This is a genomic window from Pseudoalteromonas sp. S2893 (genome assembly GCF_005887105.1).
Lineage (GTDB): Bacteria > Pseudomonadota > Gammaproteobacteria > Enterobacterales > Alteromonadaceae > Pseudoalteromonas > Pseudoalteromonas atlantica.
In genome coordinates this window covers 1-57,671 of sequence record NZ_PNCY01000014.1, presented here as the reverse complement: position 1 = coordinate 57,671, position 57,671 = coordinate 1, and the positions used below count along the sequence as shown (strand labels likewise).

48 protein-coding genes and 1 tRNA gene are annotated in these 57,671 nt (G+C 40.5%); 32 read left to right on the top strand and 17 right to left on the bottom strand.

Annotated elements, in window-relative coordinates:
* The first annotated feature begins 173 nt into the window (after positions 1 to 173).
* Both CWC04_RS08325 and CWC04_RS08320 read left to right on the top strand, forming a co-directional pair.
* Entirely contained in the window at positions 174 to 1,247 is a 1,074-nt protein-coding gene (locus tag CWC04_RS08325; RefSeq protein ID WP_024034075.1) for a sensor histidine kinase, read from the top strand.
* Positions 1,244 to 2,068: a LytR/AlgR family response regulator transcription factor gene (locus CWC04_RS08320; protein ID WP_138685126.1), complete on the top strand. Its 825-nt coding sequence runs from the start codon at positions 1,244 to 1,246 to the stop codon at positions 2,066 to 2,068. Before CWC04_RS08325 ends, CWC04_RS08320 begins: the two co-directional genes overlap by 4 nt.
* Before the next feature lie 62 nt (positions 2,069 to 2,130).
* On the opposite strand, the gene pyk is transcribed toward CWC04_RS08320, so the two are convergent.
* A complete protein-coding gene (gene pyk, locus CWC04_RS08315) occupies positions 2,131 to 3,567 on the bottom strand; it encodes a pyruvate kinase (protein ID WP_004587847.1) in 1,437 nt (478 codons plus the stop codon).
* A gap of 384 nt (positions 3,568 to 3,951) precedes the next feature.
* Here pyk and gnd point away from each other — a divergent pair, with 384 nt between their 5' ends.
* Positions 3,952 to 5,325 carry an NADP-dependent phosphogluconate dehydrogenase gene (gene gnd, locus CWC04_RS08310; protein ID WP_024034078.1) on the top strand — a complete coding sequence of 458 codons (1,374 nt, stop codon included), beginning with the start codon at positions 3,952 to 3,954 and terminating at the stop codon, positions 5,323 to 5,325.
* Positions 5,326 to 5,391: 66 nt separating this feature from the next.
* Here the strand turns inward: gnd and ansA are convergent, their stop codons facing one another.
* Together ansA and sppA are read right to left on the bottom strand one after the other, a co-directional pair.
* Complete coding sequence (ansA, locus tag CWC04_RS08305) at positions 5,392 to 6,402, bottom strand: asparaginase (RefSeq protein WP_024034079.1); 1,011 nt, start codon at positions 6,400 to 6,402, stop codon at positions 5,392 to 5,394.
* 82 nt (positions 6,403 to 6,484) lie between these two features.
* Positions 6,485 to 8,350: a signal peptide peptidase SppA gene (gene sppA, locus CWC04_RS08300; RefSeq protein ID WP_138685125.1), complete on the bottom strand. Its 1,866-nt coding sequence runs from the start codon at positions 8,348 to 8,350 to the stop codon at positions 6,485 to 6,487.
* A gap of 219 nt (positions 8,351 to 8,569) precedes the next feature.
* On the opposite strand from sppA, the gene CWC04_RS08295 reads away from it, so the two are divergent.
* From CWC04_RS08295 to bamJ, 7 genes are all read left to right on the top strand, one after another.
* Complete coding sequence (locus CWC04_RS08295) at positions 8,570 to 10,531, top strand: oxidoreductase (RefSeq protein WP_138685124.1); 1,962 nt, start codon at positions 8,570 to 8,572, stop codon at positions 10,529 to 10,531.
* 90 nt (positions 10,532 to 10,621) lie between these two features.
* Complete coding sequence (locus CWC04_RS08290; RefSeq protein WP_138685123.1) at positions 10,622 to 11,305, top strand: HvfX family Cu-binding RiPP maturation protein; 684 nt, start codon at positions 10,622 to 10,624, stop codon at positions 11,303 to 11,305.
* Between the two features lie 242 nt (positions 11,306 to 11,547).
* Positions 11,548 to 12,096 (top strand): NAD(P)H nitroreductase, encoded by a 549-nt coding sequence (locus tag CWC04_RS08285; RefSeq protein ID WP_004587853.1) that lies wholly within the window; start codon positions 11,548 to 11,550, stop codon positions 12,094 to 12,096.
* A 204-nt stretch (positions 12,097 to 12,300) separates the two neighbouring features.
* Positions 12,301 to 12,678 (top strand): hypothetical protein, encoded by a 378-nt coding sequence (locus CWC04_RS08280; RefSeq protein ID WP_024034084.1) that lies wholly within the window; start codon positions 12,301 to 12,303, stop codon positions 12,676 to 12,678.
* 127 nt (positions 12,679 to 12,805) lie between these two features.
* Positions 12,806 to 12,896: transfer RNA gene (locus CWC04_RS08275), tRNA-Ser, on the top strand.
* A 53-nt stretch (positions 12,897 to 12,949) separates the two neighbouring features.
* Positions 12,950 to 13,336 (top strand): hypothetical protein, encoded by a 387-nt coding sequence (locus CWC04_RS08270; protein WP_029772511.1) that lies wholly within the window; start codon positions 12,950 to 12,952, stop codon positions 13,334 to 13,336.
* 69 nt (positions 13,337 to 13,405) lie between these two features.
* Positions 13,406 to 14,026, top strand: coding sequence for a BamJ family beta-barrel-assembly machinery protein (gene bamJ, locus CWC04_RS08265; protein ID WP_004587856.1), 621 nt, complete (start codon positions 13,406 to 13,408; stop codon positions 14,024 to 14,026).
* 268 nt (positions 14,027 to 14,294) lie between these two features.
* On the opposite strand, the gene CWC04_RS08260 is transcribed toward bamJ, so the two are convergent.
* Positions 14,295 to 16,676, bottom strand: coding sequence for a TonB-dependent receptor (locus CWC04_RS08260; protein WP_138685122.1), 2,382 nt, complete (start codon positions 16,674 to 16,676; stop codon positions 14,295 to 14,297).
* Positions 16,677 to 16,800: 124 nt separating this feature from the next.
* Positions 16,801 to 17,190 (bottom strand): YkgJ family cysteine cluster protein, encoded by a 390-nt coding sequence (locus tag CWC04_RS08255; protein WP_004587858.1) that lies wholly within the window; start codon positions 17,188 to 17,190, stop codon positions 16,801 to 16,803.
* 212 nt (positions 17,191 to 17,402) lie between these two features.
* On the opposite strand from CWC04_RS08255, the gene CWC04_RS08250 reads away from it, so the two are divergent.
* The 3 genes from CWC04_RS08250 to CWC04_RS08240 are packed head-to-tail and all read left to right on the top strand — an operon-like array spanning position 17,403 to position 18,974.
* Positions 17,403 to 17,831 (top strand): hypothetical protein, encoded by a 429-nt coding sequence (locus tag CWC04_RS08250; RefSeq protein ID WP_024034088.1) that lies wholly within the window; start codon positions 17,403 to 17,405, stop codon positions 17,829 to 17,831.
* 39 nt (positions 17,832 to 17,870) lie between these two features.
* A complete protein-coding gene (locus CWC04_RS08245) occupies positions 17,871 to 18,350 on the top strand; it encodes a hypothetical protein (RefSeq protein WP_138685121.1) in 480 nt (159 codons plus the stop codon).
* Between the two features lie 21 nt (positions 18,351 to 18,371).
* Complete coding sequence (locus tag CWC04_RS08240; protein WP_138685120.1) at positions 18,372 to 18,974, top strand: DUF1287 domain-containing protein; 603 nt, start codon at positions 18,372 to 18,374, stop codon at positions 18,972 to 18,974.
* 2 nt (positions 18,975 to 18,976) lie between these two features.
* Here CWC04_RS08240 and yfaE read toward each other — a convergent pair whose 3' ends face one another.
* The 5 genes from yfaE to ubiG all read right to left on the bottom strand — a co-directional run bounded on the left by yfaE (position 18,977) and on the right by ubiG (position 24,538).
* Positions 18,977 to 19,249: a class I ribonucleotide reductase maintenance protein YfaE gene (gene yfaE / locus CWC04_RS08235; RefSeq protein ID WP_004587862.1), complete on the bottom strand. Its 273-nt coding sequence runs from the start codon at positions 19,247 to 19,249 to the stop codon at positions 18,977 to 18,979.
* Positions 19,249 to 20,379: a class Ia ribonucleoside-diphosphate reductase subunit beta gene (gene nrdB, locus CWC04_RS08230; protein ID WP_004587863.1), complete on the bottom strand. Its 1,131-nt coding sequence runs from the start codon at positions 20,377 to 20,379 to the stop codon at positions 19,249 to 19,251. Before nrdB ends, yfaE begins: the two co-directional genes overlap by 1 nt.
* A 73-nt stretch (positions 20,380 to 20,452) precedes the next feature.
* Complete coding sequence (gene nrdA, locus CWC04_RS08225; RefSeq protein ID WP_138685119.1) at positions 20,453 to 22,735, bottom strand: class 1a ribonucleoside-diphosphate reductase subunit alpha; 2,283 nt, start codon at positions 22,733 to 22,735, stop codon at positions 20,453 to 20,455.
* 412 nt (positions 22,736 to 23,147) lie between these two features.
* Positions 23,148 to 23,828 carry an HAD family hydrolase gene (locus CWC04_RS08220; RefSeq protein WP_138685118.1) on the bottom strand — a complete coding sequence of 227 codons (681 nt, stop codon included), beginning with the start codon at positions 23,826 to 23,828 and terminating at the stop codon, positions 23,148 to 23,150.
* Positions 23,828 to 24,538: a bifunctional 2-polyprenyl-6-hydroxyphenol methylase/3-demethylubiquinol 3-O-methyltransferase UbiG gene (ubiG, locus tag CWC04_RS08215; RefSeq protein WP_004587866.1), complete on the bottom strand. Its 711-nt coding sequence runs from the start codon at positions 24,536 to 24,538 to the stop codon at positions 23,828 to 23,830. Before ubiG ends, CWC04_RS08220 begins: the two co-directional genes overlap by 1 nt.
* Positions 24,539 to 24,716: 178 nt before the next feature.
* Between ubiG and gyrA the strand changes: the two genes are divergently transcribed.
* The 10 genes from gyrA to CWC04_RS08165 all read left to right on the top strand — a co-directional run bounded on the left by gyrA (position 24,717) and on the right by CWC04_RS08165 (position 35,479).
* A complete protein-coding gene (gyrA, locus tag CWC04_RS08210; RefSeq protein WP_024034094.1) occupies positions 24,717 to 27,416 on the top strand; it encodes a DNA topoisomerase (ATP-hydrolyzing) subunit A in 2,700 nt (899 codons plus the stop codon).
* A gap of 110 nt (positions 27,417 to 27,526) precedes the next feature.
* A complete protein-coding gene (serC, locus tag CWC04_RS08205; RefSeq protein ID WP_024034095.1) occupies positions 27,527 to 28,609 on the top strand; it encodes a 3-phosphoserine/phosphohydroxythreonine transaminase in 1,083 nt (360 codons plus the stop codon).
* Complete coding sequence (aroA, locus tag CWC04_RS08200; RefSeq protein WP_138685117.1) at positions 28,609 to 29,886, top strand: 3-phosphoshikimate 1-carboxyvinyltransferase; 1,278 nt, start codon at positions 28,609 to 28,611, stop codon at positions 29,884 to 29,886. Before serC ends, aroA begins: the two co-directional genes overlap by 1 nt.
* A 107-nt stretch (positions 29,887 to 29,993) precedes the next feature.
* The gene (gene cmk, locus CWC04_RS08195) at positions 29,994 to 30,704 is read left to right on the top strand and encodes a (d)CMP kinase (RefSeq protein ID WP_138685116.1); all 711 of its coding nucleotides are present in this window, start codon (positions 29,994 to 29,996) and stop codon (positions 30,702 to 30,704) included.
* Positions 30,705 to 30,799: 95 nt separating this feature from the next.
* Positions 30,800 to 32,467 (top strand): 30S ribosomal protein S1, encoded by a 1,668-nt coding sequence (rpsA, locus tag CWC04_RS08190; protein ID WP_004587871.1) that lies wholly within the window; start codon positions 30,800 to 30,802, stop codon positions 32,465 to 32,467.
* Positions 32,468 to 32,532: 65 nt separating this feature from the next.
* Entirely contained in the window at positions 32,533 to 32,820 is a 288-nt protein-coding gene (gene ihfB / locus CWC04_RS08185) for an integration host factor subunit beta (protein WP_004587872.1), read from the top strand.
* Between the two features lie 21 nt (positions 32,821 to 32,841).
* Positions 32,842 to 33,123: a lipopolysaccharide assembly protein LapA domain-containing protein gene (locus tag CWC04_RS08180; RefSeq protein WP_064385448.1), complete on the top strand. Its 282-nt coding sequence runs from the start codon at positions 32,842 to 32,844 to the stop codon at positions 33,121 to 33,123.
* Between the two features lie 2 nt (positions 33,124 to 33,125).
* Positions 33,126 to 34,262, top strand: a complete 1,137-nt coding sequence (gene lapB, locus CWC04_RS08175) for a lipopolysaccharide assembly protein LapB (protein ID WP_138685115.1) — start codon at positions 33,126 to 33,128, stop codon at positions 34,260 to 34,262.
* Positions 34,263 to 34,308: 46 nt separating this feature from the next.
* Positions 34,309 to 35,013 (top strand): orotidine-5'-phosphate decarboxylase, encoded by a 705-nt coding sequence (gene pyrF, locus CWC04_RS08170; protein WP_138685114.1) that lies wholly within the window; start codon positions 34,309 to 34,311, stop codon positions 35,011 to 35,013.
* 91 nt (positions 35,014 to 35,104) lie between these two features.
* Positions 35,105 to 35,479 carry a hypothetical protein gene (locus CWC04_RS08165; RefSeq protein WP_004587876.1) on the top strand — a complete coding sequence of 125 codons (375 nt, stop codon included), beginning with the start codon at positions 35,105 to 35,107 and terminating at the stop codon, positions 35,477 to 35,479.
* Positions 35,480 to 35,728: 249 nt separating this feature from the next.
* On the opposite strand, the gene CWC04_RS08160 is transcribed toward CWC04_RS08165, so the two are convergent.
* A complete protein-coding gene (locus CWC04_RS08160; protein ID WP_054982457.1) occupies positions 35,729 to 36,559 on the bottom strand; it encodes a CvfB family protein in 831 nt (276 codons plus the stop codon).
* A 2-nt stretch (positions 36,560 to 36,561) separates the two neighbouring features.
* A complete protein-coding gene (locus CWC04_RS08155) occupies positions 36,562 to 37,887 on the bottom strand; it encodes a DEAD/DEAH box helicase (protein WP_138685113.1) in 1,326 nt (441 codons plus the stop codon).
* 198 nt (positions 37,888 to 38,085) lie between these two features.
* On the opposite strand from CWC04_RS08155, the gene trhO reads away from it, so the two are divergent.
* The 5 genes from trhO (at position 38,086) to CWC04_RS08130 (ending at position 46,184) form a co-directional block, all read left to right on the top strand.
* Complete coding sequence (gene trhO, locus CWC04_RS08150; protein ID WP_138685112.1) at positions 38,086 to 39,093, top strand: oxygen-dependent tRNA uridine(34) hydroxylase TrhO; 1,008 nt, start codon at positions 38,086 to 38,088, stop codon at positions 39,091 to 39,093.
* 253 nt (positions 39,094 to 39,346) lie between these two features.
* Entirely contained in the window at positions 39,347 to 40,363 is a 1,017-nt protein-coding gene (locus CWC04_RS08145) for an efflux RND transporter periplasmic adaptor subunit (RefSeq protein ID WP_502705338.1), read from the top strand.
* Between the two features lie 2 nt (positions 40,364 to 40,365).
* Positions 40,366 to 43,443, top strand: coding sequence for an efflux RND transporter permease subunit (locus CWC04_RS08140; protein WP_138685111.1), 3,078 nt, complete (start codon positions 40,366 to 40,368; stop codon positions 43,441 to 43,443).
* A gap of 137 nt (positions 43,444 to 43,580) precedes the next feature.
* The gene (locus CWC04_RS08135) at positions 43,581 to 45,476 is read left to right on the top strand and encodes a DUF294 nucleotidyltransferase-like domain-containing protein (RefSeq protein ID WP_138685110.1); all 1,896 of its coding nucleotides are present in this window, start codon (positions 43,581 to 43,583) and stop codon (positions 45,474 to 45,476) included.
* Positions 45,477 to 45,479: 3 nt separating this feature from the next.
* Positions 45,480 to 46,184, top strand: a complete 705-nt coding sequence (locus CWC04_RS08130) for a 3'-5' exonuclease (RefSeq protein WP_096041799.1) — start codon at positions 45,480 to 45,482, stop codon at positions 46,182 to 46,184.
* Between the two features lie 120 nt (positions 46,185 to 46,304).
* Here CWC04_RS08130 and CWC04_RS08125 read toward each other — a convergent pair whose 3' ends face one another.
* Positions 46,305 to 47,885 carry a BCCT family transporter gene (locus CWC04_RS08125; protein WP_138685109.1) on the bottom strand — a complete coding sequence of 527 codons (1,581 nt, stop codon included), beginning with the start codon at positions 47,883 to 47,885 and terminating at the stop codon, positions 46,305 to 46,307.
* Between the two features lie 435 nt (positions 47,886 to 48,320).
* Between CWC04_RS08125 and egtB the strand changes: the two genes are divergently transcribed.
* Together egtB and egtD are read left to right on the top strand one after the other, a co-directional pair.
* Positions 48,321 to 49,595: an ergothioneine biosynthesis protein EgtB gene (gene egtB, locus CWC04_RS08120; RefSeq protein WP_138685108.1), complete on the top strand. Its 1,275-nt coding sequence runs from the start codon at positions 48,321 to 48,323 to the stop codon at positions 49,593 to 49,595.
* On the top strand, positions 49,592 to 50,566 hold the full coding sequence (gene egtD / locus CWC04_RS08115) for an L-histidine N(alpha)-methyltransferase (RefSeq protein ID WP_096041797.1): 975 nt from the start codon (positions 49,592 to 49,594) through the stop codon (positions 50,564 to 50,566). The genes egtB and egtD overlap by 4 nt, the downstream gene beginning before the upstream one ends.
* Before the next feature lie 4 nt (positions 50,567 to 50,570).
* Here egtD and CWC04_RS08110 read toward each other — a convergent pair whose 3' ends face one another.
* The 4 genes from CWC04_RS08110 to pxpB form a co-directional block, all read right to left on the bottom strand.
* The gene (locus CWC04_RS08110) at positions 50,571 to 51,410 is read right to left on the bottom strand and encodes a PhzF family phenazine biosynthesis protein (RefSeq protein ID WP_138685107.1); all 840 of its coding nucleotides are present in this window, start codon (positions 51,408 to 51,410) and stop codon (positions 50,571 to 50,573) included.
* Positions 51,394 to 53,067: an asparagine synthase B gene (asnB, locus tag CWC04_RS08105; protein WP_024034109.1), complete on the bottom strand. Its 1,674-nt coding sequence runs from the start codon at positions 53,065 to 53,067 to the stop codon at positions 51,394 to 51,396. The genes CWC04_RS08110 and asnB overlap by 17 nt, the downstream gene beginning before the upstream one ends.
* A gap of 463 nt (positions 53,068 to 53,530) precedes the next feature.
* Positions 53,531 to 54,463 carry a 5-oxoprolinase subunit C family protein gene (locus tag CWC04_RS08100; RefSeq protein ID WP_138685106.1) on the bottom strand — a complete coding sequence of 311 codons (933 nt, stop codon included), beginning with the start codon at positions 54,461 to 54,463 and terminating at the stop codon, positions 53,531 to 53,533.
* A gap of 1 nt (position 54,464) precedes the next feature.
* A complete protein-coding gene (pxpB, locus tag CWC04_RS08095; protein ID WP_138685105.1) occupies positions 54,465 to 55,124 on the bottom strand; it encodes a 5-oxoprolinase subunit PxpB in 660 nt (219 codons plus the stop codon).
* A gap of 196 nt (positions 55,125 to 55,320) precedes the next feature.
* Between pxpB and msrA the strand changes: the two genes are divergently transcribed.
* Positions 55,321 to 56,610, top strand: coding sequence for a peptide-methionine (S)-S-oxide reductase MsrA (gene msrA / locus CWC04_RS08090; RefSeq protein WP_138685104.1), 1,290 nt, complete (start codon positions 55,321 to 55,323; stop codon positions 56,608 to 56,610).
* 329 nt (positions 56,611 to 56,939) lie between these two features.
* On the top strand, positions 56,940 to 57,482 hold the full coding sequence (locus CWC04_RS08085) for a transporter substrate-binding domain-containing protein (RefSeq protein WP_502705337.1): 543 nt from the start codon (positions 56,940 to 56,942) through the stop codon (positions 57,480 to 57,482).
* The last annotated feature ends 189 nt before the right edge of the window (positions 57,483 to 57,671 follow it).

The following is a 57,671-nucleotide window of genomic DNA, read 5'->3' as shown; positions in this document are numbered from 1 at the left end:
GGTTAAAGCCTTTCGCTTTTTTATTGGCTTAACTTTGCGGTAAGGCTCTTAAAAATTAAGACAGTTGGTACTGCTAACACTTTGTAATAATCGATATAATAACCAAACCAGTGGTTAAATTAGCTAACGTAATTTTAACTTATTGGCTAACTTATACGGAGTTGTATTTTATTTTGAATTGGCAATCTTTAGTTGATAACAGGCAACGCTTTTTTTGGCTATTGCAAATTGCAGGCTGGATTGGTTATGCGCTTGTAAATTATATCGGCTCTAAAGTATTTGAAATGCGTGATATTTACGTGTTCGTTATATTATTAAATGCCTACGCAGGCTGTTTAATGACAGTCCCACTTCGTTATATTTACAGAAAAACCTGGAATGCATCGCCTTGGATATTAATGGTGGTTGTATTTGGTGCCTCTTACATTACAGGTACATTGTGGGCAATTGTACAAAAATTTAATTTATGGGAAATATACCGCCATGGTTATCGCCCAGAAGATTGGTTTTACTATTTACAGCATGGCTTAGACTCTGTTTACATAATTTTATGTTGGAGTGGCTTATACTTTGGCATAAAGTATTACCAGCTACTACAAAGTGAGCGACAAAAAGCGCTTAAAGCAACTACAATGGCCCATGAAGCGCAATTAAAAATGCTCAGATATCAACTTAACCCGCATTTTTTATTTAATACGCTTAATGCTATTTCTACATTAGTTTTGGTAAAAGAAAACAAAGATGCTAACTTAATGGTGGCAAGGTTAAGCGACTTTTTGCGTTATACACTAAATACCGATCCCATTAAAAAAGTGCCTTTAGAGCAAGAGCTACACGCATTAATGCTGTATTTAGAAATAGAGCGGGTTAGATTTGATGAGCGCTTAAAAGTAAATGTAGATGTAAGCGAGCAAGCAAAAGAGGCACTTGTGCCAAGCTTAATTTTGCAACCGATAATTGAGAACGCAATTAAATACGCCATTGCGCATATGTCACAAGGCGGTGTGATAGACATAAAAGCACAGGTTTTTGCCAACGAGCTACTACTTGAAGTAGGTGATAATGGCCCCGGTACCGAGCTAATAGACGGACAACTTGTAAATGCGCAAGGGGTAGGGGTGGCAAATACCAAAGACAGATTAAAAACGCTCTATGAAAATAATTATTCGTTTGTATTATCACATAATACGCCAAGTGGATTGAAAGTTAATCTGCGAGTACCGTTTGAGAAGGCTGTGAAGAAATGACTAAAATTAAAACCATCATTGTTGATGATGAACCATTAGCAAGAAAGGGCTTAGCAGTAAGACTTGAAGAATATACTGATATAGAAGTAGTTAAACTGTGTAGTTCAGGCTCTGATGCAATAGCAGCATGTAAAGAACACCCAATAGACTTAGTTTTTTTAGATATACAAATGCCAGGAATGAATGGCTTTGAAGTTGCCCGTGCCTTAAGCGAAAGCACTAAAGCGTTACCCGCGATTGTGTTTGTTACTGCATTTGATCAATTTGCAGTAAAGGCATTTGAAATACATGCTTTGGATTACATTTTAAAACCCGTTGACGATAACAGACTAAAACAGGCGGTAGAAAAAGTGCATAGTTACTTAAAAACACAGCAAGACAACGCCCATAAGAAAAAACTAGCGAGTTTTGTTGCCGGTATTACAGGTAATAACTGTGAAGAAATACTTAAAAAATTAGCCACAGGCGATACCTTAACCGACAAACGTTACCCAGAATCACTGGCGGTAAAAGAGCAGGGTGAAATTATTCGTGTCCCGGTTGCGACAATTCAGTGGGTTGATGCCGCCGGCGATTATATGTGTTTACATTGCCAAGATGGGCAAACACATATTTTGCGCAAAACAATGAAAGAGCTTGAGCAAGAGCTCGACCCACATTTGTTTGTGCGCGTTCACCGCAGTGCAATTGTAAATACAAAACAAATAAGCAAGCTGGTTACACAAGTAAGCGGTGAGTATTTATTAGTGCTTGAAAACGGACAAGAGCTTAAAGTAAGCCGAAGCTATCGCGATAAAGTAAAAGCAGCGCTAGCCAGCTAGTTTGGTATTTTACAGGCATAAAAAATGCGAGCTTAGCTCGCATTTTTTATATAAGGCAGAAATTACGCTACAGTTACAATTTTCATTGTGTTCGTTGCGCCCACAGTTTCCATAGAGTCACCGTGAGTAATAATTACTGTATCGCCAGAGTGTAATGAACCTTGTGCTACAAGGGTATCAAGTGCGGCTTTAACCATTCCGTCTTTTTCAGTTTTTGTAGAATCAAAAAACACAGGGTAAACACCACGATAAAGCGCTGTTTGGCCTAGCGTGCTTGCATGGCGTGAAAGCGAGTAAATAGGTAAACCAGAGCTGATACGCGACATAAGTTTAGCGGTGCTACCTGACTCAGTTAAGGTAACAATGGCTTTAACCGAATCTAAGTGATTAGCAGCGTACATAGCTGAAAGCGCGATAGATTCTGCATTGTTAGAAAAACGGCTGTCTAAACGGTGCTTAGATACGTGGGTTTCTTTTTGCGATTCTGCACCTAAACAAACACGTGCCATTGTAGCGACTGTTTCTTCAGGGTAATCACCGGCAGCGGTTTCTGCTGAAAGCATAACTGCATCAGTACCATCAAGTACTGCATTTGCCACATCCATAACTTCTGCGCGTGTTGGCATTGGGTTATCGATCATCGATTCCATCATTTGTGTTGCGGTTACAACAGTACGGTTTAATGAACGAGCGCGACGAATAATGAGTTTTTGTTTACCCATAAGCGCAGCATCACCAATTTCAACACCTAAATCGCCACGAGCAACCATTACAGCGTCTGATGCTAAAACAATGTCATCTACGGCTTCTTGTGTTTCTACGGCTTCTGCACGTTCAATTTTTGCAAGTAGTTGTGCTTTAGAACCTGCTGCTTCTGCTAAAGAGCGTACATAACGCATATCATCGCCACTGCGTGGGAATGATACTGCAATGTAATCAACATCTATTTCAGCGGCAGTGATTAAATCTTCTTTGTCTTTTTCTGTAAACGCAGGGGCTGTTAAACCACCGCCTAAACGGTTAATGCCTTTATTATTTGATAATACACCACCTACGGTAACCGAGCAGTGCACTAAGTGACCTTCTACTTGCTCAACGGTTAGTTGAATAAGGCCATCGTTTAATAGTAATAAATCGCCAGGGCTTACATCTTGTGGTAATTCTTTGTAATCAATACCTACCGCGTTTACGTCGCCTTCACCTTTTTCCATTTTTGCATCTAGGGTGAATTTAGCGCCTACTTCAAGGTTTACTTTACCTTCTTTAAACGTTGAAACACGAATTTTAGGACCTTGAAGGTCTGCAAGGATAGCAACATGTTTACCTAATTTTGTGGCTATCTCGCGTACAGCTTGTGCACGGTCTTTATGATCTTGTGCAACACCATGTGAGAAGTTTAAACGTACTACATTAGCGCCAGCGCGAATAATTTTTTCTAGATTGTTATCTCGATCTGTTGCAGGCCCAAGTGTAGCGACTATTTTTGTGCGTCTTAGCATCAAATTCTCCTGTGTGCTTAGATGTGTAAGCAGGTTGACGGTTATTTTGTGACTTCAAAATACTTATAACTTATGTATAAACATTTTTAGTTATAGGCAAACTAGTTAGTATTGCCACTATTTTATACAAAACGAATATGTCATCATTATGACACCGGTGTCAAAATCCGTCAATGATCTTAAATTCAAAATACGCAGAGTATTTGTAACCGCACAGCCCTTATATTTGATACAATTGCAGTGCTTTTTAATAGCGTAATAAAAAAGCATGCTGTGTTAGCTCAACGTTCGCATTTTATGACGGTATGAGTATAATGCACGCGGTATTATTTAATGAATTACTTAGTTTACTAACCAAATAGTTGTTACCGAGGAGGACACTAAATGCAAGTTGCATTAGTCGGGTTAGGCGTTATGGGCAAAAATATTGCCTTAAACATGATTGAAAAAGGCATAACGTTAGTCGCATATGATAAAAACCCACATGCGGGTGAAGAGTTATTAAGTTGTGCTAAATCGCAAGGCATGGCCGATAGACTTCATATTGTTTCTGATTTAGGAGACATGGTAAGGCGTTTAGAAGCACCTCGCTCTATTTTATTATTAGTGCCTGCAGGCGAACTGGTTGATGCTGTGTGTAATGAGCTTGTTGAAGCTGGCGTACAGTGTAACGATATGATTGTAGATTGTGGTAACAGTAACTACAAAGACGGCATTAATCGTAAACTTAAGTATCAAAACAAATTTGAATTTGCCACCATGGGTATTTCTGGCGGTGCCGAAGGCGCTCGTCATGGTCCTGCAATGATGGCAAGTGGCTCAGAAGGCGGTTGGGAGCGAATCGAACCGTGGTTTGAAAAAGTAGCCGCTAGCTACAATGGCGAGTCGTGTTTTGCACGCGTTGGTCAATCGGCCAGTGGCCATTTTGTAAAAATGGTTCACAACGGCATTGAATACGCAATTATGCAGCTTATTGCTGAAGTGTATCAACTACTTCGTATTGGCACAGGTCGCTCACCAAAAGAAGTGGCTGAAATTTTTGATGACTGGTCTACCGGTCACTTAAATAGCTACTTACTTGCTATTTCTAGCCATATTTTATCTCTTGAAAACACCAAGCAAGAGCCGCTTGTTGATTTAATTGATAATAAAGTAGGCGCAAAAGGCACAGGCCTGTGGACTGCGCAAAATGCACTTGAACTAGGTATTGCTGTTCCTTCACTGGTTGCTGCGGTGCAAGCTCGCCACTTAACCAATGTATGTGACACTACCGCTGCACAAGAAATGACATATGCCGCTAAAGCTACAAACAAGGTTGATATTGACCTTGAAGAGCTAAAAGATGCCTTTACATTGGCGAGCTTATTAGCGTATCGCCAAGGTTTAGCGTTAATTAAAGGGGCATCTCGTACCCATCAGTGGAAAGTAGACTTGTCTAAAACGCTGCAAACATGGCGTGCGGGTTGTATTATTCGCGCTGACTACCTAGATAGCGTAGCGCAAGGCGTTGAATACATTGATACGCTTGAAAATGAATCTAATGCGCTTCGCAAAGTAACTGGGCAAGCTGTAATGACTGGCTTAGCGTTCCCTGTACTTGCATCAACACAAACGTATTTAGCCACATTAACCACACCAAGTAATGGGCATTTAGTACAAGCCCAGCGTGATTACTTTGGTGAGCATGGTATTAAAACTCACTCAGGTGAAGTATGCCACTTAACTGATTTAGTGGGTATAGACGCGAAAGTAAGATAATTAACGCGTTTATAAAATAATAAAGGCACGCTATTTAGCGTGCCTTTTGCGTTTTGGTCACTAAAATTAGCGGCTTAATTCACCGCGTAAGTTGTCTTGCATTAAATGGCGAATCGTTTCAATTTCTAGGTTTTGGCTAAACAAATAATGCAGCTTTGTTAAACACGCCTCTAGTGTCATATCGTAGCCACTTATTACACCAATATTTAATAACGCGTTACCCGTAGCGTAACCGCCCATATTTACATGGCCTTTTAAACACTGCGTTAAATTAACAATAACCATGCCGCGTTTACTTGCCTCACTTAGCACGTCTAAAAAGTCGGGGTCTTGTGGGGCATTACCTACGCCAAAGCTAAGCAATACTAGTGCTTTTATATTGTCATTCACCAAACTTTTAACCACGTCTTTACTAATGCCTGGGTATAAATAAAGTACACCAATTGGCTGAGGTGTAATGGTGGTTACCTGTAGTTCGTTTTCTACATAAGGGCTTAGCTGACCTTTAATTAGCTGAATATTAATTCCAGATAACGCTAAAGGCTCTAGGTTAGGAGATGCAAAAGCATTAAAACCATCGGCATGTGCTTTCGTGGCTCGGTTACCTCTAAATAATTGGTTATTAAAAAATAAGCTCACTTCAGCAATAGGGTAATTAGCCGCTAAAAACATGGCGTTTAATAAGTTAACTTGGCCGTCAGAGCGTAATTGCGATAAAGGAATTTGTGAGCCAGTAACAATAACGGGTTTAGTTAAGTTTTCGAACATGAACGACAGGGCAGAGGCTGTGTAAGCCATTGTATCGGTGCCATGAAGTACCACAAAACCATCGTAATCGTGGTATTTGCTTTTAATGTCATCAGCTATTAGTTGCCAATGCGCTGGCGACATATCTGATGAATCGATTAAAGGGCAGTACTCGTGAATATCAAAAAGGGGCATTTCTTCACGGTTAAATTCTGCGTTATTGACCACTGTTTCTGTTAAAAAACCTTCAGCCGGAATGTAGCCACGGCTCGATTTTTTCATACCTATGGTACCGCCAGTGTATGCGATATAAATGCGTTTACGTTTCATAAAAAAAGCCCAGTAAAAAAACTGGGCTTAGTATAACGTTAAGTTGTTTTAAATACAGCTGCTTGAGTAAATACGTGCACTTTTATTGTGCAACGCTACACTCTAAACAACGTGCGTATACACCCTGCGGATCGTTATAATCTTTTAGTTCAGCTACTTCACTACTTAGGCGCTTTATCACCGTATTAATATTAGCTTGAGTGGCTAAAACAGAGGCTGTATTTGTATTTAAGCCAAGCATAGATTTAACGGATGCACTGCCAAAAATATCTTGCAGCATTTTTTCTTGCGGGCTTAGGTCTTGCTTAATTGTTTTCACTTCGTAGTGATTAAGTTTGGCAAGCGCCGCTGCAGCATCAATCGCATCTTGTTTATCACCAAGCTTATCAACTAGGCCAAGCTCTTGTGCTTGTGAAGCAATCCACACACGCCCTTGTGCAATTTTATCAACTTGCTCTGGTGTCATATTGCGCGCATCAGCAACAACATCTATAAAGCGGCTATAAGCTTCTTCAACACTCATTTGAATAACTTGCGCCATTTTTTCATTAAGCGGGCGAGTAATAGAAAATCCAGCCATTTCTGACGTTGCAACACCATCTGAGTACACACCAATTTCAGATAAAGTATCTTCAAAAGTCATAAATGTACCAAACACACCAATAGAGCCGGTGATAGTACTTGGTGCTGCCCAAATTTCGTTAGCTGCTGAGGCAATCCAATAACCGCCAGATGCGGCAACTGAGCTCATCGATGCGATTACAGGTTTGCCTGCGGCTTTAAGTGCTAATACTTCAGCGCGAATAACCTCAGAGGCAAACATGCTGCCGCCACCTGAATCAATACGTAAAACAACCGCTTTTACTTTATCATCAAGGCGTGCTTTGCGAAGTAATGCTGCGGTAGAGTCGCCGCCAATTTCACCTGCTTTGCGCTCACCATCAACAATCGTACCTTTAGCAACAACTACAGCAACTTTTTCTGTAATTGGGTTATCAAATTCGATAGGGGGCTTAACTAAGCTTAAGTATTCACGAAAAGACACTTGCTTAAATGTTTTACCGTCTTCTTGTGCGCCAACTAAATCAATGAGTTGTTGGCGAATTTGCTGAGTTGTTTTAAGCGAGTCGACCCATTGATGGTCAAGTGCATATTTACCTGCATCGCCATTTGCAGCCTTCATTTTAGCAAGGTAAGCATCCATGGTTTCGTCAAAGTTAGATTCATCAAAAGGGCGAACTGCAGCAACATCTTGCTTATATTCGCTCCATAATGCACCAAGCCAAACACGGTTTGCTTCTTTAGCAGCATCAGACATATCGTTACGAATAAACGGCTCTACCGCCGATTTAAACGTACCGACACGGAAAATATGCTGCGTTACTTTAAGTTTTTCTAGTGCTTCTTTAAAGTAAAGTGGATACATTCCATAGCCTTCAATGGCTACCGAACCATAAGGATGCATTGCAATTTCATCGGCATGCGATGCAATATAATATTGCGATTGAGTGTAATAGTAGCCCGATGCAATCACTTTTTTACCCGCTTGCTTAAAGGCATCTAACGATTTAGTAATACGCTTTAGCTTATTTAGGTGGGCTTTCGGCATTTCTTGCAAATCTAGTAAGATAACGCTGATGCGCTCGTCATTAGTGGCTTCATCAATCACTTTGACTACATCATCAAGTAAAATTTCACTAGGTGCTTCTGAATTAGACGTAGCATCGTTAATAGCTGCTTCGACAGGGTCTATATATGTTTTTTCTTCCACAATAGGCCCATTAAGATTAAGCCTAAGTACAGAGCCATCTTCTATTATTATTGTATCGTCATCGCTTGATAGCGACATAAAAAATACAACAACCAGTAATAAAAACAAAATGTTGAGTATTAAACGACGAGAAAAGTTTATTCCAGCCCAAATACCTCTAAATACCTTTGCTATCAAAATAGCTCCTTAATTTGGTACAGCTAATACATTAGTTTCATCTTAGCCTAGAATAAAAATAATTTTAACTGCTAAATCGTAACGAAGTGTTTATGAGGTTACATAAATATACGTTTTTAATCGTATTTTTAATTAAATGCAGGCACATATTGCTTATTACTTGCCATTAAAGCAGAATTAGCTAATGTATACAGGTTAGACCAGTTAACGGGGCACAGGATGTTAGAACAACAATTACAATTAAAACACACACAATTACGAAACCGCTTGGTAATGGGTTCAATGCATACAGGCCTTGAAGAGGGCTGGCACAACCGCAAAAGGTTAAGCGCTTTTTACGAGGCGCGTGCTAAAGGCGGCACGGCCATGATCATTACCGGGGGATACAGCCCTAACTTGCGTGGTAAATTAACGCCTATTTCTTCATCATTTAACAGTTATTATGATGTATTTAAACACCGTGCATACACAGGCGCCGTTCATAAACATGGCGGAAAAATATGTTTGCAGCTTTTACATGCTGGTCGATACGCTTATCATCCGTTTAACCAAGCCCCGAGCGCTATTCAAGCGCCTATAAATCCATACAAACCTAAACAAATGTCGTTAGGCTCGATTAAAAAAACCATTAAAGACTTTGCGCACTCTGCCTATATGGCAGAAAAAGCAGGTTACGATGGTGTTGAAGTAATGGGCTCTGAAGGTTATTTAATTAATGAATTTATGGCGCCACACACCAATAAGCGCGATGACGAATTTGGTGGCAGCCTAGAAAATAGAATGCGATTAGCGCTTGAAATAGTTAAAGCCGTTAGAGCTAAAGTATCTGATACGTTTTTAATTATTTTTAGATTATCTGTTATGGACCTAATCCCGAATGGCTCAACCCCTGATGAAGTCACTATTCAGGCAAAAGCACTTGAGCAGGCCGGTGTTGATATTTTTAATACTGGCATTGGGTGGCATGAAGCACGCGTGCCAACAATCGCCAGTATGGTGCCTCCTGGAGCATTTAAAGAAGCTTCAAAACGATTAAAGTCAGTGGTGAATGTACCTGTTATAGCTGTAAACCGTATCAACACGCCGGATATAGCCAACCAAATCCTTAATGATAATGAAGCCGATTTAATTTCAATGGCGCGCCCTTTATTAGCCGATCCGGAGTTTTTTAACAAATATCAAAATCAGCAAACTAAACAAATAAATATTTGTATTGGCTGTAACCAAGGCTGTTTAGACCACGTATTTAAAAATAAACGTGCAACCTGTTTAGTTAACCCACAAGCCGCCTTTGAACTTGATTACCCGTTAGATAAAGCTTCTAAAGCTAAAAATGTATTAGTTGTTGGCGCGGGCCCTGCTGGGCTTTCGGCAAGTTGTTATTTGGCTGAAAAAGGGCATACAGTAACGCTTATCGATCAAAAAACACAAATGGGTGGCCAATTTAATCTAGCCATGCAAATTCCAGGTAAAGAAGACTTTAATCATACGCTTAGCTACTTTACTAATGAACTTGAAAGGCTCAACGTAAATGTAGAGCTTGGTAAAGCCTACGATGATGCAATGTTACAAAAATACGATGACATCGTATTTGCCACAGGTGTACGCCCGCGTGAAGCTGCAATTGAATGCGCAGACTCTAAGCGTGTATTTGCTTATGATGAAGTTATACGCGGTGAGGTCGAACTGGGCAAATCAATAGCCATTTTAGGTGCCGGCGGTATTGGCTTTGATATGGTTGCTTTTTTAAGTGAGCACAAATCGCAATCTATTCCTGAGTTTAAAAAGCAGTGGGGTATTGAGTGCGAGGCAGAGCCGCACAAAGATGAGCGACAATTATACATGCTAAAACGCAGTGCAGGGCGCTTTGGTAGCGGGCTTGGTAAAACTACAGGCTGGATACATCGTCAAGTCGCTAAGCAACATGGCGTTAAACAAATTGCTGATTGCCAGTACCATAGTTTTGATAATAACGGCCTTACAGTTACTGTTGCCGGAGAAAAACAAGTACTACCGGTTGATACGGTTATTGCGTGTATAGGGCAGGTTTCTAATAATGAAGTGCTTGAGCAACACCGCGAAAATGCAAAGGTACATGTTATTGGTGGCGCTAAATTAGCAGCAGCAATTGATGCAAAGCGTGCAATTTTTGAAGCGCTTCAAGTGGCCAGAGCCATTTAACAGTGTTAATAAAATGAAATAATTTACAGTACCCTCAGGTCTTGTGTGTATAGAGTCCATAACTTAAAACACTGACAAAGCAGGCCACACATGAGTAAATTATTTCGTTTGTATAATAAAATCATGGGTAATCTATCGTATGCCGACGGATTACCTGCGTTACTTTTTCGCTTAATTTTAGCCCCCGTAATGATTATTGCGGGCTTTAATAAATTAGCCCTAAGTGGAGAAACCGACGGCTTTTTTAGCTATTTTCTTGCTGATGCCAGCGTTGTACAATGGTTTGGCAATAGTGAATGGGGTTTAGGTTTACCATTTCCAGACTTACTTGCCTTTTTAGCAGGCTGGAGTGAATTTTTAGGCGGGTGGTTTTTACTCTTTGGGCTATTTACCCGCTTAGTAAGCATTCCGCTGATGTTTACAATGGTTGTGGCAGCAACAACAGTGCATTGGCATAATGGTTGGTTTGCTATAGCGCCATCAAACCCTACAACCAGTTCGGCTCAAGTACTTGATTGGTTATCAATTCCTGGGGCTAAAGAAAGCCTTGAAAACTCACTAGAAGTACAAGAACGTATAGGTAAAATTAGGGGCATAGTTGAAGAGCACGGATTTACTGATTACTTATATGAAAAAGGTAAACCTTCCATAATAAGTAACGGTATTGAATTTTCTGCTATTTATTTTGCCATGTTACTTAGCTTGTTTTTTGTAGGTGGCGGTCGCTTTGTTAGTGTTGATTATTGGCTCAGGCGTGCAGTAGTAAAAGAGTAGCAAACAAATTGGTTTAAAAAGGGCGTATAAATATTTTTTATACGCCCTTTTTGTTTGTAACGTGTGTTAAACGCATCGCGCCTCTCTCGGATTTATACAGTGGTATATGAATATTGTTTACGCAGTAATGGCGCTGTAATACGAGAGAATAAGTAGGGTTTTAATAAAATTGATAATTACGCAGAGTTTATTTTTTAAAGGCATAAATGGTACTCTAACGTTTTGAATTATGAGAGTACGCTATGGATGCTATTGAGCTTTTACTAACCCGCCAATCTGACGCTAAATTAACCGCCCCAGGGCCAAATTCAGAGCAGCTCGATATAATAAAGCAAGCCGCGTTACGGGTGCCTGATCACGGATGTATTGCGCCTTGGCAGTTTATTGTCGTTCAAGGTGATGCCCGCCATAAATTAGGTGAGATATACCATCAAAGCGCAGTTGCTGAGCAGCAAGAAGAAAAAGTGATTAAACGCGCAAAAGAGCTTGTGCTGCGCGCACCGATGATCATTATTGCTATTGCTAAGTATCAAGCCCATCCAAAAGTGCCGCGTATTGAGCAAGTACAAAGCGCCGGTTGCAGTGTACTTGCCATGCAACAAGCCGCATTTGCACAAGGTTTAGGTGGTGTATGGCGTACAGGGTATTTTGCACAAAGCACAGCGGTAAAAAATGCCCTTAATTTAGACGAACAAGATGAAATTGTTGGGTATTTATATTTAGGCACCCCAGAGATTGAGTGTAAAAAGGCAGCTAAGCACAAACCAGATGATTACTTCACTTATTTATAATAAATAATGAACTATTGCAGTTTTGCGCAGTCATATAGCATTAAGGTTGCTACTGTTAGGCTCGTCCTTTTTTGATTTAGCTGTGAGAAGCGCACGGAAGCAATATAGGTTAACTTTTTCTTCTTCAGTTTGTTTTTTAATCGGTTGTTTTTTGTTAAAGTATGGAAAGTCTTAATAAAAATAACGATAAAGAAGACGAAAACGATGGGAAATTTATTTTTACAAGAAAAAGAGAATTGGCTGGCATGGTCAATTTGGGGAATAGTGGGTGCTTTTATTACACTTTATGTGGCAATGAGCACGAATACTGCACATTTTATAGCTGGCTCTGCTATGGGAATGCTTGTTTTATTAACCTGGTGGATGCAGCAGTCTAAAAGGTTTGATTTTGGTCGGGCCTTTAAAATTTGTTTTTATGTGTTATTGCTTAGTGTATTACCTGCATTTTTATTTGTGGTAGTACCAAGTGATGATTTAAACCGTTTTGATTTAATATTTCAAAGCGTTACATTTTTAGCACTTAGTTTATTACTGTGCTTAATTTGTTCGTGGATTGCACGCAGGCCAAAGCAATATTATTAATGGGCAATGAGCAATGTAGCTTTTTAGCTATTTGTGGTGGTTTTTTGAACCAAACGTTGTTTTTAGCTAATTATTTACATTTAGGTCTTTACAAGTTGCTCAATACCCCCTATTATTCGCGCCGTACGGAGAGATGGCAGAGTGGTCGAATGCACCGGTCTTGAAAACCGGCATAGGTTTGTAGCCTATCTAGGGTTCAAATCCCTATCTCTCCACCATTATTTAAAAAAACCGCCTTATGGGCGGTTTTTTGCTTTGTGGAGTTTAATAAATGTCAAAAGAAGCAAACCTTACAACATCGCAACGCTTAGTAAAGCATGTACTACTGTGGATTGTATTTGGCTACTGTTATCAAAGCGCGATTAATTTATTAATAAAAATGGCAGCAGATGCACAACCAGACGCAACGCTTATCACCGCCTTTGTGTATGGTATTGGCTTCAACGTATTAACTGCGCATCTTATTACTAAATACGATACGCATTGGCCTGTTATTGGCGCAGCTTTTATTGCTTTAGTTGGTTTAGTATTAGTGCCATTGGTGCTGTTTGGCAGTGGCGGTTTACTAGCGTGGCCATTGCTTGTTGGATTTTTATTCAGTTTACCCCTTTGTAGCTACATAGTTGGCAAAATTAAGGTAAAACACAGTAAAAACTAGCGCCAAACCGGTTTTATTTTATGTTAGCATGTACGCGTCTTTTAACTAACAAAACGTGAAAAACACATTATGTCAGATAATTTTACTACAGATGCTGAAAAAGCAAGTTACGGTATTGGCTTACAAATGGGTGAGCAACTTAAGTCTAACCCTTTTGAAGGCTTAAACCTAAATTCAGTATTTGAAGGCATGAAAGATGCGTACGCTGGTAGCGCTTTTCAAGTTGAGATCCCTGAGATCCAAGCTGCATTTGAAAAAATTAACGAAGAGATCCAAGCGCGTCGTGAAGAAGAAGCAAAAGTACTTTCTGCTGAAGGTATTGCATTCTTAGAAGAAAACGCTAAGCGTCCTGAAATCACTGTTACCGAGTCTGGTTTACAATACGAAGTACTAGCAACAGGCGAAGGCGAAAAGCCAACTGCTGAGTCTACAGTACGTGTTGATTACCACGGTACATTAATTAACGGTACAGTATTTGATAGCTCTTACGAGCGCGGTCAACCAGCTGAATTCCCAGTAGGTGGCGTGATCAAAGGCTGGACTGAAGCTTTACAAATGATGCCAGTAGGCACTAAATGGCGTATTTACGTTCCTCATGAGCTTGCTTATGGTGAACGTGGCGCAGGTGCTGCAATTGCACCTTTCTCAACGCTTGTATTTGACGTTGAGCTACACGAAATCCTTTCTTGATTTAGTTATTAAGTCAGTATTTAAAAAGCCGTGGTCTTGTCCGCGGCTTTTTTGTGTCTTGTGGTTTTATACCAAGCTTTAAAAACGTTAATAATGTAGGCCAATCCGCATAATTAAGTGAGTTATTTTGGGGGAAAGATAAACTTGCTACCTGCGCTACAAACGCTATTACAACAAGTAAATAACCTAGTTAATTAAATGAGTAGGCATAAAAAAACCGCATATAAAATGCGGCTTTAAAAGTAACTAAATAAATGCCAAAGCGTTATTAAAAATAACCTCTAATACCAAAGCGGAAATTTCTACCAGGTAGTGGGGCTTTATCCTTTATAAACGAGCTGTGAACAAAGCCAAGTTCGTCTGTAATGTTATCTACATTTAAGTATAACTGCGTATCTATAGCGCCTAAACTTAACTGATAATTAGCTTGTGCATCAACAATTGTGTAGCCATCGGTTTTAGTTTCATAGGCGCTAATATTATCTTGCTCAAAGTAGTGCGTACCTGTGAGTGTTAGTTGTAAATCGCCTACATTGTATTGTAATTCAGATCCTAATTTATTTGCTGGTATGCGCGGCAAGTTACCTTCGTCGTCTTTTAGCTTAGCGCGTGTTGAATCACCAAATACTTTAACCATGGCATTAGGGTCAATTTGATAGTGTACATCAAATTCTACACCATAGAGTTCAGCATCTTTACTGGCAAATTGATATACGGCAACCGCATCATCGTGAGCGCCAATTGCAGACTTTAAACCATCTTCTTCGTCGTAAACTAATCCAGTGTTTTGTTGATAATAAAAGTTTTTAATATCGTTATAGAAAAAGTTAACTGTGTAACCAAAGTCACCGCTAAAACGTCTAAAGCTAAAATCTAAATTGGTCGATTTTTCTTGTTTAATGTCTTCTGGCTCAAAGTGAATCTCGTTATCTTCAATATGATAGCCAAGGCCTAACTCGTAAGTACCTGTAGCAATGTGTAATCCGTTTGATAAAAGCTCAGCAGAAAGGGGCGCACGCTCAGAGTGAGATAAGCTAAGTGCTACGCTTTGCCCTGGTGTGTATTGCCAAATAGCACCGGCAGAGGCGCTTACATTAGTAAAGCTTTCGCTGTATGCAATGCTTTCTTCTTCGCCTTCGTCATGATCTTCTTCTTCATCGTGATCATGTGCGTGCTCGCTTTCGGTAATTGTGCTTGTTATTTCGTAATCTTCAATACGCGCACCAAGCTCGAGTGTAACATCACCAAATTCACGTTCTTCAAGTAGGTATAACGCATGTGTAGTGGTTACACTTGCAGGGGTAAATGCTTCTTCGCCAATTGCGTCGTAGTCCGATTCGCTATAATGATAGCCCATCATACCGTGCCACTGCGCTAACTTGTGCTCTACATTTAAGCGTGCTTCAGTTGTTTCGTTTTTAAAGGTGGTGCCAATTTCACCGTCTTCAATTTCACTGTGTTTGTAATCAGTGTAGCCAACACGAAGGTTAATATTTTCAATCCAGTTATTATCAAGCGCATAGCTTATAAGACCTTGCCAACGATCTTGCTCTAGATGTGCATAAACAGACTCTTCTTCCTCTTCATCTGCGTGCTCATCGTGTTCTTCTTCGGTTTCACCTTCATGGTCATGATCATGATGCTCATGTCCAGGAATACCGTAATCGGTTTCAATGCTACCGTAAGAAAAGCCAACCGTTAAATGATCGCCCACATAACTCGTACCCACATTAAATGTGTCGCTATCAATAAAAGTGTTTTCTACAGAGTTATGAGTTTCAACATCACCATCTTCATCTGTAATGTTAAATGTAGGCGTTTCATAGTCATCACCGCTGCGTTTAGTCCCATCAAAATGAAAGTTAAATCCGTCATTTCCTGTTTCTAGTTTTGCAGCCACGGTATTTGAGTTAGAAACCGTGTCATGGCTGTATTCAGCAGCACCGGTTAAATCATCTAAATTGCTCGTTGGAATACGGTTATCAACCACATTTACCACACCACCAATTGCACCTGAGCCATAAAGTAGGGTGCTTGGACCGCGCAATACTTCAATTTGTTCAGCTGCTAAGCTGTCACTTGATGTTGCATGGTCAGGGCCAATGCGTGATGCATCGCTGGCATCTAAACCGTTTTGGGTAATTTTAACGCGAGGGCCATCTAAACCACGGATAATAGGGCTTGATGACACCGGACCAAAGTAACTGGCATTAACACCTGGTAAGCCCTTTAGTGTTTCGCCAAGGGTCGCTTTTGATTTGTTTTTAAGCTCATCACCTGATAAAACGCTTACCGGCGAAATCATTTCTAAGCTATTTTTATGCAGTGCAGAGGCATATACAACAACGGTTTCTACCGAGGTAGGTGTAAGCGACACCGTTACATTGTTTGAGTTTTCATTTACCGCAATACGCGAGTCTATAAAGTTGTCTTTACTTACATGCAATTGACTTTGAGAGTCTACATCAATAGAAAACTCGCCCTGTGCGTTGGTTCTTACACCTTGGTCTTTACCATGTACGTGTACAGCTGCGTTTTCAATAGGTTGGTTTTTATCGTCTGTTATTTTACCGGTAACGGTAGCAGCAAGTGCTGAATGAGAACATAAAACAGAAAAAACTGCAGAGGAAATTAATGTTAACTTTGTCATTGTCTTAAAGGTTCGCGGTTACTATGTTGTGATATAATATAACACCGCGTTTTTGACTTATCAACAATGTTATACTATAGCTTAATGTTTTTCGATGAATAAACACGCAAATAAGATAAGCTGATTAAGAGCGGCTATCAAGCATAATTATATTAAGCTTATGTTGTGCTCTAGTTTGGTTTTTTACATCGATAGGTTCTATCATTTCGCATTCATCACGTATCATTTCTGACACCAGGCTTGGATAATGGCGGCAATCTTCTGGCCTATCTAGGTAAATGCTACAGGTATACATTGTTTTATGAGAGGGCTCTTTTTTGGGCGCTATTTCTAAAAAGGGGCAAGTGGAGAGTCGCATTTGCGTTTTTGGATCAAACCAAATTTCATCATCTTTAACATATTGATAAATCTCTGGGTTAAACAGTGCCCACATTTCAATTTCTTGTACGGTTGCACTTAAATCGCCCCCACCGTATTTAATACAGCATTTACCGCATTGGTTGCACTCTTTCATTTTTAGCCAGTATATTAGGTGTCCATTAGTTTCTCAGTGTATCACTGTAACTAACGTGGATTACTTTTTTATATATAATTTTAAAACCACACTTTTAATTCCAACCCGCTATCTATTAATAATGTATTATTACACCTAAATAATTAGCCGTTCTAATAAGATTAGGGCGCCTCTAAATAGTTAGTTTAGTGACCAGTTAAGGATAGTTCCTGATGATGAACACCAAAGTATATAAAGCAGTACATGATTTAGCAGAGCAACTGATGGAAGCTGCAAATAGAAACGACCGTAAAAGGTTTGAATTATTATTTTCTAGGCTCAAAGCTATTTGTGAAGAAAACGAGAATACTTCAAAAGATCACCCTGTACAGTGGGAAACCTTAGCTGACTTTACCGAAGAACTTGAAGAGGCAATTACCACATACGAAAAAGCGCTACAAAAGTCGGTTGCAATCAATAATAAAGATCATATGTCGTCGGTTGCTTATTCAATGGCAACTCTACAAATAGAGCTTGGACAAAAAAATGAAGCGATTAAAAGCCTAAAAAATGCCAAGGTCAGCGCTAATAAAATTGAAGATAAAGCGCTTAAAGCCGAAATTCATGATTTACTTGAGTCACTGACTGAAGAAGAAGGTTAATTAAGCCTAGTTAGTCGCGATTTTAATGAGGTTTGGAATATGGATATATTAACCGCAATCGAGCAATGGATTGATAAGGTAAATCATAAATATAAATACAAACGGGTGTGCTGCACTCAATTTACAGCACAGTTTGCAGGTTTTTACCCAACTGAATTTTTGGAAAATGCCTTTTATGTTGTAATCGATGAAATACCCAAGCCCGATTTTGCTGCTTTACGTGCCATGGGGCTGGGTGAATTTATTGATATGAAAGTCAGTGGCATAACTTATAAAAATACTTACTACTTGTTGCCGACAAGTGTTGATAACTTGCGCGTACATTTTCATGAATTAGTGCATGTATTGCAGTGGCAAAATCTTGGTGCTTTAGCCTTTATAGAGCGCTATATGAATGAAATTAAGCACTTTGGTTATCACAATGCACCGCTTGAAATTATGGCTTATTCGCTCGATACTCACTTTATAAATTCAGGCGAGGAAATAAATGTGCCTGAGTATGTACTGGATGCATTATAAATTTTTTACAAGGAACAGAATATGGCTAATGTATGGTTATATTTTAGTGTATTAGCGCCTTTTAGTGCGTTAGCAAATTCATTTGAAGAAGACATAACTGCTGCATTAATACAGCGAACAACACACCAAGTTACGTATGATGGGAGTTATCGTTCAATAAGTTACCCAGGTGGTGACGTGCCAAGTAATATTGGGGTGTGTACCGATGTGATTATTCGTGCTTATCGCCAGTTAGGTATAGATTTACAACAGTTAGTACACCAAGACATGCGTGACAATTTTACTCTATACCCCTCAAAGCGTATTTGGGGACTGACCAAACCCGATAAAAATATAGACCACCGCAGAGTGCCTAACTTACAAACCTACTTTAAAAGACAGGGTCGTGCGTTAGTATTATCTGATAGCCCTGAAGAGTATAAAACAGGTGATATAGTGACTTGGATGTTACCGGGTAACCTGCCACATATAGGGATGGTAGTTAATGAGCGTTCAGTACAAACTGGCAATCCATTAATTGTACATAACATTGGGCGTGGGGCAGAAAAAACCGATATGCTTTTTGATTATAAAATCACGGGGCACTACCGGTTTGAACCACAGTATTTGAATAAAACGCAGTAAATTTATTTTAAATTAATACTTATATTACCGTTTGGCTTACAGCAGCACAGCAGTATTTCCCCCTCGCGTACAAACGCTAAAGGCTCTTCGTTATAGTGCACTTGGCCAGAGACTAACGTGGCTCTGCACGCGCCACAATAGCCTTCGCGGCATTGATACGCTACGTCTATTTTTTGGTTTTCTAAGCAATGTAAAACAGAAGGGCAGCCAGTGCTAAATTCTATACACTGGCTGTTATCTGCAAGCGTTATACTTGCAGTGGGTTTGTCACTCATTATAAATCAAAGTCACCAAATTCTGAGGCATCTACTTGTGAGTCAATTTGACCTACAAGGTATGAGCTAATTTCAGCTTCTTGCGGTGCAACTTGCACGTTGTCAGACACAAGCCATGAGTTGATCCATGGAATCGGGTTACTGTTGTTTTCAAATTGCGCAGGCAGGCCAATGGCGGTCATACGTGCGTTAGTAATGTATTCAACATACTGACATAAAATGTGTTTGTTTAAACCAATCATAGAGCCATCTTTGAATAAGTACTCTGCCCATTCTTTTTCTTGCTCTGCGGCTTCAACAAACATTTTAATGGCTTCTTCACGGCACTGCGCGGCAACAATCGCCATTTCAGGGTCATCTTTACCATCTTGCATAATGTTTAAAATATGCTGCGTACCCGACAGGTGAAGCGCTTCATCACGTGCGATTAGCTTGATGATTTTAGCGTTACCTTCCATTAATTCACGCTCAGCAAAGGCAAACGAACACGCAAAGCTGACATAAAAACGAATGGCTTCAAGAATATTTACCGACATCATGGCAAGGTAAAGTTTCTTTTTAAGATCAAATAAGCTAATTACAACGGTTTGACCGTTAATTTCGTGCTTGCCTTCGCCATACAGGTTATAAAGCGACACACCATTGATTAAATCATCGTAGTAGGTGGTTACCGCATCAGCACGTTCGCTAATTTTTTCGTTACTAACTATGTCATCAAAAATAAGTTCTGGTGACTGTGTAACGTTACGAATAATGTGGGTGTAAGAGCGACTGTGAATAGTTTCACTAAATGCCCATGTTTCTATCCATGTTTCTAGCTCAGGAATAGACACAATAGGGAGTAGGGCAACGTTTGGCGAGCGGCCTTGTACACTATCAAGCAGCGTTTGATATTTTAAGTTACTTAAAAATATGTGCTTTTCGTGCTCTGGTAATGCTTGAAAGTCTAAACGGTCTTTACTTACGTCTACTTCTTCTGGACGCCAAAAAAACGAAAGTTGCTTTTCAATCAATTTTTCAAAAATAGGGTATTTTTGTTGATCGTAACGCGAAACGTTAACGGTTTGGCCAAAAAACATTGGCTCTTGCATTTGATCATTATGGTTACGACTAAAAGTAGTATAAGACATGTCTATCACTCAAAAAACTATCACTAAAACTATCAGGACAAAGCGGGCAAAGAGCCCGCTTTAAGTTTAACTATTAAATTTTACACGCGCCGCCTGCACAATCATCATCTTCCACTTCTGGAGTGTCGTCTTGTGCATCTGATGCGCCATCGCGGGTGTTATGGTAGTAAAGTGTTTTAACACCAAGCTTGTATGCACCTAGTAAGTCTTTTAATAAGACTTTCATAGGTACTTTACCGCCTTCGTATTTGTTTGGATCATAATTAGTATTGGCCGAAATAGTTTGGTCAATAAACTTTTGCATTATGCCCACTAACTGTAAGTAACCATCGTTTGATGGAATATCCCACAGTAGCTCGTAGTTATCTTTTAAGCGTTCGTACTCAGGAACTACTTGTTTTAAAATACCGTCTTTACTTGCTTTAACGCTAATGTGACCACGTGGTGGCTCAATACCGTTAGTTGCGTTAGAGATTTGCGACGATGTTTCTGAAGGCATTAATGCGCTAAGTGTTGAGTTACGCATGCCGTGCTCTTTAATGCTGGCACGTAACGAATCCCAATCTAAGTGCAGTGGCTCATCACAAATTTTATCTAAGTCACGTTTGTACGTATCAGTTGGCATAATACCTTGAGAGTACGTTGTTTCGTTAAACTTAGGACACGCGCCACGCTCTTTAGCCAGCTCGTTTGATGCCTTCATTAAGTAGTATTGAATTGCTTCAAACGTTTTGTGAGTCAGTGCATTAGCACTGCCATCTGAGTAACGCTTACCATTTTTAGCAAGGTAGTAAGCGTAGTTAATTACGCCTATACCTAACGTACGACGGCTCATAGTGGCATTACGTGCAGCCGGTACTGGGTAGTCTTGGAAATCAAGTAGGTTATCAAGTGCACGTACTGCAAGCTCTGCAAGCTCTTCAAGCTCATCAAGTGACTCAATAGCGCCTAGGTTAAATGCAGATAGCGTACAAAGTGCAATTTCGCCTTCTTCATCGTTTACGTTATTTAACGGCTTAGTTGGCAATGCAATTTCTAAACATAAGTTAGATTGGCGAATTGGCGCCACTTTAGAAATAAACGGGCTGTGCGTATTACAGTGATCCACATTTTGTAAATAAATACGACCTGTGCTGGCACGCTCTTGTGCGAACATTGAGAAAAGCTCAATCGCTTTAATACGCTTTTTACGAATAGACTCGTCTTGCTCGTATTTTACGTATAACGCATCAAACTCGTCTTGGTCTTCAAAGAATGCATCGTAAAGGCCAGGCACATCTGATGGGCTAAATAACGTAATGTAGTCGTCTTTAATTAAACGAGAATACATTAGTTTATTAAACTGTACGCCGTAATCTAAATGACGAACACGGTTATCATCAACACCACGGTTATTTTTAAGTACTAGTAGGTTTTCTACTTCTAAATGCCAAAGCGGGTAGAATAACGTTGCAGCACCGCCACGTACGCCACCTTGCGAGCAGCTTTTAACCGCTGTTTGAAAGTGCTTATAAAAAGGAATACAACCTGTGTGGTACGCCTCGCCATTACGGATATGGCTACCTAAAGCACGAATACGGCCAGCGTTAATACCAATACCTGCACGTTGTGAAACGTACTTAACAATGGCAGATGATGTGGCGTTAATTGAATCAAGGCTGTCGCCACATTCAATAAGTACACACGAGCTAAACTGACGCGTAGGCGTACGCACACCCGACATAATTGGCGTAGGTAAAGAGATTTTAAACGTTGATACTGCATCGTAAAAACGTTTGATGTAGTCAGTACGTGTTTCGCGCGGGTAGTCAGAGAATAAACTCGCAGCCACTAAGATATATAAAAACTGAGCGCTTTCGTAAATTTCACCCGTTACGCGGTTTTGTACTAGGTATTTACCTTCAAGCTGCTTTACTGCTGCGTAGCTAAAGTTAAGATCGCGCGAATGATCAAGATAAGCATCTAGCTCATCAAGCTCTTGCTCTGTGTAATCAACGAGTAAATGAGCGTCGTAGCGTTTGTCTTCAACCATTTTTGTAACATGGTCAAATAAACGTGGTGGCTCAAACTGGCCATACGCTTTTTTACGTAAGTGGAATACAGCTAAGCGGGCAGCTAAGTACTGGTAGTCAGGCGACTCTTTTGAAATTTGATCGGCTGCTGCTTTAATGATGGTTTCGTGAATGTCTTTTGTACGAATACCGTCGTAAAATTGAATGTGTGACTTTAATTCAACCTGTGAAACCGATACGTTGTTTAAACCTTCGGCGGCCCATTCAATAACGCGATGGATCTTATCAAGATCTAAAGGCTCTTTACGCCCGTCACGCTTGCTTACAGATAACTGTTGGTTCATAGCTTTGCCTGTATTCCTTGGGAATTGTGTATTTTGACCAATGCTTTATACCTCGCTAAAGCAAGGTACGTATTCATTTATTATAAGTTTCACCGTATTGGCGAATTTAATTGAATAACATTTGGCCACAATATCTGGTGTTGTTCAATTTAGAGATCACAAGATAGTGTGGTCTGAGCTGATTTGCAAGGGACATAATTGCCCCTATTTGTGGATAACTTTGGGATAACGTATTTGTGTTAGTAGTCACTCACCTTCGAACAATCATTTAAGTTGAAATAGCTAAAAATCAACTAATGATCTGCTAAATTTATGCATTTTGAAAATAAATTTCGACTGCTTTTTTTATCAACAAGCTTTGCATAAAAACTAACACAATCACAATATATAGTGTTTAATAATTTACATGGCACTATATATGGTTAAAAGCATCAATAGGGCTGTGCCAGTTAAAATCGGCTTCCCAGCCCTTGGCCTCATCAATACTTGGTATATAGCCCCAAAGCGCTGTTGCTGTGTGCATACCTGCGGCTTTACCTGCTTCTATATCACGTTGAGCATCACCTATGTATAAGCAACGTTTAGGATCTACGTTCATCAGTTTTGTACAGTGTAGTAAGGGTAAAGGTGATGGTTTAGCCTCGGTGAGGGTATCGCCACTGATCACAACGTGTGCATTTTTTAAAGCGGGTATAGCAGCCACTAATGGATCGGTTAAAAACCCTGGCTTATTAGTCATTATTCCCCATTTTATACCTTGGTTATCAAGGGCTATGAGTAATGATTCTATGCCTTCAAAGCAGCGGGTGTGTGTCGCTAGGTTTTGGCTGTAGTGGCTGACTAATTGTTTTATACGTTCAGTTTGTGGTTGCGATGCCCATTGCGCTTTAAAGCCAAGTTCAAGTAGTGCGCCGGCGCCATTAGACGCTACTTTTCTATAAGCTTCAGGCGTAACTTGCGCAACACCTTCACTTTTAAGTACAGCATTTAAAGCAGCACCTAAATCGTCTGCTGTATCAAGCAAGGTGCCATCTAAATCAAATAAGAAAGCGTCGTACTCAAAAGGAGTTAAGGGGGTATGAGAGCTAGCCATTATGCTAACTTCTCAAAATGAAGAATGTAATTAACACTCACATCTGTATTTAATGAATACTGCTTAGAAAGCGGGTTGTAGCCCAGGCCAGCACTGGCACGTACTTTTAAACCGGCTTGTTCAGCCCATGCAATAAGTTGTGCAGGTTTGATAAATTTGTTGTGATCGTGTGTGCCCTCAGGCACCATTTTTAGCAGCTTTTCAGCACCTACAATAGCAAACAAGTAAGCTTTAGGCGTTTTATTTAGGGTTGAGAAAAACACATCAGCCCCTGGCTTGGCAAGCTCTGCTACTGCATGAATAATAGAAGCAGGGTCAGGTACATGCTCTAGCATTTCCATACAGGTTATTACATCAAAGCGAGCAGGGTGCTGGGTTGCAAATTCTTCTGCAGGTACTTTTATATAGTCAACATTTACACCGGTTTCTAGGCTATGAAGCTTTGCTACGGTGAGTGGCTCTTGCCCCATGTCTATACCGGTTACGTGTGCGCCCATGCGTGCCATGCTTTCGCTAAGAATGCCGCCACCACAGCCTACATCGAGTGTTTCTTTATCAAATAAGCCTTGGGTTTTGTTAGCCACAAAGTCTAATCGTAATGGGTTAATTTCGTGAAGAGGTTTAAACTCTCCGTCTTGGTCCCACCATCGCTCTGCAATGGCTTCAAATTTTGCTATTTCTGCGTTATCTACATTTTGATGTTCGGTCATAAAATACTTCCTCGTCAATCTGAGGCCATTATATAGGGCTAAATTGATAAATCGCAAAGTTTTGCGCCTGTAAATTTAAATTAATTGTGATAGCATGGTCGCTTAGAAATAATAACAAATACTCTTGGCGCCTAATACCGGGTTGCTAAGAGCTGATACTGAAGGAATGTGATATCAAATGACTGATCTCGCCAATGAAATTCTGCCAGTCAATATTGAAGACGAGTTAAAAAACTCCTACCTTGATTACGCAATGAGCGTAATTGTAGGACGTGCATTACCAGACGTACGTGATGGTTTAAAACCTGTTCACCGCCGCGTTTTGTTTGCAATGAACGAGCTTAGTAATGACTGGAATAAGCCTTACAAAAAATCGGCCCGTGTGGTCGGTGACGTAATCGGTAAATACCATCCACACGGCGACAGTGCAGTTTATGACACCATCGTGCGTATGGCACAGCCATTCTCACTACGTTATATGCTTGTAGATGGCCAAGGTAACTTCGGTTCGGTTGATGGTGATTCAGCAGCGGCAATGCGTTATACAGAAGTACGTATGGCAAAAATGTCGCATGAGTTATTAGCCGATCTTGAAAAAGAAACGGTTGATTTCGTTCCTAACTACGACGGTACCGAACAAATTCCTGACGTTTTACCAACCAAAGTGCCTAACTTACTTGTTAACGGTTCTTCAGGTATTGCGGTAGGTATGGCAACAAACATTCCACCACATAACTTAACTGAAGTGGTTAATGGTTGTTTAGCGCTTATTCAAAATCCTGATTTAACGATTCATGAATTAATGGATTACATTCCGGGTCCTGATTTCCCAACGGCTGCCATTATTAATGGTAAAAAAGGCATCGAAGATGCTTATTTAACCGGCCGTGGTAAAGTGTACATGCGTGCACGCGCCGACATCGAAACCGATGAAAAAACAGGCCGCGAAACCATTATCGTGCACGAAATTCCTTATCAGGTTAACAAAGCACGCTTAATTGAAAAAATTGCTGAGCTTGTTAAAGATAAAAAAATTGAAGGCATTAGCGCACTACGTGATGAATCAGATAAAGACGGTATGCGTATCGTTATTGAGATCAAACGTGGTGATGTAGGTGAAGTTATCCTCAACAACTTATATTCACAAACTCAGTTACAAACTGTGTTTGGTATGAATATGGTTGCATTAATTAACAACCAACCTAAGTGTTTCAACTTAAAAGAAATGCTTGAAGAGTTTGTTATTCACCGCCGTGAAGTGGTTACACGCCGTACCGTATTTGATTTACGTAAAGCGCGCGACCGTGCTCATACCCTTGAAGGTTTAGCAATTGCGCTTGCCAACATCGACCCAATTATTGAGCTAATTCGTAAATCGCCAACCCCAGCAGAAGCTAAAGTAGCCTTAACAGCTCGCCCATGGGATTTAGGTAACGTACAAGCTATGCTTGAAAAAGCAGGCGAAGACAACGTAGCACGCCCAGATTGGCTGGCAAGTGAGCTGGGTATTCGCGATGGTCAGTACTATATTTCTGAGCAGCAAGCACAAGCAATTCTTGATTTACGTTTACACAAACTAACCGGTCTTGAGCATGAAAAAATCTTAGCAGAGTACCAATCGCTGTTAGATTTAATTGCTGAGCTACTACACATTTTAGGTAGCCCTGAGCGTTTAATGGAAGTTATTCGTGATGAGTTAGTTGAAATTAAAGAGCAATATGGTGATGAGCGTCGTACAGAAATTAACGCGGCAGCGCACGATATTAGCCTTGAAGATTTAATTAACGAAGAAGATGTTGTTGTGACCCTGTCGCACGAAGGTTACGTTAAGTATCAGGCATTGTCTGATTACGAAGCACAGCGCCGTGGTGGTAAAGGTAAGTCAGCGACGAAGATGAAAGATGAAGATTTCATTGAGCGTCTTTTAGTGGCTAATACCCACGATACCATTTTATGTTTCTCTACTGCGGGTCGTTTGTACTGGCTTAAAGTTTACCAGTTACCACTGGCTAGTCGCGCCGCTCGCGGTAAGCCAATTGTTAACTTACTGCCACTTGAAGATGATGAGCGCATTACTGCTATCTTACCTGTACGCGAGTACGAAGAAGATAAATACATTTTCATGGCAACTGCATTTGGTACTGTGAAGAAAACACCACTAACGGCATACAGCCGTCAACGTGCAAGCGGTATTATTGCGGTAAACCTTAACGAAGGCGATAGCCTTATTGGGGTTGATATTACCGACGGTAGCAACGAAATTATGTTGTTTACTGATGCAGGTAAAGTGGTACGCTTTAAAGAAGCGGAAGAGTCTGCTGTTGTTGATGAAAACGGCAACCCGGTACTCGACGAAGAAGGCAACCCTGAAATTCGTTTCAAAGGTGTTCGCCCTATGGGTCGTACTGCTACCGGTGTTCGTGGTATTAAGATGGCCGATGACCAACGCGTAGTGTCGTTAATTGTGCCTAAGTCTGATGGTGCTATTTTAACTGTGACTGAAAACGGTTACGGTAAACGTACTCAACTTGAAGATTACCCATCTAAGAGCCGTGCAACACAAGGTGTTGTATCTATTAAGGTGAGTGAGCGTAATGGCGCAGTAGTTGGCGCTGTACAAGTTGACGATAATGACGAAATAATGATTATTTCAAACCGTGGTACGCTAGTACGTACCCGCGTTAATGAAGTATCGACGGTTGGACGTAACACCCAAGGTGTTATTTTGATCAGAACTATTGACGAAGAGCAAGTAGTTGGTTTACAACGTATCGAAGAGATTGAAGTTACAGACAGTGACTTAGTTGATATTGAAGACGTTGAAACGGTTGATACAGTAAATGAAGAAGCAACGGATGATAATCCACCTTCTGAATAACTGAAATTGAAAAAGCGGCTAAGGCCGCTTTTTTTAATCATGTTGAAAAAAATTAATAATCCTTTTTTGTTTATCAAAAGAGTTTAAATTACTGGAATGAGGCAAAGGTAATGAGTAAATATAATTTTTGTGCGGGGCCAGCTATGCTTCCACAAGCTGTTATGCAAAAAGCACAAAAAGAATTTTTAGACTGGCAAGACTTAGGCGTATCTGTGATGGAAATAAGCCATCGTAGTAAAGATTTTTTAGCGCTTACTGCAAAATGCGAAGCCAGCCTTCGTCGTTTAATGAACATTAGCGATGAATTTGAAGTGTTATTTATGCACGGTGGTGGCCGCGGTCAATTTAGTGCTGTGCCTTTAAATTTACATCAAAATGGTAAAACAGCGGTTTACTGCGAGAACGGCGTTTGGTCTAAAAGTGCCACTGACGAAGCTAATAAATTTACTCAAACCCACTCAATCAACGTTAGAAATGACGCAAACGGGCTGTTTTCTATAAAAGAAGTGGCGCAGTGGGAGTTACCTGCAGATGCATCTTACATTCACTACTGCCCAAATGAAACGGTAGACGGATTAGAGATTTTTGATGTGCCTAGTCACCCAACAGCGCCTATTATTGCTGATATGTCGTCGACTATTTTGTCGCGCGAAATTGACGTAAATAAATTTGATTTAATTTATGCTGGTGCACAAAAAAATATAGGTCCATCAGGTATAGCTATTGTTATTGTTCGCAAAACATTACTTGAGCGTGAAGGTTTAGCTAAACCTGGCATTTTAGATTACGCACTTGAAGCAAAGCAAGGCAGCATGTTTAATACACCGCCTACTTTTGCATGGTATTTAGCGGCCGAAGTATTTGAATGGCTAGAGCAAAACGGCGGCGTTAAGGCAATGGAAGCACAAAATATTGCTAAAGCTAAGCTGCTTTATGACTTTATTGATGAATCGCCTTTTTATACTAATAAAGTAGCGACGCATTGTCGTTCGCGTATGAATGTACCGTTTTGGCTAAACGATGAAAGCTTAAACGAAAAGTTTGTAACGCAATCTAAAGAAGCCGGCTTACTTGCCCTAGAAGGACACAGAATTGTAGGCGGTATGCGCGCAAGTATTTATAACGCAATGCCACTTGCAGGTGTGCAAGCCTTGGTTGACTTTATGGCGGCATTTGCACAGGAGCACAGCTAATGGAACAACTTCGTTTAGAGCCTATTTCTCGTGTAAATGGCAGTGTTACCTTACCAGGGTCTAAAAGCCTATCAAACCGTATTTTATTATTAGCAGCGCTGGCTCAAGGGACTACCGTTGTAGAAAACCTGTTAGATAGCGATGATATTCGCCATATGTTGGGTGCATTAAAACTACTAGGTGTTAACGTAACGCTTAATGATGATCGCACTGTGGCAACCGTAAAAGGGGTTGGCGGTGTATTTAAAACCCCAAGTGAACCTTTATTTTTAGGCAATGCAGGTACTGCTTATCGTCCGTTAACCGCGGTACTCGCAGCTGTAGCTGGGGAGTATGAGCTTATAGGTGAGCCGCGCATGGAAGAGCGCCCAATAGGGCACTTGGTCGATGCGCTACAAGCACTTGGCGGCGATATTACCTACACAAAACATAAAGACTACCCACCAATAAAAATAATTGGTGGGCAAATTAAAGGCGGTACTGTTGAAATTGATGGCAGTATTTCTAGCCAATTTTTAACAGCATTGCTAATGGCTGCCCCTTTATTTAGTGGTGATACGCAAATTACCATTAAGGGTACTTTGGTATCTAAGCCTTACATTGATATAACGTTAGATGTAATGGCGCGTTTTGGGGTGACTGTTGAGCACAGCGACTATACAACATTTAAAGTTAAAGGCGGCCAACAATACCAATCACTAGAGCGTATTATGGTGGAGGGTGATGCATCATCAGCGTCTTACTTTGTTGCGGCAGCGGCTATTGCCGGTGGCGAAATTGAAATTAAAGGCGTGGGTGCTAAATCAGTCCAAGGTGATATTGGTTTTGCTAAAGTGATGGAACAAGTTGGCGCTGAAATAAAATGGTATGACGAGCGTTTAGTTGTTCGTAAAGGCGAATTAAAAGGTGTAGATATTGATGCTAACGCTATCCCTGATGCGGCAATGACACTTGCTACGGTTGCTTTATTTGCTAAAGGGCCTACGGCTATTCGCAATATTTATAACTGGCGTGTAAAAGAAACCGACCGTTTATATGCTATGGCAACTGAACTTCGTAAAGTGGGTGCCGAGGTTGTAGAGGGTGAAGATTTTATCGAAATTACACCACCGAGTGCATTCAATGATGTGGCTATAGATACGTATGACGATCACCGTATAGCGATGTGTTTTGCAATGGTTGCCGTAGGCGGAAAGCCTATTACAATCAACGATCCTAAGTGTACATATAAAACTTTTCCAACCTTTTTCAAGGTTTTAGCATCAGTGAGTGAGTAGGCTTTTTATAAATAATTATAAAAAGTTACACACTAAAGCGGATCTATTTGCAGAAGTGACGTATAATATCGCGGTTTTATTTAGGTGTGCATTGCAGGAGGTTTTAAATGCAGGCGTTATTAATGCCCGTAATCACCGTTGATGGCCCAAGTGGTTCAGGTAAAGGAACTGTTTGTCGCTTGTTAGCCGACAAATTGGGGTGGGATGTATTGGATAGCGGCGCAATTTACCGTGTATTATCCCTTGCCGCACTTCATCACCAAATAGCATTAGACAACGAAGAAGCGCTTGTCCCGCTTGCTGCAAACTTAGATGTGCAGTTTTTGGTTGATAGCCAAACTAATGCTGGAAAAGTTATTTTAGAAGGCGAAGATGTAACCTCGACAATTCGTAATGAAGAGGTTGGGGCAGCTGCTTCAAAAGTGGCTGCATTACCCCGTGTACGTGAAGCGTTACTTCGACGCCAGCGTGCGTTTAAAACCGAACGGGGCTTAATTGCTGATGGCCGAGATATGGGCACCGTGGTTTTTCAAGACGCACCATTAAAAATATATTTAACCGCTAGTGCACAAGAACGCGCGCGCAGACGTTATGTTGAGTTGAATGAGCGCGGCCTTGATGTTACAATAAGTGGTCTATTACAGGACATTCAAGCTCGTGATGAGCGCGATATGAATCGCACCGTTGCGCCGCTTGTTCCTGCTGCTGATGCAATTGAAATAGACACAAGCGAGCTTAACGCTCAGCAAGTGTTTGATAAAGTTATAACTTTAGTAGATATTGCTATCTCACAAGGCAAGCTTCCTAAACGAAGCTAAACACATTTTATGCACCAGCAGGACGCCAGTGCTATTTTAACAACCCCATGCAGCATGGTTGCTTATTGGTATTAATATATGAGACGTATATTCGTATGTCAGAAAATTTTGCGCAGTTATTTGAAGAAAGCTTAAAGGGTTTTGAAGCAGAGCAAGGCTCTATTGTTAAAGGTACAGTAATCTCTATCGAGAATAACATTGTACTTGTAGATGCTGGTCTTAAATCAGAAAGTGCTATCCCTGCAGAGCAGTTCAAAAATGCTGCTGGTGAACTAGAAGTTGCTGTAGGCGACGAAGTAGATGTTGCACTAGATGCAATCGAAGACGGTTTCGGTGAAACTATCCTTTCTCGTGAGAAAGCGAAGCGTCACGAAGCGTGGATCCGTCTTGAGAAAGCATGTGAAGAGCAAGAGACTGTTACTGGTGTTATCAACGGTAAAGTTAAAGGCGGTTTCACAGTTGAAGTTGATTCAATCCGTGCTTTCCTACCTGGTTCACTTGTTGATGTTCGTCCAGTACGTGACACAACTCACCTTGAAGGCAAAGAGCTTGAATTTAAAGTAATCAAGCTTGACCAAAAACGTAACAACGTTGTTGTTTCACGTCGTGCAGTTATCGAATCTGAAAACTCACAAGAACGTGAAGAGCTTCTTGCTAACCTTGTTGAAGGTCAAGAAGTTAAAGGTATCGTTAAGAACCTTACTGACTACGGTGCATTCGTTGACCTTGGTGGTGTTGATGGTCTACTACACATCACTGATATGGCGTGGAAGCGTGTTAAGCACCCTTCAGAAATCGTTAATGTTGGCGACGAAATCGCAGTTAAAGTTCTTAAATTCGACAAAGATAAAACTCGTGTATCTCTAGGCCTTAAACAGCTTGGCGAAGATCCATGGGCAGCTATCGCTGGTCGTTACCCAGAAGGTTCTAAGCTTTCTGGTCGTGTAACTAACCTTACTGATTACGGTTGCTTCGTGGAAATCGAAGAAGGCGTTGAAGGTCTAGTTCACGTTTCTGAAATGGATTGGACTAACAAGAACATCCACCCTTCAAAAGTTGTTTCACTAGGTGACACTGTTGAAGTTATGGTTCTTGAAATCGACGAAGAACGTCGTCGTATTTCTCTTGGTCTTAAGCAATGTATTGCTAATCCTTGGCAGGAATTTGCTCGTCTACAAAACAAAGGCGACCAAGTTACTGGTAAGATCAAATCAATCACTGACTTCGGTATCTTTATTGGTCTTGACGGTGGTATTGATGGTCTTGTACACCTTTCAGACATTTCTTGGAACACGCCTGGCGAAGAAGCTGTACGTGAATTCAAGAAAGGCGACGAAATCACTGCTATCGTATTGCAAGTTGACCCTGAGCGTGAACGTATCTCTCTAGGTGTTAAGCAAATCGAAGCTGACCCGTTCAATAACTACCTTGATGCAAACAAAAAAGGTGCTATTGTTAAAGGTAAAGTGACTGAAGTTGATGCGAAAGGCGCAACTGTAGAGCTTATCGAAGGCGTTGAAGGTTACATCCGTGTAGCTGATATCGCTCAAGAGCGCGTTGAAGATGCAACGACTGTTGCTTCTGTAGGCGACGAAATCGAAGCTAAATACGTTGGCGTTGATCGTAAGAACCGCACTTTAAGCTTATCTGTTAAAGCTCTTTTCGAAGCAGAAGAGAAAGAAGTACTAGAGAAGCTTAAGAAAGAAGAGCCAGTGTTTGAAAACGCAATGGCAGCTGCTTTCGCAAATGCACAAAAAGACTAATTACTAATTAGTTTTTAATTGGAAGGGCAGTTTTGCCCTTCCACTATTCTCTTTAAGGAAACGCTATGACTAAGTCAGAACTGATAGAAACACTTGCCGAACAGCACGCACACGTTCCAGTGAAAGATGTTGAAAATGCAGTAAAAGAAATTCTTGAACAAATGGCCGGCTCATTATCTACTTCCGATCGTATTGAGATCAGAGGTTTTGGTAGTTTCTCTTTGCATTACCGCGCTCCTCGCACAGGTCGTAATCCTAAGACTGGCGATACAGTAGAGCTTGATGGTAAGCATGTACCTCATTTTAAACCAGGCAAAGAATTACGCGACCGCGTAAACGAGAGTATTGCCTAGTTAACCAGTTGGAGTAGTTACTTGTTTAAGGTATTAAAAATTATTCTGGTTGTACTATGCCTATTTTGCGCATTTTTATTGGGTTCTCAAAATCCACAATTAGTACAAATCAATTATATTATTGCCAGTAATACCTTGCCACTCGCTGTAATTATAAGTATCTGCTTTATACTGGGTGTAATAATAGGGTGTTTTATTAGCTTTAAATTGTTTTCTAAATTAAAGTGGCAAAATTACCGCTTAAAAAAACAATTAGGGCCAGAAAAAAATAATAGTAAGCTTATTGCTAATAAAGACACCTAATCATGATTGAGCTTTTGTTTTTACTACTGCCTGTTGCTGCCGGTTATGGCTGGATTATGGGCAAAAATAGTGCAAAAAACCAAGCTCATCAACTCAATCGTCAAATCACTTCTGAATACAGTAAAGGCCTAAAGTTTTTACTAGACAGAGAAGAAGATCAGGGCTTAGAGCACCTAATAAACCTATTAGAAGTGGCTGCTGACTCTGTTGACCACTACTCAACCCTTGCTACCATGTTTCGCCGAAGAGGTGAGCTTGACCGCGCAATAAAAATTCATGAACTTCTTTTAAAACACCCAAGTTTAAATGAACAACAAGCCGCAGCTAGCCGTCTAGAATTAGCCGAAGATTATATTATGGCCGGCTTATTAGACGGTGCAGAAGAGCATTTAGTGTGGCTTGTTAAGGCTGGGCATGAACAAGCACTTGACCCAATTATTACTTTATACTCGCAAACCCGAGAGTGGGAAAAGGGCATAAATATGTTCGAAGCCCATAGTGAGTTATTTGTTAAAGAGCAGCATTTTAAAGCAATTGCTAATTTTTACAGTGAAGCTGCCTTAAGCGAAAATAAACCGCAATTAATGAATAAAGCCATCAGCTTAAATTACAAAGCGGTTCGCCCTTTATACGAATTAGGGTTATCGGCTTACACTAGTGAAGACTACGTAAAAGCAATTTACTATTGGCGTGAACTCGTTTGCCAATTTACGTTATTTGCGCCTTTGTTTATTGACCAGCTTGCACATAGTTATAAGCAGTTAAATTTAACACATCAGTTTCATGGTTTATTATGTGACTTGCTCGATAAAGGCGGGGTGCTAATAAAAATAAAACATTGCCAAGCACTGTTAGAGCAGGGAAATACTAAACAGGCATTTGAGTTTTTAACCGACAGCTTAAAACGTCAGCCTACAATTCGAGGTTTTAGCTTTTTACTACAGCTAATGGGTGATAAAAATCCAAATACCAAAGAAGTACTTGATGAAATTGATAAGCTAGTTACGTCGTATATAGCTACAAAACCAGACTTTCAATGCCAACATTGTGGTTTTACAAGCCACACTATTTATTGGAACTGCCCATCTTGTAAACATTGGGAAACCATTGTGCCAAGTAGAGGCCTAGACGGATTTTAATAACCCCCAACTATTTATAACTTTACTGCCATTCATTAGGATAGTTATGTCTTTAGAAGATACAAAAAAAGTTCTTATTGCCCTAGATTACGATTCACAAGACGCGGCTCTTAATTTTGTAAAAAAACTCTCACCAGATACGTGTCGCTTAAAAGTAGGCAAAGAAATGTTTACTTATTTTGGCCCTGCATTCGTTAAACAGTTAATCGATTTAGGCTTTGACGTATTTTTAGATTTAAAATTCCATGATATCCCTAATACAGTGGCAAAAGCGGTCACCGCAGCGGCTAATATGGGCGTTTGGATGGTAAACGTTCATGCATCAGGTGGTTTTGAAATGATGAATAAGGCAAAGCAGGCACTTGAAAAGTTTGGTGATAAAGCACCTTTATTAATTGCAGTGACAGTGCTAACCAGCATGGACGAAGCTGAACTAAAGCGTTTGGGTGTTGAAAAATCAGCGCAAGAACAAGTTATTCATTTAGCTAAATTAACAAAAGAAGCAGGGCTTGATGGCGTAGTATGTTCTGCCCAAGAAGCGAAAGCGCTAAAAGCGCAATTAGGTAGCGAGTTTAAGCTAGTTACTCCTGGCATTCGCCCTGCTGGTAGCGATGAGGGCGACCAAAAACGCATTATGACACCTAAGCAAGCTATTGAAGCGGGTAGCGATTACTTAGTGATTGGTAGACCAATTACACAATCGTCAGATCCGGTACAAACTTTAGCCGATGTTAATAAATCACTAGTTTAAGTTAACAAAAAGCAATTATTTAGTGCTAAACCCCTTTTATGAATACATTTTTATGCTACATTAGTACTAAGAATGCAGTAAGGGGTTTATTTTGAAGTTAATTTTTGGATCTATTTTAATTGTTGTTGCAGGTTTTTCAGTAAATAAATATGTTTTTTCTAGTAAAGCTTATGATGGAGTAGCGACGATTACTGACTTAGTCGCAAATTACCCTGTCGATTTATTTGAATTTAAGCAAACCATGCATGGCTACGCACACCACTTATGCTATAAAAATGAAGAGCGCTTAACGCGCCAAAACGTAACTACGTCAGATTGCATTTCAAATCACGACGACAAACAAAGTGAATGTGAAAATAAAGTATTTAGGTTGGCGCCACTAAGCTTAGAAACCAAAGCTGAGATACTTGATTATTCAAAGCAATATACAGAATGTACGTTGCCGTATAAGCGTATTATGGGCTAATGCCTATTAGTAATTCCCTTATTATTTTTGAAGGGTAAACCTAGTATTAGCTTTGTTTAAAACTTTGATTTACGCGAAGGTGAGGGCAGAGAATAGGGCAATATAAGTGCCGTTAGTGATAATAGCTAAATAACGTTTTTTATTCATCAAAACGTTATATGACCTTTGAACAATCATTTAATTAAACTATTTAGAAAAGATTTAACTATAAGCGCCAACATAATGTTAGCGCTTATAAAAAGTGTACAACTATTTTAAGCGGATAGATTTGGCTTCTATGTCTATCAAGCCTTGCTTAAATAAACCACCAATGGCTTTTTTGTAGTTAGCTTTACTGGTTGAAAATACTTTTTTGATAAGCTCAGGATCAGATTTATCACCAATGGCTAGTATGCCGCCTTCGTTTTTAAGCTTTTCCATTATTTTATCGCCAAGTTCACTTACTTTACCCATGCCTGGCTTTTCAAGTATAACGTCGATTTTTCCGTCTTCACGTACTTTTTGAACAAACCCTTTAAGCTTTTGCCCTACAAATAAGTTTTTAAATACCATGTTGTAAAACACAACCCCAAAGTGAGACTCTTCAATAAGCACTTTGTAGCCAATATCTGTTTTTCCAGCAACAATTAAATCAACTTCTTGAAGATGTGTGTACTCAGGCTCATCTTTTGATAAAAAGCGATTAAAGTTGCTTGATGCGCAAATACGTTGGCTCGCATTATCTAAATATAAGCGAACTAAATAAGAATGACCTTCTTGCATACGTGGTTTTTGCTCGTTAAATGGAGCTAAAACATCTTTTTCAAGTCCCCAATCTAAAAAAGCGCCAATGCTATTTATTTCTTTAACACGAAGCAGCGCGTATTCGCCTACTTGGGCATGGGGTTTTTTTACTGTTGCTGTAGGTAAATTGGCGTTATCTAAAAAGATAAAAACGCTTATGCTATCGCCAGCTTCAAGTTCATCTTTAATTTCGTGTTTTGGTAAAAACACTTCCCCTAAATCGTGGCCATCAAGGTAAGCACCTTCATTGCTCACTTCTTTTACAAATAAGGTTTGTGTTGTTCCTAGGTAACTCATAATTATTCCTGCTCAGGCTTTTTTTTACGGCGCATTGGTGAATTGCCATCAATGTTCATCGGGGCTTTTATAGGTGCTGCTGGTTTATTAGGTTTTGCCTTGCGTTTAACTTGCGGCTTTTTCACCTGTGCAACTTTTTTAGTTTTTACAGCGGCTGCTGCAGGCTTTTTCTCTTTTATACCTTTAAATTTAGCTTTAAGGCCATCAACGCTTGCAAAAACCAACTCGTCGTTCAAAAACGACTTAATTGCTAAGTAGCTTGCCCAGTCTTTAGGGCCTACTAGCGATAATGCATTACCTTTAAATCCGGCGCGGCCTGTACGACCTATACGGTGTACATACTCTTCAGCGTGTTTTGGTAAATCAAAATTGATTACATGCGTTACACTTAATAAGTCCAATCCTCGCGAAGCAACATCAGTGGTGATCAAAATTTTAAAGTTTTCGCGGCTAAACGAGTCCATGATCTCTAGGCGTTTGCTCTGTGTTAAATCGCCAGCTAAAGCCACCGATTTAAAACCTTTTGCATTTAATGCTTCACTTAAACGGCTGGTATCAGCACGGGTTGCTGTAAATATAATACATTGGCCAACATCATCTTGTTTTAAAAAATGCTCAAGTAACGCTTCTTTATGATCAAGATGATCGGCTAAATAGAGTGTTTGTTTAATATCACTGTGTTGCTCGTTAGCGGCGCTCAGTGTAATTTGTTTTGGCTTTTTTAATAAGTTACGCGATAGGGCATCGACTTGAGCGTGATCTAGTGTCGCTGAAAACAACAATGTTTGGCGCAAGCGGTGATTAGCTTGCTCGTTAATCATTTTCAGCTGTTCAGTAAAACCTAAGTCTAAAATACGGTCGGCTTCATCAAAAATTAATAGCTCTAACCCACTTAATTGTAATGAGCGTTTTGTGATGTGATCGGCCAAACGCCCTGGGGTTGCCACAACAAAGTGCGGGTCGTTACGAAGGGCTTTAATTTGATCGTTAAAGTTCTCGCCGCCGAGTATTTTTACAGCTTTAATGTTTGTGCCCGCAATTAATAAACGCAATTGCGTAAATACTTGCGTTGCAAGCTCACGGGTTGGTGCAACGATGAGGACACGTGGATCGCGTTTACTGAGCGCTTTTTGTTTCATAACTCGCTGAACAGCAGGTAATAAAAACGCTAATGTTTTGCCCGACCCAGTTTTAGACTGAGCAAAAATGTCATGCCCTGCAAGTGCGGTAGGCACTGCATGTGCTTGAATATCTGTGGGCTGGGTGATCCCTTGATGTGCTAATTGTGTTTCAAGGCGAGTATCAATCCCAAGATCAGTAAAGTGCAAAGTCGTGTTCTCCAATGTGCAACTTAAATTAATGGCCGCATTATAGCTTACACAAGGGTTATGCCGACAGTAAAAACCATTCTAACGCGCTATTTTTTGCAATTAATTATAAAAAGCGTAAAATACGCGCCCCATATGCGCCGGATTTACGATTCGGTAAACGCCACTTAAGGCTATCAAGGCAAAATAGGAAGTAAAATGACTGCTGTTCATAAAGATGATGTAACAAACGAGCACTTTGTAGTGTGTGCAATGTACAAATTTGTAGGTTTGCCAAATTTTGAAGCGCTACGTAAACCCCTTTTAGATGTGATGGAAGCAAACGAAGTACGCGGTACTTTATTGCTTGCGGCTGAAGGTATTAACGGTACTGTATCGGCTAAGCGCGAAGGAATAGATAACTTACTTGCGTGGTTAGACACACAAGAAAACCTAAAAGACATAGTGACTAAAGAATCATTCGATGATGAATGCCCGTTTTACCGCACTAAAGTAAAGCTAAAAAACGAAATTGTTACTATGGGCGTTGAAGGGGTTGACCCACTAAAAGTAGTGGGAAGCTATGTTAAGCCTAAAGAGTGGAATGCATTAATATCAGACCCTGAAGTGATTTTGATTGATACACGTAACGATTACGAAATTGAAATTGGCACTTTTCAAAATGCAGTCGATCCTAATACCAAAACTTTCCGAGAGTTCCCTCAGTGGGCTAAAGAGAATTTAGACCCAGAAAAACACAAAAAAGTAGCCATGTTTTGTACCGGTGGTATTCGCTGCGAAAAATCAACGGCTTACATGAAAGAGCAAGGGTTTGATGAGGTTTACCACCTTGAAGGCGGTATTTTAAAATACCTAGAAGAAGTGCCAAAAGAAGAAACAATGTGGGAAGGCGAGTGTTTTGTTTTTGATAATCGTGTAGCAGTAAATCATGATTTACAAAAAGGCTCTTACGATCAATGTCATGCGTGTCGTATGCCGATTACAGAAGAAGAAAAGCAAAAGCCAGAATACATGGAAGGTGTTTCGTGTCATCACTGTATCGACAATGTAACCGATGAGCAACGTGCTCGTTTTGCTGAGCGTCAAAAGCAAATAGAATTAGCACAAGCACGTGGTGAAGGGCACATTGGTAATGAAGCGCAAGCGGTTTTACAACAACGTAAAGAAGCTAAAAAAGCACAAAAAGAAGCCCAGCGCGGTAAATAATCTTTAACTACCTATTATCTACATAGCCCAGTTTATACTGGGCTTTTTTATTTATATAGCCACTTTTTAGTTTAATCCTGCCTGTATTTGTATAAATGCTTAGTCTTTAGGCGCCTTTTTCAAAAATTAATTGGTATTACCAATTTAATTTCATCTTATAGTTTTGCTAATTTATCGTTCTATCCTACCTATTGATCAATCAGCTGTTAGACTTCGTAAGGTAATGGAAATAATAATTAATTAAGGTGTTACTTTGAAATTGCAAAACTTTTTATTCGGTATGCTCAGTTCGCTGCTGTTTTTCAGCCTTCCTGCAATGAGCGCGAACGTTGTTGTACAAAAAATTGCCCTCGAAAGTGCAAAGCAACAAGTGCAAGCGGTAGGAAATACAGAGGCAATTCATTCGGTTGTAATGTACCCCGCAGTAGGCGATAGAGTAACAGGCGTTTTTTTTAAGCCAGGTGATAAAGTAAAAAAAGGCGATACTTTACTCGAACTTGATTCCCGTAGGCAAAAAGCAGCGCTTGATGAAGCTAAAATTAAACTTGCCGACACCCAGCGAATACTAAAACGCTTAGAACAAAGTCAGGCCAAAGGCGCAGTGCCTAAAAGCGATGTTGATGATGCTAAAACCGTTGTAGAGCTTGCCAAAGTCACCCTCATACAGGCTCAAACTGAGCTTGAAGACAGAAAAGTAATTGCGCCGATAAATGGCATTATGGGTTTAACAGATGTTGAGGTAGGCGATAGAATAACCGAGCTAACCCCCATCGCCACAATAGATGACACAACAAGCTTGTATATAAATTTTAACGCACCGGAGTCGGCTATCAGTATGCTGCGAAATAAAAGCAGCTTAACGGTGTTTCCTTGGCAATCAGACACTGCCATTAACGCTGATATTGCCTATTTAGATTCACGCGTAGACCCACAAACTCGTACTTTACGTGTTAAAGCCAAGCTAAATAATGAAAAACAACAATTTTTACCTGGTATGAGCTTTAGAGTACATATTGAAGTGTTAGGCGAGCGTTTTGCTGCAGTTCCTGAAGCTGCATTACTGTGGGGGGCAACAGGCCCGTATGTATGGACCAGCGTTGATAAAAAAGCCACACGTGTTGATGTAAAAATAGAGCAGCGCTTGGCGGGGCGATTATTGGTTTCTGGGTCGTTAAATAAAGGCGATATTTTAGTAATTGAAGGGGTACAACGCTTACGTGCAGGCCAAGAGCTAAGCTTTAATTTACCCGCGCAAGATAGGCAGGAGTAGGTATGAAACAGCAACCTATGATGCAAGATTTACCCTCAATGGCGATTCGCCGCCCAGTGCTTATTGTGGTGCTTAACTTATTAATTATTATTGCAGGTATTGCCGCTATTGCGGGTGTTGAAGTAAGAGAGCTTCCTGATGTAGATAGACCACGTATTACGGTTTCGGCGCCATTTCCTGGTGGCTCGCCTGAGACTGTTGATACCGAAGTAACAAGCAAGTTAGAAGGCGCAGTAGCGCGTGTAAGTGGCGTTAAATCGATACGCGCACAAAGTGAAGAGGGAAATGCACGTATTGTGGTCGAATTTAGACCAGGCATGAATTTAGATGACGCCGCGAATGAAACGCGTGAGTCTGTTGCACGTGTAGAACGAGACCTTCCAGAGGAAGTCGAGCGTGTTTCTATTATTAAAGCCGACAACGACGCCGAAGCAGTTGTATCTCTGACTGTTTCAAGTGAAAGTTTATCGCTTGAAGCACTTACCGAGCGCGTAAATGTTGACTTAGCGCCGCAATTTTTAACTATTCCGGGTGTCGCAGATGTTCGCTTAAACGGAGATAGAGAACGAGTATTAAGAGTACGAATAGACCCGCTAAAACTAAGTAGCTTTAATTTAACAGTGCCCGATGTAGCACAAGTGCTTAGCCAAGCACCGTTTGATGTGCCAGCAGGGAGTTTAAAGTCAAACGATCAGCAAATTATTGTACGTGCCGATGCAACCTCTATTACTCCAGAACAAGTTGGCGATATTATAATACAAGGCGATACCCGAATTAGTGATATTGCGGCTGTGTATTTTGGCCCTGCCGATCCGCGCTCTATGGTAAGGCTAAATGGTAAGCCCGTTATTGGTATGGAAATTATTCGACAAGCACAATCAAATACAATTGAAATATCAGATGAAGTGCTCAAGCTCATTACAAGCATGCAAACGCGCTTTCCAGAAATGGAATTTACACTTACCTCCGATGACGCACAATTTATAAGAAGCTCAGTAGATGAAGTAATTTACTCTTTATTACTTACAGTATTGTTAGTGGTTGTGACTTTGTGGGTATTTATTGGTTCTTGGCGCGCCACTTTAGTGCCTGCTTTTGCTATTCCTGTTGCCTTAATAGGGTCTTTAGCACTTATATGGGCACTGGGTTTTTCAATAAATATTTTAACCTTGTTGGCACTTGTATTAGCTACAGGCTTAATTGTTGATGATGCCATAGTAGTAAGTGAAAATATTCAGCGCCAGCGGGGACTAGGTTTAGGGCGTCGGGCAGCTGCTGTAATAGGCACGCGCGAGGTGTTTTTTGCTGTTGTAGCAACTACTGCTGTACTTGCCGCTGTATTTATACCTATTGCGTTTTTACCCTCTACTGCCGGTCGCTTATTTAGAGAGTTTGGTGGAGTACTTGCCGGTGCGGTAATTATATCAAGCTTTGTGGCACTTTCATTAGTGCCTGCTCTTACCTCTAAATTAAAGTTAAAGCAGGGTGGTTTTCACCCATTTGCTAAACTAGGCCATTGGTTGGGTGGTATTTATACAAAAACAATTCATAAAGTGCTTAACCATGCATGGCTTACGTTTGCGCTCTGTTTATTGGTTGCAGCAGGCTCAGGAGCGTTGTACGCCAGTTTAGACAGCGAGCTTTTACCCACAGAAGACCGAGGTAAAATTCGTATATTTGCACGTGGCCCAGATGGTGTAGGGCTTAACTTTATGGATAGGCAGGCGATAAAAATGGAAGATATTTTACTTCCGTTTGTTGATAGCGGAGAAATTGAGTCTATTTATACTGTGGTAGGTCAATGGGACCCAAATATTGTGTTTATTACTGTGCCATTAAAGCATTGGGATGAGCGCCATTTTAGCCAACAAGAAATTATTAATAAGATACGCCAGCCACTTGGCGATATTCCAGGAGCACCGGCTTACCCAGGTGGGGCTAATAGTTTAAATTTACGAGGTCAAGGGGGAGGCGTTGAAATAGCGTTGCTTGGGCAAGATTATTTGCAAATATTTAAAGCGGCTCAGCAGTTTTCTGCGGCATTAGAAAAAGCCGTTCCTGAGGTGGCACCTGTGCGTATTTCGTATCAGCCATCGCAACCACAACTTAGAGTAAATATAGACAGACGCCGTGCACAAGAGCTCGGTGTATCGCTAGACGACATTGCCATTACCTTGCGCGCAGCAATAAATGGCGACGACGTAGAAGATTTAAACATTGGCGATCAGTCTGTGCCAATTATGCTACAAGCGCAAAACCAAACCATAAACAGTCCAAGTGATTTGGCTAATTTATACATCAGAGCGGGTAATAGCAGTTTAGTACCATTAAGTAGTGTGGCCTATATTTCTGAAGAAGGCGTGGCTGCAGAGCTTGAACGTCATGCCCAGCGCCGCTCTATAGAGCTCAGCATGGAGTTGCCAGAATCGTTAACCATTGCCGCTTTAGTAGAGCAAATAAAAACGGTGTCTGAGCAATCGTTAGAGCCAGGTATTGCACTTGCGTTTAAAGGCGAAGCGCTAACGTATGAAGAAACATCCAGCGAAGTACTTGTAACTTATGTACTTGCTTTTTTAATTGTATTTTTAGTATTGGCTGCTCAATTTGAAAATGTAAATAGTGCCATTGTGGTTATGATAACCGTTCCCTTTGGTATTACCTCGGCCATATTAGCGCTTTATTTAACCGGCACGTCGTTAAATATTTACTCTCAAATTGGTTTAGTGATGCTGATAGGCTTAATCGCTAAAAATGCAATTTTGCTTGTTGAATTTGCAGACCAATTACGCGATCAAGGCTTGACGGTCAGAAAAGCAGTCGAGCAAGCTGCGTTGGTACGTTTACGCCCAATTACGATGACCCTTATATCGACTCTACTTGGTGCTTTGCCGTTAATTCTCTCTACAGGCGCAGGGGCTGAGGCCCGAAATGCAATTGGCTGGGTGGTGTTTGGCGGCTTAGCACTTGCGGTGTTGTTTACGCTTTACCTTACTCCGGTAATTTACTTAGGCTTAGCACGCTTTACCACGCCAAGGGGGGATGAATCTAAGCAGCTCGCACAAGAGCTTGAAAAAATCTAACCTTAAAGCCATGCCCAGCAACGTTTTTAAATTAAAAGTGTACTAGGCATGGTTATGGCTTGATTGGCACTACTTGTTTGTTAAGATAGCCACTTAAGCATATACATGCCTTTTTGTGTGGCCACAAGGAATCCCCAATGCAAGCCGAACAAGTTGAAATTGCGCAGTTTTTAGCGCAGCACCCGCCATTTGATGACTTACCGACAAACGCTTTAAACGAGCTTGCGCAACAAGTTGAGGTAGCTTACTACCGCTCGCAAACTGATATTTTAACGTTAGGCCAAGACATCGCTGATTTATTTATAATTCGCAGTGGCTCTGTGGAAATTTATCGTCGTAATAACGAGCTTTATAACCGCTTAGATGTGGGCGGTATTTTTGGCCAAATGGGCTTGTTGATGAATCGTAAAGTGCGCTTTCCTGCAAAGGCGCTCGAAGACACCCTAGTGTATTGTATTAACTTTACGCTGTTTAACCGTTTTTGTGACGAGTTTGACGGCTTTGCTGATTACTTTGAAGCCGATGGCAATGTACGCCTTCGCCAAGCATTAGTTGAGCAAGCCGACAGCAACGATTTAACAACCGCCAAAGTTAAATCGCTCATTCATCGCGATGTGGTAACGCTAAGTACGCAAACCACCATACAGGATGTGGCTAAAGTAATGACAGAAGAAGCGGTATCTTCTGTGTTAGTTACCGATTTAGACAAACCAATAAGCGACGACCCAGAAGAAGACGATGGGCAAATTGTAGGCATTATTACCGACCGCGATATACGCACAAAAGTGGTAGCCGAAGGCCTAGGGCTTGATGTTACCGCAGATAAAATTATGTCGACTAATCTTGTACTGCTTGATTCTAATGCTTATGTATTTGAAGCCGTTCTTGCCATGCTGCGCGACAACTTGCACCACTTACCTGTGGTACAAAAGCGCCGACCTATTGGGGTTATTTCACTATCCGATATTTTAAGGTACGAGTCGCAAAGTAGTTTACTCTTGGTGCGCGGTATTTTAGCGCAGCAAACCATTGAAGATTTAGCACATTATGCGCGCCAGCTGCCCAATGTATTTGTACGTATGGTAAACGAAGATGCTAATTCACATATGATTGGTACGGCAATGGCGGTAATAGGGCGTACTTTTAAACAGCGCTTATTAGTACTGGCTGAAGAAAAATATGGACCGCCGCCAGTACATTACTGTTTTATAGCGTTAGGCTCTATGGCGCGAGACGAACAACTTATTGTAACAGATCAAGATAACGCGCTTATTTTGGATGACAATTACGATGATGAAAAACACAACGAGTACTTTCAAAATATTTCTGATTTTGTCTGTGATGGCTTAGCGCAATGTGGTTATACCTATTGCAGCGGCGAGATTATGGCCTCATTTAAAAAATGGCGTAAAACACGCTCGCAATGGTTTGATCAATTCTCACAGTGGATAGCCTTACCTAAACCACAAGCACTGCTTAACAGCTCAATATTCTTTGATTTAGATGGGGTGTGGGGTAAAACAAAATGGGCCGACGAGCTTAAAATTTTTATTGCTAAGCAAAGTAAACAAAACCGTGTGTTTTTAGCAAATATGGCTGCCAATGCCCGAAACCGCACACCGCCACTTGGGTTTTTTAAAGGCTTTGTGCTTGAGCATAACGGCCAGCACAAGCGCTCAATGAACTTAAAACGCAGAGGCACCGCGCCGCTTTCTGATGTGATAAGAGTGCATGCACTGGCGATAGGCTCTCGTAAGCAAAATTCGTTTGAACGCCTTGAAGATATTATTGAATCGCGCCTGTTACCTGAGGGTAAAGCACAAGATTTACGTGACGCGTTAGAATACATTGCCATGATGCGAATTCGCCATCAAGCATGGCAAATAGAGCAAGAAGAAGAGCCCGATAACGACATAGACCCGCATTTACTTTCGCCGTTTGAGCAACGCAATTTAAAAGAAGCGTTTGCCATACTCGAAAAAGCACAAAGCTACTTAAAGTTTAGTTACTCAGCCAATGCGGGTGTTAAGTAACGAATGGCTAAGCAATCGTATTTTGACTGGCAGGCTCATTATAAAACACTGGCTAACAACGCTAAAAATGAGCATTTAAAAGCGTTTTATCAGCACGCTTATGGTGATACGCACACGCCCATAAAAGACATTTCGTTTGTGGCTCTTGATTTTGAGACAACCGGTCTAAATAGTGAGGTGGACGATATAGTCAGTATTGGCTTAGTCCCCTTTACAATGCAAAGAGTATATTGCACACATGCTAAGCATTGGGTAGTACAGCCTCGTAAAAGCTTAAGCGAGGAGTCGATTGTTATTCATGGTATTACGCATTCAGAAGTGGATGATGCTCCCGATTTAACCTCTCGACTAGGGCCGCTACTTAATGCACTTAGTGGTAAAGTGGTGGTGGTGCATTATGCAGCGATAGAGCGGCACTTTTTAAACAATGCATTACTTACGAGAATTAACGAAGGGATCCAGTTTGCATTAGTCGATACCATGGAAATTGAGCAACGAGCGTTGCGCGCCCGCCAAGGCTTAATAGGGCGTTTGTTTAATCAAAAGGTAGGCTCACTTAGGCTCACAGATTGCCGCAGTCGATACTCTTTGCCTGCTTATCATAATCACAATGCGCTAACTGATGCATTAGCCACAGCAGAGCTGTTGATTGCACAGCTGCAATACCATTACCGCGATGATACGCCATTGGCTGAATTACTAAGTTAAATCTATTTTAAATTCTAGCGAGTGTAATACAGGTTTAAACTTATTAACCAGCGTTTAGCTTAGCTAATAAAAACGCCGCATATTATGCGGCATTTTTTTAGTTTACTGGCAAGCGACTAATTATTTAACAGCGCGAGGCTCAGTACGTAATCCTAATAATAGGCTTACACACATTAGTAGTAACACTAAAGTAAACGGAAGACCTGTTGAAACAGCACCCGCTTGTAATGCTTGAATCGCCTCTGTACCGCCAATCCATAATAGAGCAGCAGCAATAGAGCCCTCAACCGTAGCCCAAAAGATGCGTTGTGGTACTGGCGCATCCACTTTACCGCCTGCTGTAATTGAGTCGATAACTAACGAACCCGAGTCAGAAGAGGTAATGAAAAATACTAATACTAAAACAACAGCAAGGAACGAAAGCACGCTCGACATAGGTAGTTCGTCTAGCATTTGGAACATCGCCATAGGTACATCGGTTAAACCGTTTACGCCTAAGCTACCTACACCTTGTACAACTTGGTGTATTGCAATGCCGCCGTAAATAGACATCCATAAAATAGTAACCGCAGTAGGAATTAATAATACAGCGATTAAAAACTCTCTAATTGTACGACCACGAGAAACACGCGCAATAAACATACCTACAAACGGTGACCACGAAATCCACCATGCCCAGTAAAATACAGTCCAACCGTGCATCCATGTTTCGTCTTCACGGCCATGTGGGTTGCTCAGTGGAATAATATTTTCAACATAACCCATAACCGTATTTGGTACGTTACCGATTGCCACAGCAAAGCCAACTAAACCAACAAACAGGAGTAAGGCAAATGCAATGAGCATGTTTATATTACTAAGGACCTTTACGCCGCCATCAATGCCGCGTACTACTGAGATAATAGCCAGTAAGGTAACGCCTATAATAACCAATAATTGTGCGCCTACACCGCCATCAGTTCCAAATACATGATTAATACCTGCAGAAGCCTGCTGCGCGCCTAAACCTAACGAGGTTGCAAGGCCAAACAAAGTGGCAAGCACGGCAAGAATATCAATAATATGACCAGGCCAGCCCCAAGCTCTGTCGCCTAATAGTGGATAAAAAATTGAACGGATTGATAAAGGAAGACCTTTATTATAAGTAAAAAACGCAAGTGAGAGCGCTACAACGGCATAAATAGCCCACGGGTGAAGACCCCAGTGAAACATGGTTGCACCCATTGCCACTTTTGCAGCCTCTGGCGTATTTGCGGTTACATTAAGTGGGGTTTCGTACCAGCCGGTAAAGTAAGCTACAGGCTCTGCAACACCCCAAAACATTAACCCAATCCCCATACCAGCGGCAAATAACATGGCAAGCCATGACATACGCGAGTGCGTTGGTTTAGCACCTTCTCCGCCTAAACGAATATTACCATATGGCGATACAATTAATGCCAAACAAAATATAACAAAGAAGTTTGCTGCCCACATAAAAAACGCATCAAAGTTATTTATTATATCGAGCTTAATACCATCAAGCGTTGCTTTGGCTGTTTGCGCATCTGAAACGAGAATGGCGACTAAAAAGATGACAATCAAACCGGCACTAATACCAAAAACAGGATTATGTATATCAAATCCCCATTTTTGCACGTTATCCTGACCTACGGTGTAGTCCGTATTATCAATACTATACTTGTCATGATTTTCGCTCATGAATACCTCTTATGTTGTCCTAACAAGCCAGAGAGTTCCGGCATAACACTAAGTTAATTAGCCACAAAGTAAGTTGCATTATTTACAATAAAACTTATTTGAGGACTAACTAAATTAATCGCTGATCATACCCTTAATAGTGTATGAGTTAAATCGTAAATGTAAAACTATTTGGTTATGTATGCCTGATTACTTAGCGCTAAAAGCTATTTATCACTAAAAAGATAAGCTATTGTTAATTCAGTGAGTGTTAAAAATTAGTTTGTTATTAAACTAAAATTAAAGCAGCGCCACCAAACTCGTTTAGTCGTTAATACATTAGTCTACGTTTTAAATGGGTAGAGGGTTTGATTTAATCATTATGTAACATGCATAAAGGTAAAATCTGGAGTAGGCTTTATTTAATCGCAAAGAGTGAAAAGGACTAACTTTAATATGCTAAACACGAAAACGAATGAAGCGCCCAGCACTGAAAAAATACACGCTCAATTTCAGTCAATTCGCCAACATAGTCTTACACTTATAAAAAACCTCAGCGCAGAAGATTGCCAACTACAAGCAATGGAAGATGCAAGCCCAATGAAATGGCACTTAGCTCACACCACGTGGTTTTTTGAAACATTTTTACTTGCTAAGTATCTGCCTAACTACACTCTCTTTGATGAACAATTTAAGATGCTTTTTAACTCCTACTATAACGGCATAGGTGAGCAATTTAAGCGTGCTAATAGAGGATGTTTATCTCGCCCCAGTTTAGAGGTGGTGTTGCGCTACAGAGCTTATGTTGATAATGCGCTAAACGAGCTGCTTCAATTAGGCACTAACCAAACACTGTGCAATATTATAGAACTTGGGCTGAATCATGAGCAGCAACATCAAGAGCTCATGCTAATGGATATTAAATATAATTTTTCGGTTAATCCAAGCTTTCCTGCCTACAGCCAAACCCCAAATAACTTAATAAAGGTGAGCGATTCGTTAGGCACTTTAAAATATACCGAATTTAGCCAAAGCATAACCAATATAGGGGCTGATGCTAAAAACGGCTTTTCGTACGATAACGAACAACCTAAACATCAAGCCCTTATCCATGCGTTTAGTTTTGCTAATCGATTAGTGACTAATAGAGAGTACTTACAATTTATAGAGGCGGGCGGGTATAAAAACCCTTCATTTTGGTTAAGTGATGGCTGGGCTAGTATAAATACCGAGCAACTTAGTCACCCTTTATACTGGCAGTATATTGACGGGCAGTGGTTTGAATTTACTCTCTACGGACTGCAGCCTTTAAATTTAGATGCGCCAGTGAGCCATGTAAGTTATTTTGAAGCGGCAGCTTACGCTAATTTTGTAAATGCGCGCCTACCTACTGAGTTTGAATGGGAGTATGTAGCGCAGCAGCAAGCACTTAAGCAACAGCACAACGATTTGCTTACGCCAAGTGTATGTAAAAACCCAGATGTTATCTCGCAGTTAAGCGATACATGTTGGCAGTGGACTAATAGCGCCTATTTACCTTACCCAGGCTTTAAACCCTTTAGCGGAGCCGCAGGGGAATACAATGGTAAATTTATGAATAACCAAATGGTTTTGCGTGGTGGGTGTGTGTTTACCCCAAAAGATCATTTAAGACAGACCTATCGAAACTTTTTTTATCCGCACCAAGCGTGGATGTGCAGCGGCATTAGACTAGCAAAGGACATACTATGAGCCAAGTAACAGCAATTAATCAGCAATCAATAACCGATCTAGACTTTTTAAATGATGTATTACATGGACTTGCTCAACAGCAAAAGTCGCTGCCGTGTAAGTATTTTTACGATGATAAAGGGGCGGCTTTATTCGAGCAAATAACCTCATTGCAAGAGTACTATGTTACCCGCACTGAACTTGCCATATTAGAAGATTACTCAAAAGCTATCGCTAATAGACTGCCTGAGAACCTATCAATTATTGAGCCAGGCTGTGGCTCGGGTAAAAAGGTCGCGTATTTACTCGCCCATATGAGCAATGTGAAAACCTTTGTTCCTTTTGAAATATCATCAGAGATGCTTAATTACTCGTTAGCGCATTTATCACCGTTATTTCCGGAGCTGGCCATTACGCCATTGCTAGGTGATTTTACCCATAGCCAAATGGTTAAGCAGTTAACAAAAGACACCGCCTTAGACAGCCAAACAAATTTAGTTTATTTTCCAGGCTCTACACTCGGTAACTTTGCGCCAGTAAAAGCCATTGAAATAATGAATAATTTCCACCGTTTATGCGGTGTTGATGGCTATGTATTAATCGGTATTGATTTAGTAAAAGAGCGACAAGTGTTACTTGATGCTTACGATGACAAAGCCGGCATTACCGCCGCCTTTAATAAAAACTTGCTCCAGCGTATAAATAACGAATTAAATGGCACGTTTATTTTAGATAATTTTAAACATGAATCGCGATTTAACGAAGTGCACAGCCGCATTGAAATGCATTTAGTGAGCAAGTGTAATCAAAGCGTGGTTATTAACGATAAGCAAATAGACTTTGTAGCGGGAGAGAGCATTCACACTGAAAACTCGCACAAATATACGCTTGAGTCGTTTAAAAATCTTGCTGCTCAGGCTAATTTATCGCTTGAACAAACATGGCAAGATGAGAAAAGCTACTTTGCACTTTGCCTACTAAGGCCAATGTAATAGCTTAACTTACAACTACCTGATTGCTGCTAAACGTATAGTTTAGCAGCGCGCCCTTTGGTGACTGCTGCAAAAGGGTTACTTTATTTAAACCATATAGTCTAAAAATAAGGGGCGCAATAACCGACACAGCAGAGCCTGTAGCCGTATCTTCATTTACCCCAAATTGCGGCGCAAAATACCTAAAATATGCGCTTGCGCTGTTTTTATTAACACTATGTATTTGCAGTGCAATTACCGCATTGTTATGCACATTTACTAAATGTGTAAAATTAATCTGTAAATGCTTTAAATCAGCCATGTTTTTAAACAGTACAACGGTATAGCCATTTTTATAAGCTGTTGAGTAAGTTGCTTTTATAGAGTGCGAAAACACATCACTAAGGCTGTTAACCTCATCACTCTTTTTTAAATTAATAGCCGCTAGCTGAAGTTGTACCCGGCCTGTAGCTCGCTTTATTTTAAACCGTTCTTTATCGTTTGAAATAAAGTGTGAAGGGCAAAAACCAAAGTGTGCTAATAAACATTTTGCAGCAGCAAGGGTGCCATGGCCGCAGCGCTTAATTTCTGATGTTTGGTTAAACCAGCGAATGTTACATACACGGTGAGAAATTTCACTTTCATTTAAAAAAACGCTAGCAGGGTGCTGCGAATTTGATGCAATTTTTTGCATTACACGCGTACTTAACCCTTGCGTATAAATAACAATTAACGCACTTGAACCGGCTAAGTTATGCTGTGAACTAGAAAATACAGGAACTGAATAAAGGTACTTTATATATCGCAACCTAGGCTGTTGTAGCCTACGTTGCGATAAAAGGGCGCGTTTAGCCTTTGCTTGCATACGCGTCGTTGTGAACGCCAGCAGCACGGCCTGAAGGATCAGCATTATTTTGAAATGATGCATCCCATGCAAGTGCTTCAGGGGTTGAACACGCAACCGACTTACCATGTGGTACACATTTAGCTGATGCATCACCTGGGAAGTGTGATTCAAAAATAGAGCGATAGTAATACGCTTCTTTAGAATCTGGCGTGTTAATAGGGTACTTAAACTTAGCGTTAGCAAGCTCTTGGTCGCTTACTTGCTCGTTTACAAACTCTTTTAACGTGTCTATCCAGCTGTAGCCAACACCGTCTGAGAATTGCTCTTTTTGACGCCACAGTACTTCTTCAGGCAGGTAGCCATCGAAGCCTTCGCGTAAAATGTGCTTTTCAATTTTGCCATCTTTACACATTTTTGCTTCAGGGTTGATACGCATAGCCACATCAACAAACTCTTTATCAAGAAACGGTACGCGTGCTTCTACGCCCCATGCAGCCATTGACTTATTGGCACGTAAACAGTCAAACATATGCAGCTTTGACACTTTACGGTTTAGCTCTTCATGAAACTCTTGTGCGTTTGGTGCTTTATGGAAGTATAAATAGCCACCAAATAGTTCATCAGCGCCTTCGCCCGATAATACCATTTTAATACCCATAGCTTTAATTTGGCGCGCCATTAAATACATTGGCGTTGAAGCACGGATGGTGGTTACATCGTACGTTTCAATGTGGTAAATAACCTCACGAAGCGCATCAATACCTTCTTGAATGGTAAAGTGAATAGGGTGATGTACTGTGCCAATCATATCCGCTACTTTTTGCGCAGCGGCTAAATCAGGTGAACCCTCAAGCCCAACAGAAAAAGAATGCAGCTTAGGCCACCATGCGTCGCTTTCATCGTTATCTTCAATACGTTTAGCAGCAAAACGTTGCGTAATAGCCGAAATAACCGACGAGTCTAAACCGCCCGATAGCAATACGCCATACGGTACATCACACATTAGCTGGCGTTTTACAGCGCTTTCTAGCGCTTCTTTTACGTCTTGCGCTTGTGCGCTGTTATCTTTAACTGCATCAAAGGTTTCCCAATCGCGCTTATAATAAGGCGTTAGTTCACCATTTTTGCTGTATAGGTAGTGCCCTGGTGGAAACTCTTCAATGTGCTTACAAATTGGTGAAAGCGCTTTAAGCTCAGAGGCAACATAAAAATTACCATGCTCATCGTGACCAGTATAAAGCGGAATAATACCAATGTGATCGCGGCCAATTAAGTACGCATCGTTTTCTTCATCGTATAAACAAAATGCAAAAATACCATTTAAGTCATCTAAAAACTCAGGCCCTTTTTGTTTGTATAACGCTAAAATAACTTCACAGTCTGATTGAGTCTGAAATTCAAAATCAACCTCTAACTCTGCTGCAAGCTCTTTGTGGTTATAAATTTCGCCGTTAACCGCTAAAATATTTGTTTTTTCAGGGTTATATAATGGTTGTGCGCCGCTTGATACACCAACAATGGCTAAGCGTTCATGCACTAAAATCGCTTTTTCAGATGAATACACACCAGACCAATCAGGGCCACGGTGCCTTAGTAGTTTTGACATTTCAATTGCTTGGGTACGCAACTGAGTGGCGTTAGATTTAATATCTAATACACCAAAAATTGAACACATAGTAACTCCTCATTCCTATTATGTGTGCAGCAGGGCAACTTTGCTGTGCTGCGAAACCTTGTTTTATCAGAAATAATTACTCAAGTCACACTGCTTTTACAATTAATTAAGAATAATTTATGCACCAACTGAAAAGTGCGCGCACCAAAGTAGTGCGCTGCGCACAAGTGCGGTTATATTTACAACACCTTTGGTGTTTAAAGTGTCGTTAATAGGGCATTTAGCGCAGTGTTTGCAAACAAGCACACTGCACAAATGCACCAAGTATGTGCGAAAATTAAAGCAGAGCTTAAATTGCCTTATTATAATTTTTTGCGTTAGCGTGTTTTAATTTTATACGCTTAATTAACCAAACTTCGCTTACTTATAATTAACCAATCTACGCCTACCTATTGCAAGTTAAGTAGAGCGCCGCTTGTACTTTTATTAGCTCCTTGTAATAGGTTTATAGCTCACCTTAAAGTTAACTGTATTTAAGTGCCAAGCTGAGCTGATGTAAGTGACCTTTAAGCTTTTGTTTTGCTAAGTTAGCTTGTTCATGGGTTACTTGCTTAAATTCAATTGAGTCACCGGGTCTAAATTGCGCAAATTGATGTAAATCAGCCTCTATTACCGTGCCAAGTAATGGGTAGCCACCGGTTGTTTGTGCGTCGTTAAGTAATACAATAGGCTCACCACTGGGCGGTAATTGAATAGAGCCTGGGCCTGTACCAAGAGAGGCAAGTGAGTGACTATGAGTTAGGGCACTTTCGTTTGTTAGCCTAAGGCCCATTCTGTTGCTGTTATGGCTTACTTTAAACGCCGTTGAAAAAAACTGTTTAAGTAGCGTATCACCTAATAGTTGCGCATGTGGGCTTGCATGTACCCTAATCACCTTTAGTTTAGGCGGAGTAATAGCGCCGCGCTGTATAAAGCGCGTTATTGGCACGGGCGATGTTTTAATAGGAATCATGTCGCCCTCGCTAAGTGCTTTACCTGCTAAACCACCAAAGAGCGCGTTTAAATCGGTGGATTTTGAGCCCATGATATCTTTAACATCAATACCACCTTGTACGGCTACATAGGCACGCAAACCAGCGCGGCCTGTATCAAAGCTTAAAGTTTGTTTGGCTCTTACTTGGTAACTCCAGCCAGGGTACAAGGGCGTTTCATCAAGCGCAGCGTTTAAATCAGCACCTTGTAGGGCAATAATAGTATCGGTTTCAAACTGTAACTCGCACAGGCCTAACGTAACCTCAAGGACAGCTTCATTATCGTTGTTACCCACTAATTTATTGGCAATGATTTGTGCGTAAGGGTCTAAACAACCCGCTTGGCTTACACCTAAATGACGATAACCGCAGCGCCCGCCATCTTGAATTGTAAGTTGTACGCCGGGTTTAAGAACTTTTATCACTTTATGCTCCTTGCACTGTGTTTATTGAAACGAACGATAGCGTGTCGCCGGGTTTAAATAAGCAAGGATCTGAGTGTGTGCTATCAAAAAGGGGCGTGTTTGTGTGGCCGATGATATGCCAACCGCCAGGTGTTTCTGCTGGGTAGATGGCAGTTTGCTCTGCGCCTAAAGCAACGGCACCTTTAGGTACTTTAGTACGCGGGGTGTCTCTGCGTGGGATATACAAGCGTGAATCTAAACCATGTAGGTAAGCAAACCCGGGCTGAAACCCTAAAAATAAAACGTGGTAAGTGGCTTGGCTATGTATTTGAATAATTTGCTGGGGTGTTAAATTAGTTTGTTTGGCAACAAAATCTAAATCTTCTCCTTCATAAGTAGTGTATATTTTATGGTGAGTGCCTTTAAATGTTGTTGCTTGTACTTTGTCCCATAAATCAGGCAAGGCGTTTTGCCATTTTTCTAAATTACTTGCCGATTTTAAATAAAGCGTTAAAGAGTTCATGCCTGGGACTAAATCAATAAATTCGTTACTTTGCTTTAGCTGCTTAGTGAGTGCCCAAATTTTTTTTTGAGTGTCTAACACATTGTTTTGTTTATGCTGTGTGGCATCTAATAGCAAACTGTTATTTGTTAAAGTAAATACCTGTAAAAATGCAGTCATAATTTAATCTTTTTATACAACGTGCAGCAAAGCTAACATAGTTTTGTCAATTTATTCAGTACCTAGCCATAAGAAAAATAAACGAAAAAGATATGCAGACTCAAACTGTATTCAAATTTAGCACGTATTTATTTACTGAAATTAAAACAAGGGATGTTGGGTCTTAATTAAAACACGTAGGTATTAAGAGGTATTTATGACATTTTCTCGCTCAGTTTATTTATTAGGCGCCGCTATTACATTTAGCGCCGGCTGTTTTGCTTTATCAACCGAAAAAATAGAGCACAGCAACGTAGAGGCCACAATGCATATAAAAACCATTGTGTTAGGTTCTGGTTGTTTTTGGGGAGCCGAAAAGCGCTACGAAGCACTAGAAGGGGTTATTGATGCAGAGTCAGGCTATGCAGACGGGCACGGCTTTAAAGCAAGCTATAAAAATATCACCGACCAATCTCGCCGGTTTGACGAAAACAACTACGCTGAAGTAGTGCAAGTGATGTACAACAGCAATATCATTTCTTCTAAAGCGCTATTACAAAATTACTTTGAAAGCCACGATCCTACACAATTGAATCGCCAAGGTAATGATATTGGCACGCAGTATCGATCAATTATTCTTACTACCACTAAAGAGCAAGCGCAGCTTGCAGAGCAAGTTAAAGCCGAGTATCAACCGTTATTAAGTGAAGCCGGTTATGGGGCAATTAAAACAGTAATAAAACCGCTTGAGGGGTTTGTATCTGCTGAGGAGTACCATCAAAATTATTTACAAAAGAATCCAAATGGCTATTGCCCAGATCACGCCACGGGTGTGGTATTTAATAAAACTAAAAAAGCAGATGTAGACAATAACGTTTTACTCACGGGCAAGCAGATTGTGGTACTTGATTCGCGCGAATACTGCCCTTACTGTGAAAAATTTAAAAAAACAGTCGCTAACAATTACAAAGGTTCAATCCCACTGACATTTCGCCATGCTGATGAGCTTAAAGGCCTAACTATAAAATCGGCAACTTGGGCAACCCCCACCATTTTGTTTTTAGAAAATGGAAAAGAGGTGTACGCGCGTCAAGGCTATGCAAGCCCCGCCGAATTTTACAAAGCGCTTGGCGCATTTAAACTAGGCGATAGTGATGCCTACGAAGTCGCATTTAATGAGCGCACCGACAGACCTTATTGTAAGGAGTATAAAGAATTTAAAAACACTCCCGATGGCGTATTTGTTGATAAATTAAGTGGTGAGCCATTATTTGATACCCGCGATAGATTTAATTCGGGCACGGGGTGGCTGTCGTTTAAACATCCGGTTAAAAATAGTGTTACTAAGCATAAAGATACCAGCTGGGGGATGACTCGAATTGAGCTTAAATCAAAAAGCACAGGTATACATTTAGGGCATTTATTTAAAGGTGAGGGGCCAAGAGGCACAGATAGATACTGTATTAATGCTACTGTGTTAGAGTTTATACCTCGTGACAAAAGCTAATTTATAAGAGCGATTAATTCGCTCTTTTATATTTAATAAATCTAAACTTTAATTAACTGTGATTATGATATATAAATTAATAATCCAAACGATATAAACGGCATTTTACTATCAAACTGATTAACACGTTAGCACTTGTATCAGGGCTTATAACTATAAGCCCTGTATTAGCACAGCCAACCGAAAAATATGTAATAGGGGTAGAGAATATAGAATACCTGCCTTATTACGATGGCAGTGGCACTAATAAGCGTGATTATTTTGGTTTTAGTAAAGAGTTACTGGAACTATTTGCAAAACAACAAAATATTAAATTTGAATTTTACACTTTGCCTATTCCGCGCCTTTATAAAGAATTTATAGAGCATCACCATGTTGACTTTAAATACCCCGACAACCCTAATTGGCAAGTAAGTTATAAAAATCAGCATCAAGAAGATATTAATTATTCTGTGCCTTCATTAGTTACACATACAGGGATAGCGAGCTTAAAGGACAATATTAAACTTGAAGATTGTAAATCACTTGCAAAAGTGCGTGGCTTTACATTGCAAGGGCTTGAAAAGTTAACCTCAATGCCAGGCTTGCAAGTACTCGAAAATGATAACGTTATTGAGATGATTTATTTGCTGCATAAAGAGCGAGTCGATTGTATATATATTTCACACGATGTACTTAAATACAATATAGAAGAATTTTTTGATACTCCCGTCCCTGTGTTTTTTCAACATCAGTTGCCTGTTGATCACCAAGCATTTATGTTATCGAGCATTAAACACCCACAGCTCGTTAAAAAGTTTAATGTATTTTTAAAAGACAATGAAAATGCCATTGAAGAGCTTAAACAAAAACATAACTTTATAGTTGAATAATACTAAATTTAAGCGAATTGGTATAAAACGGTGGGGCAGGTAATCGTGTTTATAAAACAAAAACGGCCCATATAAGGTCACCACCTCACATGAACCGCTTTTCACACTGACAACATCTTACACACACAATATAAGATTTGGTTTGCTACACAGTAGCTAATTTAGTTATTGCTGCGTGTTGCTGGTTGA

Coding starts and splice junctions, on each gene's coding strand:
- CWC04_RS08320 (WP_138685126.1), top strand. CDS start 1,244: ATGACTAAAATTAAAACCATCATTGTTGATGATGAACCATTAGCAAGA.
- pyk (WP_004587847.1), bottom strand. CDS start 3,567: ATGCTAAGACGCACAAAAATAGTCGCTACACTTGGGCCTGCAACAGAT.
- gnd (WP_024034078.1), top strand. CDS start 3,952: ATGCAAGTTGCATTAGTCGGGTTAGGCGTTATGGGCAAAAATATTGCC.
- ansA (WP_024034079.1), bottom strand. CDS start 6,402: ATGAAACGTAAACGCATTTATATCGCATACACTGGCGGTACCATAGGT.
- CWC04_RS08295 (WP_138685124.1), top strand. CDS start 8,570: ATGTTAGAACAACAATTACAATTAAAACACACACAATTACGAAACCGC.
- CWC04_RS08290 (WP_138685123.1), top strand. CDS start 10,622: ATGAGTAAATTATTTCGTTTGTATAATAAAATCATGGGTAATCTATCG.
- CWC04_RS08285 (WP_004587853.1), top strand. CDS start 11,548: ATGGATGCTATTGAGCTTTTACTAACCCGCCAATCTGACGCTAAATTA.
- CWC04_RS08280 (WP_024034084.1), top strand. CDS start 12,301: ATGGGAAATTTATTTTTACAAGAAAAAGAGAATTGGCTGGCATGGTCA.
- CWC04_RS08270 (WP_029772511.1), top strand. CDS start 12,950: ATGTCAAAAGAAGCAAACCTTACAACATCGCAACGCTTAGTAAAGCAT.
- bamJ (WP_004587856.1), top strand. CDS start 13,406: ATGTCAGATAATTTTACTACAGATGCTGAAAAAGCAAGTTACGGTATT.
- CWC04_RS08260 (WP_138685122.1), bottom strand. CDS start 16,676: ATGACAAAGTTAACATTAATTTCCTCTGCAGTTTTTTCTGTTTTATGT.
- CWC04_RS08255 (WP_004587858.1), bottom strand. CDS start 17,190: ATGAAAGAGTGCAACCAATGCGGTAAATGCTGTATTAAATACGGTGGG.
- CWC04_RS08250 (WP_024034088.1), top strand. CDS start 17,403: ATGATGAACACCAAAGTATATAAAGCAGTACATGATTTAGCAGAGCAA.
- CWC04_RS08245 (WP_138685121.1), top strand. CDS start 17,871: ATGGATATATTAACCGCAATCGAGCAATGGATTGATAAGGTAAATCAT.
- CWC04_RS08240 (WP_138685120.1), top strand. CDS start 18,372: ATGGCTAATGTATGGTTATATTTTAGTGTATTAGCGCCTTTTAGTGCG.
- yfaE (WP_004587862.1), bottom strand. CDS start 19,249: ATGAGTGACAAACCCACTGCAAGTATAACGCTTGCAGATAACAGCCAG.
- nrdB (WP_004587863.1), bottom strand. CDS start 20,379: ATGTCTTATACTACTTTTAGTCGTAACCATAATGATCAAATGCAAGAG.
- nrdA (WP_138685119.1), bottom strand. CDS start 22,735: ATGAACCAACAGTTATCTGTAAGCAAGCGTGACGGGCGTAAAGAGCCT.
- CWC04_RS08220 (WP_138685118.1), bottom strand. CDS start 23,828: ATGGCTAGCTCTCATACCCCCTTAACTCCTTTTGAGTACGACGCTTTC.
- ubiG (WP_004587866.1), bottom strand. CDS start 24,538: ATGACCGAACATCAAAATGTAGATAACGCAGAAATAGCAAAATTTGAA.
- gyrA (WP_024034094.1), top strand. CDS start 24,717: ATGACTGATCTCGCCAATGAAATTCTGCCAGTCAATATTGAAGACGAG.
- serC (WP_024034095.1), top strand. CDS start 27,527: ATGAGTAAATATAATTTTTGTGCGGGGCCAGCTATGCTTCCACAAGCT.
- aroA (WP_138685117.1), top strand. CDS start 28,609: ATGGAACAACTTCGTTTAGAGCCTATTTCTCGTGTAAATGGCAGTGTT.
- cmk (WP_138685116.1), top strand. CDS start 29,994: ATGCAGGCGTTATTAATGCCCGTAATCACCGTTGATGGCCCAAGTGGT.
- rpsA (WP_004587871.1), top strand. CDS start 30,800: ATGTCAGAAAATTTTGCGCAGTTATTTGAAGAAAGCTTAAAGGGTTTT.
- ihfB (WP_004587872.1), top strand. CDS start 32,533: ATGACTAAGTCAGAACTGATAGAAACACTTGCCGAACAGCACGCACAC.
- lapB (WP_138685115.1), top strand. CDS start 33,126: ATGATTGAGCTTTTGTTTTTACTACTGCCTGTTGCTGCCGGTTATGGC.
- pyrF (WP_138685114.1), top strand. CDS start 34,309: ATGTCTTTAGAAGATACAAAAAAAGTTCTTATTGCCCTAGATTACGAT.
- CWC04_RS08160 (WP_054982457.1), bottom strand. CDS start 36,559: ATGAGTTACCTAGGAACAACACAAACCTTATTTGTAAAAGAAGTGAGC.
- trhO (WP_138685112.1), top strand. CDS start 38,086: ATGACTGCTGTTCATAAAGATGATGTAACAAACGAGCACTTTGTAGTG.
- CWC04_RS08140 (WP_138685111.1), top strand. CDS start 40,366: ATGAAACAGCAACCTATGATGCAAGATTTACCCTCAATGGCGATTCGC.
- CWC04_RS08135 (WP_138685110.1), top strand. CDS start 43,581: ATGCAAGCCGAACAAGTTGAAATTGCGCAGTTTTTAGCGCAGCACCCG.
- CWC04_RS08130 (WP_096041799.1), top strand. CDS start 45,480: ATGGCTAAGCAATCGTATTTTGACTGGCAGGCTCATTATAAAACACTG.
- CWC04_RS08125 (WP_138685109.1), bottom strand. CDS start 47,885: ATGAGCGAAAATCATGACAAGTATAGTATTGATAATACGGACTACACC.
- egtB (WP_138685108.1), top strand. CDS start 48,321: ATGCTAAACACGAAAACGAATGAAGCGCCCAGCACTGAAAAAATACAC.
- egtD (WP_096041797.1), top strand. CDS start 49,592: ATGAGCCAAGTAACAGCAATTAATCAGCAATCAATAACCGATCTAGAC.
- CWC04_RS08110 (WP_138685107.1), bottom strand. CDS start 51,410: ATGCAAGCAAAGGCTAAACGCGCCCTTTTATCGCAACGTAGGCTACAA.
- asnB (WP_024034109.1), bottom strand. CDS start 53,067: ATGTGTTCAATTTTTGGTGTATTAGATATTAAATCTAACGCCACTCAG.
- pxpB (WP_138685105.1), bottom strand. CDS start 55,124: ATGACTGCATTTTTACAGGTATTTACTTTAACAAATAACAGTTTGCTA.
- msrA (WP_138685104.1), top strand. CDS start 55,321: ATGACATTTTCTCGCTCAGTTTATTTATTAGGCGCCGCTATTACATTT.